The organism is Methylotenera sp. (genome assembly GCF_029945705.1).
Taxonomy (GTDB): domain Bacteria; phylum Pseudomonadota; class Gammaproteobacteria; order Burkholderiales; family Methylophilaceae; genus Methylotenera.
In genome coordinates this window covers 1-57671 of sequence record NZ_JAQSDC010000057.1, presented here as the reverse complement: position 1 = coordinate 57671, position 57671 = coordinate 1, and the positions used below count along the sequence as shown (strand labels likewise).

Sequence of the window (57671 nt, the reverse complement as noted above, 5' to 3'; positions counted from 1 at the left end):
GCATACTATCTACCTAGGCTATTTAGAACAATTGCCTTAGCGGCATGCTTTTCAACAGTTTTAGCGGGGTGCAGCTTTCAAAAATATGTTGCTAAGCCCATTGACCCAACAACTAATGCTGCCAAATTTGAATTAAAAGATCCTTCTGGTAAGCCGTTTACTGAGTACCTGTTAAATAATGGTTACGCAGTTGACCGCTTGCCAGTTCAACAATGGGGCTTAGATGAACTTACTTATTGCGCTCTTTTTTTTCACCCTAGCTTAGATGTTGCACGCGCTCAGTGGCGTGCAGCTCAACTTTCTGAGACTAGAGTTGCGCAACGTCCAACGCCTATGCTGAACGGCAATCTAGCACACAGCGATGATCCCGATCCAACTAAAAAGCCATTTGCCTTTGGTTTAAGTATTGACCTACCGATAGAAACCGCTAATAAGCGTGAGATACGCATAGAAAACGCTCAGCATTTATCAGAGGCGGCTAAACTTGAAATTGCGCAATTAGCTTGGCAGCTACGAAACAACATCGCGCAAACGCTGACCGAATATGAGTTTAATGAAGCTCAATTACGCTTAGTAACCGCAGAGGAACTACGTCGCGATGAAGTCGTGAGTATCTACCAAAAGCGCGTCAGTGCTGGCGCAGCTTCTAATGTTGAGCTTAGTAATGCAAAGCTACAATTACAAACCGTAAGCGCTACAGTCAATGCTGCGCAACAAAATAAATTGATCCTGTTGTCTAGGCTTGCCAGCAATATTGGGCTGCCGCTAGCTAAGGTAGCAACAATGTCACTTTCTATTGATCATAAGCGACCGTTAGACAATACTCCAAGCACGGATCTACAAGCGACTGCCCTGCTCAACCGCCTAGACATTCGCATAGCGCTAGAACGCTACGCAGCGGCAGAAGCTAAACTTAAGTTGGAAATTGCTGGGCAATATCCTGACATTGTTATTAGCCCAGGTGCAGCCTACGAGTTTGGCGATAACATTTGGTCGATTGGTTTGTCAGGCTTACTTAGCTTATTGAATAAAAACAAGGTGGCTATTGCAGAGGCGACTATGTTACGTGAGGTTGAGGCTGCACAATTTGAAGCATTGCAAACTAAGGTGATATTAGATGCAAACATAGCAAATGCTGAGCTTAATCAGGCCAAACTAGTACTAGAAAATCAGCGGCGTCTACTGGCTCAACAGCAATCAAACACACAGCGCATGCAGCGCAAGTTAGCTGCAGGCGATATTGATAGGTTAGAAATGACTTATGCTAAATTAGAAGATATTAACGTTGAGAAGAATGTAGCGATAGCCAATTTTCAGCTAAACAAATCACTAGACCAGTTAGAAAATACATTGCAGAAACCACTTGTAGATAATGGTGCTGCAGGCTCAAAAATAACGGAAACTCCGATTAAATTAGAGGGTGAAAAATGAACCGTAAGGCAACCATCATCATTGGCCTGCAAGCGGCTTTAATTGTTATTTTATTTTGGTTCTTAATTTTTTACGGTAAAGACGAGTATGAAGCAGCAACCACCAAAGGCGAAGAAGGCATTGAGAGCAAGTCCTTAGTAGTCGCCAATCAAACAAACGAAAAAGGTGCAGCAACACTTATATTACCAACCGCATCACAACAACAAAGCGGCATACATACGACTAAACTACAAGCCTCACAACACCAATCAGCAACAGCGTCGTTCGGCACGGTAGAAGCTATCGATAGCTTAATTGAAATGCGTACTCGTTATTTAGCCGCTCTTGCCGATGGCAATGTAACACGCTCAACGATGACCAGTGCAGAGCAAAATTTACACCGTTTACAGCTATTAAACCAAGATGATAAAAACGTGTCTGACCGCGCCGTGCAAGAAGCTCAGGCGAATTTGAGTGGCGAAAAAGCAAAGTTTGCCACTTCCGCGACTTTAGCAAATGGCATACGCGATAATATGCGTCAGCAATGGGGCCCCACCTTAGCCAACTGGGCAACGCAAACTACAAGTAAAAGTGAGTTTGAATCTCTTTTGCAATCACATGATGTCTTGCTAAAAATCACATTACCTTTTGATGTGACGCCAAATAAAAATACCACTCTACAAGTTGCTCCCATAGGTTCACAAACGCAGTTGGTTAAAGCACAGTTTATTTCAGATGCTCCGCAAGCAGACAGTACCATTCAAGGTAAAACTTACTTTTACCGCGCGCCCGCTGGCAGCCTGCGTGCTGGTATGCGTGTAACAACGCGGCTTAACTCACAAGACAAAGCGAGTTCTGGCGTGATTATTCCGCATGAAGCAGTTGTTTGGTACTCTAACCAAGCATGGGTTTACCAAAAAATCGGCGCAGATAAATTTATCCGCCGTCTGATTAGTACAGAAGTTGAAATTGAAAATGCAACGATTAATGGCTGGTACAACACTACGGGGCTGATGGTAAATGATGACGTGGTGATTAGCGGTGCGCAGCTACTATTATCAGAAGAGTTGAAATATCAGATCAAAAATGAGAACGAGGACTAAGCTCCATCATGATGTCCGCCCTCGTTCGCTTTTCCATTCGTTTTCATGGCGTGATTATTGGCTTGGCTTGTCTACTCATTGTGTACGGCGTGTATGGTCTTAGCCGCACCAATTTAGATGTCTTTCCAGAGTTTTCTCCTACACAAGTCGTCATACAAACTGAATCGCCAGGTTTATCTTCTAACCTAGTAGAACAGCTAGTCACGCAACCAATAGAAACAACGCTATCAGGTACGGTGGGCGTTGAGTCTATGCGCTCTCAATCCATCCCTGGTTTGTCTGTGATCACCATTATTTTTGATGAAAACACTGATATATATCGCAACCGACAAGTGGTGGCTGAACGATTAGCCACGCTGAACAATCAACTGCCAAAAAACATTGTGCCCAATATCACCCCTTTGGCATCAAGTGCCAGCACGGTTTTAGGGATGGGCATTACCTCAGATAAACGCAGCTTAATGGAACTACGCACATTGGTCGACTGGACCATACGCCCACATATTATGGCGGTGCCTGGTGTGGCAGATGTGAACGTTCTAGGTGGTGATGTAAGGCAATTTCAAATTCTGGTTGATCCTAGCAAACTCATACGCTATAACTTATCGATTCAAGAAGTACTGACAGCAACGGCACGCGTCACAGGCGTGCGCGGCGCTGGCTATATTGAAAATAATAATCAACGCATTTTAATTAATACTGAAGGTCAAGCTAAAAACGTAGGCCAACTTGGACAAATGCCTATTGTGCATCGCAATGGGCAAACCGTACGTCTGAGCGACTTAGGGCAAGTGGTAGAAGGTGCGGCACCCGCCATCAGCGCCGCAGCCATTAACGGCAAAGAAGGTGTGTATTTTTCTGTGCAAGGTCAACTTGGCGCTAATACCAAAGCCGTGACCGAAGCGGTTGAAAAGGCCATGCACGAATTGGCACCCGAGCTTAAAGCACAACAGATTACGTTTTATCCTGCGCTATTCCGCCCAGCTAGCTTTATTGAAACTGCAATTGATGGCGTTAAAACTGATATTTTAATTGGCTCAACACTGGTCATTGCTGTGTTATTTTTATTTTTGTTTAATGTACGTACCGCGTTCATTTCTGCCACGGCTATCCCTCTTTCACTACTCGCAGCTACCATCGTATTAGGCTACTTTGGCACTGGTTTAAATATTATGGTGCTAGGCGGTTTAGCCATTGCATTGGGCGAAGTGGTCGATGACGCGATTATTGATACTGAAAATATCTTTAGGCGCCTGCGTGAAAATCGGCTACTTGACCACCCGCTTCCCGCACATCAAGTGGTATTTAAGGCCTCTATGGAAGTGCGCAGTTCTGTTGTGTATGCCACGATTATTGTCGTGTTGGTATTTTTACCGTTACTAACTTTATCAGGTGTGGCTGGGAAACTTTTCGCACCATTAGGCTATGCTTATATCAGCGCGATTGTAGCCTCTTTAGTCGTAGCGCTTACCTTAACACCTGCTCTCTGCTACCTATTATTCTCACGTGGAAAACTTGATAGTAGTGACCCGCCACTTATCGCTTGGATGAAGAAAGGCTATGTACGCTTACTACAACGCATTGAGCGCAACTATGTAATGGTAGTAAGCCTAACAACCATCGTTATTGCGCTAGGTCTAGGTATTTTGCCGTTATTTAAAAGTCAGTTTATTCCAAACCTGCATGAAGGTCATTACATCATGCACATGACTGCCGTGCCTGGGACGTCTGCACGAGAGTCTTTACGTATAGGTGAAAAAGTGGCGGCAGTGGTTGGTAATATTAAAGGCGTTAAATCAGTAACCCAATGGGTTGGTCGCGCACCGAATGCCGCGGATACATTTGGCACACATTACAGCGAGTTTGAGGTTGAATTAGACAGCCTGTCAGGCCCTGAACAAAACCGCGTACTCGATAACATACGTGAAGAATTAGCGGGTGAAGCTGTAGATGACGACAATGATGGTAAAGCCGAAACTGGCTTTATAGGGGTGACTTTTGCCATCAACACTTTTTTAACGGAACGTATTGAAGAAACCATTTCAGGCTTTACTGCCGCCATGGTGATTAATATTCATGGGCAGGATTTAGATGCTTTAGATAGAGATGCACGCGAAGTAGCTAGCTTACTCAGCAGTATTCCAGGCGCATCCGAAGTACAAATTCAATCGCCGCCAGGCACCCCAGAACTGACCATACGATTGCGGCCAGAGCGGCTTGCGCTTTATGGCTTACAGTCACTTGACGTGCTAGAGAACATACAAGCAGCCTACGAAGGGGTACAAGCGACACAAATCTTTCAAGGCAATCAAGTAACCAGTGTAAATGTAATGTTCAGCCGCTCAGTGCGAGACGATCTGCGTGAAATTGGCTCGCTACCTCTTAAAAATCCTGACGGTAAGATTGTTTACCTGAAAGATATTGCAGATATTAGCCAAGAAAATGGCCGCTCAAAGATATTACATGCTGGGGCTAAACGCATCCAAACCGTTACTTGTAACATCCATAACCGTGACATTGCAAGCTTTTCTAGTGAAATGAAAAAGCGCATTAACACTGAAATCCAACTATCTTCTGGCAACTTTGTTACTTATACAGGTGAAGCTGAAGCCAATGCAAAATCTCGCGAAGATTTGATTGTGCATTCATTGCTTGCAGCAGTTGGTATCTTTCTAATGCTTTATATCGCCTTTGGCAGACTACGCAACTTACTACTCACATTCGCCAACTTACCCTTCGCACTCATTGGCGGCGTAATTGCAGCAATGTTTACTGGCGGCTGGATTTCTTTAGGCTCACTGGTGGGGTTTGTTACACTATTCGGTATCACTCTTAGAAACTCAATCATGATGGTATCGCACTATCAACATCTAATCGACGAAGAAAATTGTGTTTGGGGCTTAGAAACCTGCATACGTGGAGCATCAGAACGACTACCATCAATACTAATGACCGCACTAGTCACCGCACTGGGCTTGCTACCGCTAGCCATCGGTAGCGGTCAGCCAGGCAGGGAAATTGAAGGTCCAATGGCGACGATTATTGTTGGCGGCTTGGTAACTTCAACAATTCTTAACTTGTTAATTCTGCCGACCATCATGTTACATTTTGGACAGTTTAAAAAAGAGAACTTTAATTAGAGGCGATAAAGACTAATCGTATTTAATATACTTAAAGCGTGCGTCTTCATTAGGGGTACCTTCTAACGCGCCACATTCTAAAGCTGGTTGCCAAGCAATCACCGATTCAATTTTTGAGGCTAACTCAAAGTCTTTATCTGTGATTCCTTTAGCGTCATGTGTACACAATTTCACAATGACAAATGCGTATGAAACCGTTAAATCCGGATGATGCCACGCCGCTTCTGCCAAATGCCCTACCGTATTCACTACCATCAGCGTTGCTTTCCAACCGCTAGTTCTATATTTGCGACGTATCCAGCCATTTTCTAAGAACCAATGTGGTAATTCGGCTTTTAACTTCTCTTCAACTTCTTGCTCTGAATACACTTTACTTGTTGTCATAAAATCACCTTTCACTGATTATATTATTGAGCTTCAGACCTTTTTCTTGCAATTTTTGCACACTAAAGCCTCGCTCAAAAATAGTGTAATCCACCTTACTTAACGCCCACGCCTGAAAACCCTTATCCGCAGAGAAATTAACGAACTGACTGTCAATCAACTCATCGTCTACTAAGTGTTGCAACTTGCTTGGCGCTTCTTTTTGATAAGTAATTAAAGACTTAGACTTGACTAATATCAACTGCTCCGCGCCTAATTTATTGGCAAGCCAAGCACTCAAACTGTCGGAGGTCACTTCCCAGTTTTGCAGAATACTCGTGTCGGCCAACACCATTTTACTCGGCAGCCAAATAATTCCACGATGCTGCCAGCCTCGTTCAGCAAGCTCTAACTCACTACTAGCAGTCACCAAGTCAGGATTCATGCCTGCAAGCAATAAACCAAACTGATCCATCGCCAAAAGCGCCAACTGATGTGCCACTTCATCGCTTGCATTAGAAATTTGTTGTGCCTCGCGCACTGAGTTTGCAAACAAGCCGCCACCAGGCACTATTACCACTTTGCCGTCACCAAATTTCACTATCAGCGCTAGCCAGCGCAACAACTCTGGTGCGCCTAACAAACTGCCGCCTAATTTGATTACCCACATGTGACTATCCTCAAAGGCTTATTTAATCAGCAGGCGTAAAAAACCGCATAGTTTTCATCATACTTGACGCTTTATCTAAAGTTTCAGCGTATTCTTTTTCTAAAACAGAATCGGCCACAATGCCACCGCCAGCATAAAAGTTGATTTCACCCGCGCCGTTCTCATTTGTTGAATAGACTGCGGTACGAATCGCAATATTCGTATCCATATTGCCATCAAAGCCAATATAACCAATGGCGCCACAATAAACACCACGTCGATGAGGCTCTAACTCTTCAATAATTTGCATAGATCTTAATTTTGGCGCACCTGTAATGGAGCCGCCTGGAAAACAACCGCGGAGTAAATCAATCACAGATTTACCTGGTTTTAACATGCCTGTGACAATGCTGACCAGATGATGCACATTAGCAAAACTTTGTAGTAAAAATAATTTATCGGCTTTCACTGAGCCAATCTCGCAACTCTTGCTAATATCGTTTCGCAACAAATCAACGATCATCAAGTTTTCAGCACGGTCTTTAATGCTTGCTTGCAAATCATCCGCATATTGCTGATCTTGCACAGCATCTTCAGAGCGCGGCCTAGTGCCTTTAATTGGTCTCGTTTCCACATGATTAGCCACTACCTGCAAAAAGCGCTCTGGCGAGCCTGAAAGTACCTGCAAATGACCAAAATTCATATAGGCCATAAATGGCGCGGGGCTAATTTCTCGCAGTTTATTGTAAGCAACCCAAGTACTTCCATGTGCCTTAGCCGAAAAGCGTTGCGCTAAATTCACTTGATAACAATCGCCTTCAGTAATATAACGTTTAATCGCATTAAAAGCCTTGGCGTACTGGCTAAAATTCATATTACTGGTAACCGCAGTTGTTAGCTCAAAAGTGTCTAAGCTTTCTGGCTTTACAGGCGCATCAAATAAGGCACACAAATCAGCCCAGCCATCACGTGTAGACTGCTGAAATCCATTTGAAACCAAGCAAGCCGTTTTCTCTCGATGATCAACTACCACTGCCCAATCGTAAATACCCACCATCATGTGCGGAATAGTCGGATTGAGTAAACTCAAACTGGGCAAGGCTTCAACTTGTCGCGCTAAATCATAAGCGAAATAGCCAACCGCACCACCGCAAAATGGCAAAGCGCCTTGTGTGGCTTTGTAAGGTGCCAACAATCTATTCAGAATTTCGAATGGATCATCAGTACTTACTTCCACCTGACCTTGCCGATTAATTTCAGTCTTGGTTAGAATACCAATTTCAGTGGTAGATATAGTGATGAATGGGTCTGCCACAATAATGTCATAGCGCCCATATTGGCTTTGTGGCTGACCGCTATCAAGCAATAACGCCCATGGTTGGTGACTTAAGCGTGCAAATAACTGCGCTGTGTTCACTTGATATTTTAAATTGTGTTTAAGCAAATTCATATCCGATTCTATTGCATCTAAGTCAATTGCATCTAATTATTGTGGAATGCCAAATAAGCTACAGCATATGCTGGCAAACAGACCGTCGCCCAATGTTTTAGCTCACTATCATTAAAGGATTGCGAGCTAGCAATTAAATCTGCTACATCTAAGTATGGCAGTTTTATATTCTCGGCTATTTCTCGTGCTAAAAAACTCCCAGCTCCTGCTCCTACGATATTTAACTTGGCATTATTGTTAAGGCGTAAACCATGTTTAATGGCTACCTCTTGTAAACGCGAAACTTGCTGCTGTTTAAACGCCTGTGCTAAAGCTATCCAAGTATCTAAAGGCTTTTCATTAGTATCGTGTCCTATCATACGTGCAATGCGTTGCGCACTTGCATGGGCAGTCTTTTCCTTACCATCAGCAGTGTCAGTCATATCATCTTCAGCCACTAAGTCAGCAGTCAATCGGTAAACGTCAGCTGTAGTAGAAAAATATTCAGCAGCAACAGAGGTAACTGTATTCTCAAACGTGATCTTTTGCGTTAGCGCCATCAGCGGCGTGCGAATCACGCCAGTGTAAACCAGTTCCTCAGTCTGCATACGTGTAGCATCGGTTAAGCCCAAGCAAACTGGCTGATGCGCTGTAATCAATACAAAATCTGAGGTGGTACTGCCAATATCTATCAACAAGGCATGCTCTACTTGCCTAGCGACAAAACCTGCACTTGCTAACCAATTGGCAGAGGCAATATGCGGCCAATAGACATTGACTTCATCAATCGTAACAAATCCTGCAAAATCTGAATCTTGCGCACCAGTATAAAATAGCTTAGTACCTACAAGTTTAGTGTGCATTACGCGGCTGATTTCATTTACGCCAGTTTGACGGTTGACGAATAAATCGACAAGCTCACCTGTCATCGTAATCGCGTGTGTTGCAGTTGAGGTAGAAAACTGACTTAACACCTCATCAATGGCTGATTCTAATTCATTCAAACCTCGCCACAACGCGCAAGAGACTTGAAGCACCTGCAATAAGTTACCTTCAGCATCTAGCAAAGCCGCTTTAAGATGCGCGCCACCGACATCCCAGCCTATGATAGGTGATTTTTTCATAATGAAATTTCAACCATGTTTCTCTGCAGTACTGGCATTGTAAACTTGGCGTCTTTAATACTTTCTAAAATTAATTTGGCTGGATTATGCCCGATTGCTTCACGCAAGCCGACATAACTGGTGGTGAGTCGTGGGTTAATTTCAACCACATAAATTTTGTCGTTTTCAACATCGACAATCACATCAATCCCCATATAACCAGCTGCATCTGGCAACATTTTAGCCACTTTGCGGGCAAGTGTTTCAAATCGCTGCCAATAAGCCTGCATGCCGTTTACAGCAACGCCATTTAGGCTAAATGTATCAGAATCAAAACTGATATGTTGCTCATTACAACTCAATAGCCAGCCCTTTCCAGCTCGACATAACATCGATAAGCTCGCAGCAATACCCTGCTGATATGGCTGAATAATATAGTTTAAATATCGGTCATCTTGTTTTAACCAAGCCATTAATTTTTGTAAGTCATCAAACACTGTAATACCATCGCAACCTGCGCCATCCTTGGGCTTAGCCACCCAACGGCTGCAGCTAAGGGTTTGTAGAGACTGAGCTGCAGAGAAAGTTTCATCTAGTATAAATTCATCGCCAGCGATGGTGGGTATTGTAAATATTTGAGCTTCTTTTAAAGCCTCGTAAGCTAAAGATTTACTGGTACCAATCAAAGTAGAATCAAACTCACAGCCTAAAAAAATCACATCTGCTTCGTAACACAGCTCGCTTAACTTTAATAAAGTACCATTTGACTCTGGTGCAATCAGCCAAACCAAATCAACCTGAGTTAGCATATTTTTAAAGCAATCTTCAAAGTCGCTATCAACTTGCAAGCTGCTTTTAACTAAGGGCGAAGCGACTAATCTAGCATCATGTGTTGTTACAATTTCATAGCTATCAAGCTCAATCAAGTCAGCCAGCAAAGCATCACGCATCAACGCACCTTCTTTCACCAGCGATGCAGGCAATGCCTCTGCACATAAGCCGCCGCCAGTGATAAACTCGCATACAAACAGTTTTAACAATGGCTCTATTTTAGGCGATTCCATTTTGAAAGTTATTCCAGTAATCGATGTATTAAACGGTGTGGTAGTTCATGCAAAAAAAGGTGAACGAGCGACCTATCAAGCGATACAATCAAAGCTCACTCACTCTTCGAAGCCACTAGATATTGTAGCGGCTTTATTAGATGTTTATCCGTTTCAGCAGCTGTATATTGCGGACTTAAACGCTATTCAAAAGTTAGATGCTGGCGTTCAAAATAATTATAACGTGATTGCTTCTATTAAAGAGCGTTACCCAGCGATTGAGTTGTGGTTAGATGCTGGCATTAGTAGCAATACCGAGCTTAGTCTTTGGCAGGAGCTCAGTATTCGCTTAATCATCGGTACTGAAAACTTTGCCAATATTGACGACTATACTTCTCTGAACACCCCAAAAAGAAACTATATTTTATCATTAGATTTTATGCCGCTTGGTTACCAAGGCCCAATAGAACTGCTCAACAATACAGAATATTGGCCGCAGGATGTGATTGTGATGTCACTGAGCAATGTAGGAGCAAATCATGGTGTGAATGTTGACTTAATACGGCAGACTATGGCGCGTGCAAAAGGGTTTAATCTGATTGCAGCAGGTGGAGTTAGAGGTGCTGATGATTTAATCATGCTAAAAGAAATGGGCGTAAACGCCGCACTGCTGGCCACAGCACTACATCAGAAACAAATCTCAGCAGAACAACTTGAAAGCATCAATCAATAAAGTTTAAGCCAATAAAAAGCCCGAAAAATCGGGCTTTTTATAAACAAAGTAACTATTCTAAGATGGCGACATTAGGATAGTTATTCCATAACGATTACTCTAAATTAGCGTGAATTGCGCGCATGCCTTCTTCAGTTAAACCCTTAGCCTCAATCAAATCAGCAATAGCGGCTTCTAAGAATACTAATGTTGAAAGCTCAAATTGTGAGCCCATCGGCATACCTTTTGTTAGTGGGAAGCTATTATCATTACCAACTTGGATCACTAAATCTGCAACATCAGCCATTGCAGATGTTTTTTTCATTGAAACGACCACTAATTTAGCGCCAACAGATTTTGCCTTCTTAACGAATGGCAATAATGTTTCCGTGCCGCCAGAACCTGAAACCAAGAGCAATAAATCGCCGGCTTTAATTGCAGGAGTCACCACTTCACCAATCATGCTGACGTTGTAACCTGCGTGTACTAAACGCATAGCGAAAAAACGTGAAACCAATAATGAGCGACCTGCGCCACCGATGAATGTGCGGCCAGCACCCTCAACTAACTTTAAAAGCTCAGCAGCTTTAGAGTTATCTGTTTCAGACAGAATGCTAGTTAATTTGTCTAAAATTAATTTTTGACTACTACTCATGATTTTTTCCTTAAATATTCAATGGCTGTCATTAAGCCAGATGTTGTGATTAGACTAGGACTTTTTAATAAACAGCCTCGTTTAAACACTTTATTAAAAAAAATCCCGACTCGATAAAGAGTCGGGATTTTTTAATTACTCATTTCAATAATTACTTATTGAGTTTGGTTAATTAAAACCAAGCTTAAACTTAAGCGTGAGCAATAGCTGTGATTTCAGCAGCAGAAGCAGCAGGATCAGCAGCGCCGTAGATAGCAGCACCAGCAACAATGATAGTTGCGCCAGCATCACGTACTTGAGCAGCTGTAGAAGCTTTAACGCCACCAGCAACTGAGATTTCAACGCCAAGGTTCAAAGCAGCAACCATACCTAAGTCATTGAATGGTGTTTGACCAGCAGCTTGTTGATCTAAACCAGTGTGAACGCCAATGATGTGTGCACCAGCAGCAACAACTTCTTTAGTTTTAGCAGCTTTATCAGCAACGTTGATCAAGTCAACTTGAGCTTTTTTGCCGTATTTGTTAGCAACATCAATTACGCCTTTGATTGTACCGATATCAGCACAACCTAGAACTGTACAGATGTCAGCGCCAGCTTTGTAGAATGGCTCAGCTTCGTAGAAACCAGCATCCATTGTTTTTAAGTCAACTAAGATTTTGTTGTTTGGGAATTTAGCGCGTAAAACTTCAAGCAATTTAACACCGTTGTGTTTAATGCAAGGTGTACCGATTTCAAGAATGTCTACGTGCGGTGCAACTAATGTTGCTAATGCAACTGTACCGTCAAAATCTAATGAATCTAAAGCCATTTGTGTTAATGCCATGGTGTTTCTCCGTTTAATAATTTTTTAAAATCTTACTAATTTATTGCTATTTTAGTAAAAAAACCCCCACTTCACCCTTATCTAAGGCTGAAATGCTAATTTAATACTATAATTTTTTACTACACTAAAAACTGGACACTTATAGTAAATGTCTAGCAAATATAAGTCAATTCTAAACTTGCAACATTACATTCAAATTACAAAATTTAGAATTTGACTAAATTACAATTTTGCGCTCAAAGCAGCTTCAAGTTTGTTTTGATCCGCAACAAAACCACGGATACCCTCTGACAATTTCTCGATAGCCATTGCATCTTGGTTTAATTCAAAGCGGAATTCAGCTTCAGTCATTTTTGCTGGGGCTGTTTTAGTTGCGCCAGTGTCTTTCATCACGTGCACTAATGTGCCTTCTGTTGCTGCCAAATCTTGCAATAAGTTTGGTGAAACAGTTAGACGATCGCAACCAGCCAAAGCAATCAACTCACCAGTGTTACGGAATGAAGCACCCATTACCACTGTTTTGTAGCCATGCTCTTTGTAGTATGCGTAGATTGCGCGCACTGAAACTACACCTGGATCTGTTTCTTGTGTGTATTCTGTTGTTGGGTTTTTAGCTTTGTACCAGTCTAAGATACGACCAACAAATGGTGAAATCAAGAATACACCAGCTTCAGCACATGCGCGCGCTTGGCCGAAACCGAATAACAATGTTAGGTTACATTGGATGCCTTCTTTTTCAAGAATCTCGCCAGCTTTAATGCCTTCCCATGTTGAAGCTAGTTTAATCAACACACGGTCTTTACTGATGCCAGATTCTGCATAAAGTGCAATCAACTTACGGCCTTTAGCCACCATTGCATCTAAGTTGAAAGACAAGCGTGCATCTACTTCAGTTGAGATACGGCCTGGTACTTCTTTAGTAATTTCAGCACCAATCAACACTGCTAATTTATCAGCAGCGCTGTCAATTTGTTCTGCTTTAGTACCGCCTTGTGCTTTTGCATAAGCAATCGCAGTTTCAATTAAAGGTGCGTATTGTGGCAGTTGACTTGCTTTTAAAACTAATGATGGATTAGTTGTTGCATCCACTGGTTTTACTGCTTTAATCGCTTCTACATCACCAGTATCGGCTACGATAGTTGTGATTGCTTTGAGTTGGTCTAATAAATTTGCCATTGATTGCCTCCTGAAAATTATTTGAAAGTATTCTTGCTTTCCAAACCTGTTAACTAGGCAAGCTAATTAAATATTTGAAAGTACTGAAGTCATGCATAAAATCTAGTGCAAGATTATATCTTAAAATTCTAGCGCTGTCGTTATAAGCACTATTTGATTAGCTCATTATCGCGAACTATTTTGCATCAATGACTATATATCGAATTTATTGAGTAAATTTAATTAGGTTGTTGGATTAAATTTGTTGCAATTCTAATGGTAAGGTCAAAGTAAATGTTGCACCATGGCCAAGCTCACTGCGTACAAAAACACTTCCGCTATGCTTTTTAATAGTCACATCTACAAAATACAGGCCTAAACCTGTGCCCTCTGCTGCTTGATGTTCGCCCTCTGCTCGGCTAAAGCGCTTAAATAACTTAGCGATTCTTTCTGGCTCAATACCTAGCCCAGCATCAGCAATGCTTAATATCGCCTCGTTATTTTTTTTGCTCAACTCTACATATATCATTCCCTCTACTGGCGAATACTTGACTGCATTTAACAGAATATTCGTGACAGCCCGCTGCAACAAACCAAAATCACCTTTCAGCCAAAGATTATCTTCAGGCAGCAGTGCATTAAGTATTATTTTCTTAGAGTGCGCTACCGCGTATACATCGTCTAAAGCCTGTTGAACCAGGCTCACGAAATCTAAATCTTGAAATTTACTCACATCGGCCATTTCAGCTCTTGATGATTGCAGAAAGTTATCCGCCATGGTGAGAGATCGATTAAGCATATTGGTAATACGTGGTAAATGTTTGTGATTACCATCATCTTCATTTAACAACATAATCACAGCACCAAGTGGAGCGCGCAAATCATGCGAAATAAAAGCTAAAGTATCTCGCCTCACGCCATGTAAGTTTCGCAAATGCGTAGAAGCTAGCTTTACATTGGAGATACGTGAGTGCGTGGAGTCTTTATAATCTTCATACTCCAACTCTCTTCTATCCACACCCAACAAAGCTAAATCGTCATGGAGGTTTTTGAGTGCATGATCCAAATAAACTTGCGCAGATTCAAGCTTACGCCAACTCCATATAGGGTACGCAAGCAGTATCGCGATTAATGCGCTCGCTGGCGGTATCCAAATATTAAAGAGAGAAGGCATCGCAATAGCCACTACCATGACCATAAAATAATAAGCAATAATGGAAAGTAAGGATTTTAATGGGCTGAGTTTTGGCAAGAACAATAATGGGACCAAAGCCAACATCACGCTTAGTAAACAAGTTAGCCAAATTGGCGTATTAATAATTAATGCAGAGTCTCGCATTGCCGCAATAGCATTTGCATGAAACTCTACGCCTGGCATGGGTTGCATTTGCGCTGACACTGGCGTAGGTAACACATCTCCCATACCAACAGCGGTTGCACCAACCAACACAATTTTATCTTTAAAAAAATGAGCAGGAAACTCACCTGTGAGTACATTGATGTAAGAAATACGTTGAAAATGCCCAGGTGGACCTAAAAACTTAATTCTGCGTTCATCAAGTGAAATTAAGCTATCTGATTGAGTTAATGTTGTTTTTGTTAACACATCGGTAGGAAATAGATTGATATTGCTGGGCAGCTCTTTAGCTGCTTGCAGCACGGCCTGAGAGAAGTGCTGGAGACTAGCTGAACCCAGTCCCTCCCACAAATAAATACTACGGGCAATGCCATCAGCATCCAAAGGCACATGCACTCGCCCTAAAGCGGCGGCATGAAGAGCAAAGCTTTCCAAAGGCACGCTTTGCTTAATTGGCGAACCTTTGTATGGCTCTTCAAATAGCACAGGCAACACCACATTGTCAGCTTTCTCAATAGCTTGAGTGAGCGCCTGATCAGCTTTAGCATTACTCAATTCAGGTTCAGAAAAAATTATATCCAAACCAATGACACGCGCTTGTTCTTGCTTGAGTTTATTCACTAAATCAGCATGCACATTGCGAGACCAAGGCCATCTGCCTATACTTTTCAAGCTAGCCTCATCAATTGCAACAATCACAATATCAGCTGGCGCTGGCTTAAAAGTAAGATAACGGCCTAAGTCATAATGAAGAGTATCAAACCGAACTAATAAACCGCTGTAAGCCAGTACTGAAGCAATAAGCGCCAGTATTAAGGCTGTAAAAAAACGGTCACTTAGCTGTTTAAATTTAAATTGCACACTAATCGACAATATCTACACTAAAGATCTAAATTTAGACCGTTATGTTTAACGAGAAAATGTTCTTATATTTGAAAATTTTTGTGGCTTGCCCGCAGACAAGGTCGCAACTCGCCAGTAAAACATACCTGCACCAAACGACTGATTGATGGTGAGCTTGTTGTAAGAACTATGACGTTCATATAAATTATCAGTAAAGTTAACATCTCGAGCAACTTGTACGAGGTAGTTAGTCGCAGTTGGCACAGGAGTCCAGCTTAAATTAGTTGGTGCAAGCGGAATAACCGCGCCATCTAAGGGTTCTAGTAATTCCAACAACGGCTCTGGCGGAAGTGCTTTTACATGAAAAACATGGATTGCATCCATACTTTGCAAACCATTCTGATCTTGCGTTCTAAGCTTCAAATAATATTGACCATCAATTAAATCTGCAAAAATCAACTTTCCTGATTGAGTCATTTGCTCACTCAATATTTGCGTAAAGTCTTCATCTAAAGCCAGCTGCCCAATCCATGCAACAACACCTTGTTGGGCAAGAAAATTAAATTCAGCCGAGTTTAACTCAAATAATTTTGGCAACCTGCTTACATCTGGTGCACTAGGCAATTGAATCGGCGGCAAAGGTGCTTTGTCTTTTTCTGCCAGACTACCATAGCCCTTAGCTAGTAAAACCTCTTGGCCACTTGCACTAAATGCCACTCGGCCCTCTAGGGTTTCTTGCAAAGAAACATTCTCTTCAGCAGCCACTCTAAACTGCGTACCACGCACAGCCGCAACTGCCGACGGCGTTTGTATCTGTAATGTATTACCTAAAGTATGCTCTGGATTCGCAGAAACTTGAGTACGACCTTTGACCAACTTCAAATTCGTTACAAAGGTTTCTTTACCCACATATTGATAACTGTCTTGAATACTTAAATTGGAGTTCGACTGAATATCAATTTTAGAGCCATCTGCAAAAAGCAGTTTTGCAAGACTATTTTTACCTGTCGCTAAAGAATCTCCAGCCACAAACAAGTCATCTTTTTTCACTTGATGCGTATCGCCACCAACAATGCTGCTCGTATTGACGTCACCATAAACCAGCAAAACTTGTGCGTGAGTTGGTATTCTTCTCAGCATTTCAACAGGAATATTGATAATTTGTGCAGGTTGTAATTTCTTACTAAGCGGGTGATGGTTGTATGCTGATAGCGCAATAATATTGGCACGCTTATTTAAATACTTTTGATAAATACGTTCAAAAGAATCATTTTTAAGTACGCTATATGCCCAAACTTTCTCTTGGTTTCCCGCTGACACCCGTTCGGCACTGACCTCTTCTGCGTGGCTTATAACAGACACAAACAACAACGCAATGCTGAAAATAGAAAGAGAGTTTTTCATAGGTAACTACTCTGCTCTTTCTAAACGGTAACCTTGCTGATAAACGGAAGTGAGTTTCCACCCAAACTCTGGTGTTAATTTCAGCTTAGTACGTAAATGACTAACATGTACGTCAACCTTACGTGTTTCGATATCTGCGCTGGAACCCCATACCACCTGCATTAGATGCGCTCTAGATAAAAGCACGCCAACATTTTTCAAGAAGTACCAAGCTAAATCCAACTCCTTGTCCGTCAGTTTAATTTCTTCACCGTCCAATAATACCAAACGCTGCTTAGTGTCAATCTTCAAGCCACCTAAATCACAAATCGTTTCGTTCTTATATTCAGGTTGGGTTCTTCTTAGTAGCGCATTGACCCGCGCCATCACCAACTGGCGGCTGGCAGGTTTCACCATGTAATCATCAGCACCTGATTCAATCACACGAACTATGTCATCTTCCGAACTGCGACCCGTCAAGAAAATGATAGGGGGTAATTTATTGGATCTGAGTTTGATGCTCACCATGACATCTGGGCCTTCCATATCGGGTAGCGCCCAATCAAAAAGACAAAGGTCATATTGTGCATTAGGAAATTTACGAAGAAAATCTAAGCCAGTAACAAAGTGATCCACCTCAAAACCAGCTTCGTTAAACCATTCTAAAATTGTTTCTGCATAAGCTAAATCATCCTCTAAAAACGCAATTCTTGGTTTTTTGTTAGCTTCCACCATTATTCTTTACTCTCATTTTTATTGTCTGGTTTTAAATACCAAAATACATCCAAATGTTTGATATTTAATATTATTCTTATAAATTATCATTAATTTACACTCTTCACAATATACCCCTTTGAGCTACAAAACCCAACAACTACTCAGATTTCCTAAACAAATTCCTCAAAATTACTCACCATTAAACAAGTAACAGTCAAATCTGCAGTAGTGCCAGGATTGATGTTCCTAGCCTTTAAAGAGGCATCCCATGCCAATAAGTGTTTTTGTACTAACTTTGGATTTTCCGTTGCCCAATATAGAGATTGCATATCGACAGCCTCTTGCATGACTTCATTGGCTAACGCTTCACCGTATTTACGGATGACATGACTATCTAATTGCTTTGCTAGAAAGCCTAGATACAAGGCTGTGGTGGCCCAAGCTTGATTATTCCACTTTTGCATCGCCTTGTTGTAGTGTGGCAAACCAAACTCAAATACATCTGCAAAAGCGTTTGCATATTGCCATGCGATGCGATCTTTATATTGTGCTGAAGCCATCATCTCCAGCAAGCTCACACTTGAGGTTTCATGAACATCGTTCACACCAGATTTGCCTAGACCAGCTGGATTTGCCAACACAATCGCTTGCCCAGCTAAAGTTGCATCCTCAACAGACAACTGATTTAAAGTAGAGTCCAAACGCTGCTGCAAACTTTGGCTTTTGCCATTTATGGTCTGATCGGCGTGTAAAGCCGCATGAATCAATGGTGCACAAAGTAAAATGATGCCTAAATTGGTATTCATCCCTACGGCCATTTGCGTGGCTTTTATTGACTGAAATATCCGCTCACCTACACTTAAATTTTCTTGAGCTATCACCGTCGCTGAGGCGTCCGCACTCTTGATAAAGTCATGTATCGTCATGCCGTGACCATCGGCAAAAACGTGTACGTTTCCTGGCTTTAATGCTTCAAGCTCAGCCATACAAGCGCTTCGATAGGCTTGTGCTAATTTTGCTGAAGTCATCATTATTAAACTTTAACGTTAAACCTTTAATTTACACAAAAAATCATCTACTAATAATTGCGCAATATCAACATTGGAAACGCTCTGCAAACCCTTCCATGCGGGCACGCTATTGACTTCCAAGACATAATATTCCCCTGAGATTGACTGAATGATATCAACCCCACAATAATCAATATCGAGCGCTAAAGAGGCTTGTATAGCGAGTGCAGTCATCTCATGATTTTCATCCAGCTCAACCCCTTCGCAGCGACCACCTGCAGCAACGTTATTTACCCAAGTACTGCCTACACGCTTCATAGCGGCAACTACTTTTCCATGGATGACAAAGACGCGGTAATCATGCGGCGCATCGCCAGTTTCAATAAACTGCTGAAAATAATAAACACCATCTACGAACTGCTGCATGGGCACAGGTAAGGTTTCATCGGCTAATAACTGACGAACGCCTAAGCCTTGTGAACCAAACAAGGGTTTTAATACCAGAACTTGATTATTTTGTTTAGCGATTTGACGAAAACTTTCAACTTGCACTTTGGACTCGCTCACCCAAGTTGCGGGTGTAGCCACGCCATTTCTTTGCAATAAGAAGCTCGTCATCGCTTTATCTACGGTGCGTTCTATGGCTTTTACATCGTTATAGATGCTAACTTTGAGCATAGACAACATGTGTAAAACGTTTAAACGCGTAATTACTTGCTGCATGGTGCCACCAGAAACACCGCGGACAAAAACCGCGGGGGGTAGCGTATCGAAATTGGGGATTTGGATGCTAGGCTGGGCGCCATTTAAATCGATGACGCAGTCTTGTAAGGATACATAAACTGCTTCTATATCATGCTTGGCAAAAGCTTCTTTTAAACGCGCACCATGCCAGCCTGGGTCATCAGTAAAGATTGGAATTTTCAAAACAACTCACTACATAAAGACTAATCTCCGAATGATAGCGCAATTAAGTCTGCGTTTAATTGACCACCCTCAAAAACTTTGCCTGTTTGTAGATTCGTGACAGTCACTTTAGCGGGGCTAAATAACATGGCATCAATCTTATAAAAATCCATATTGTAAAATTTAAAGACTTGCGCGAAAGTTTTGCCATAATCTTTGGAAGAGCTACTAGGTAAATTTAAGGCAAGCTCTGCTGCCGCAGCATCATCACAACGCACCTGCAAGCTTACTTCACCACCAAATAAAATCGCATCATTAGTGCGGCCCATCGCAGTCATAAAATCTTTAGATACTGGCGGCAACACCGCCACACCTGAACCGCTGACAATATTTTCTAAAGGAAAATGAATGGTGTGCGCTTTGTGAAGTGCAACCTCTAAAACACGACCAACGATTTGCACAACGCCAGCAATACTGGTGGTTGGCGTGAGAATAATCGTCAGGCCTTCAGCTGAAACTTGCGTGTCACGAACAATTTTCTCTATGACTTCCATAGGCGGAATTTTGTCAGTTTCCAAGACAATGCAAGTGCTATCAGCAGCATCTTTATAGGCTAGCTCTTTAAATAAATCTTCACGCTGAGCTAATGCTCTTGCCGGGCCAGAACCTAATGAGAAGAATTTTTCATGGCTTAATGCCCAACCTGCATATTGACTTGCCAAACAGGCTAATACTGGCTGGTTTGATGTGACCGCAATCGCCTCAGTGAAACCCACAAAACGACTGTCTGCTTGCAAACTGACTTCACCTAAACCGCCCATACAAATTTCAGCAATCAAGCGGCCTGCTTCTGCACAACCTGCATGTTGAATCCCCGCATCGACAATCGTACATCCAGAGGCATGTTTAGAAACTCCAAGCTTTAAAACATCAGCATGATGAATTAAATTTTCTAGCAAAGGCAAACTTAATTGATTAACACTTAAATGCTTTGGCAATGCGTCAGAGTTTTGCATAACTTATCCTTTTTTTAACTTACGACTTTAATATCTGTTGAATGGACTCAACCCTTGCATCCACTATTACTTTCGCGCGGTTAGCATCTTCTGCATGTGCCAGCACAGTGCAAATTGGCTCGTTTGCCAACACAACCATTAGTTTATCTGGATGGACATTATTTATCTCATCGAAATAAGGGGTATCAACCGCCCAGTTTGGCCATTTAAATGAAGCAAGCAACGGAGTATCTTCTAACGCGTAAATAACAGCATGCGCTGTAGATTGCTTCACCACTTTTGAGTTGGCTAGCAGTGAAAACTCCTCGACATTTGTCATTTGAAACTCTGCACCCTTAAGACACGCTAGAATATGCAAATGCATTATATTGGAGTAAGCAATGCTTTTTGCATTAATGTCTTGATATAAATCGTCCGAATACAAGTCAACTGTTGCACTTAACCTAGGGTTTACTTCCAAGACATAAACAATTTCATCTTTGACTATCGCGTCGAGACTATTTAAACCGAGCAAACCGAATTGCCTGGTCAAGGTTTTAGCCGCATGAATCATTTGCTGCTTCACTTCAAAAGACAATTCAATATTACTCACAGCTCCACCATAACGAAATGGTAAGTTGGACGTGGGATTAAGCCGTAACTCATTAAAACCCACCCTCTTAATTTCAAGGCTGTTTGCAAGAAAAAGCAAAGAGATTGAACGGCCAATCATATATTGCTGAAAGTAATGATTGAAACCTAAAGTTTCACCATCATTAGCCACCTTAATATGCGTGCCACCACTACCACCTGTAAATTTTTGCAAATAGCGCTCAACTCTGCTATCAGGCTGGGGCAGCCTTTCACAGCTAGTAGGATGGGGAATGTTGTGCAGGCTTAACGTCGAAAAAAAACTAGACGCGGTTTTAATGGCTAATACCTGAGCCGCCGCATTACCAATCAAAGGAATAATATCTGCAATTTTCTGCAACAACATTGGTTGCGCTTCAAAACCGCTACCGTAAACGAAACCAAGATACTGACTAGCCTCTAGCGTACCAATCAGCCCTAACAGAGACTCCTCGTTGAAACCATTATTATCGCAGGTAACCACCATTGTCATTTTTGCCAGCGCCACAGTCTGCGCGTCAGCAAATGCGTCAATAGCATCAACAAGGTAGCCTGCTTTTGCCGCCGCGGCCACAAAAGGCCGCGCAGACATAGCGATTATAAGGATTGTGCTTTTAATATATCTCTAGCCAATTTAAATGCCGCCATAAACTCAAGGTATTTGGGTTTTTCAAAAGGCTCATCTGCAGTCAACATTTGTTTCAGCAATTTATGCTGTGTCACATACTTTAGCTGTCCAACTGCCATTGCGCCAATGCCATAAGCCTGCGTACCCTCAATCAATACGCCGTCGTCTCCAGCACCAACGCCTTGCACACCCGCAGGTGGAACTGCATTTACGTCGGCAACTATTTTTAACTGTTTAGCATGAGATAAGTTGTCAGCATTAATCACTTGAATACCAGCCGCTGCTGCACAAATAACAATATCAGTCGTTTCTAGAATGCTATTTTTAAGCTCAACTGTAGAGCCATCAACCACTTGCATATTGACATTATATTGGGCATTCCAAGCACTTGCTTTTGGCTCAACATCGGCTACGGATTGGTGTGCAACCATTCGCACATTAGCCCCCTGTAAAGCCGCAATAATTGAAACGCAGCCACCAACTGGCCCTGTTGAACCAAAAACACTAACGGTTTTTCCGTTTAAATCTTCCCCAAAATTCTTTTTAAGATGGAACTCCACTTTGGCTATCATCGCACCTGCTGTAGTAAAAGCGCCAGATGGATCAGCTAATACAGAGCAGGCAAATGGAGGAAGCATCGCCTTTTTACTTGCATCTAACATCTGCATGGCAAGGTCGACATCACGTCCGCCAATAAACAGCGCCTCTCGCTTAACGCCTGACAGACCCCGTGAAAAAATAGCATCTTGTGTCAAGCCTTTAACTTCGGATAAAGTGACATTCGTATATGACATGATTTTATCAAAGCCCGAGTCAAATGCCATATTAGTGTCAAATGGGCTAGCATTTTTTGCTGCAGTTATTAGATGTAAAATGCTGGATTTTTCCATATTAATTTCCTCAATTATTTTAAGTGATTGGTTTCCGCTATCAAACTAATTCACATAGGCTATTTTAATAATTTCAACAAAAAATGTCGAAAAGTTGGGTGTTGCTTTCAATATCATTCAACATTAATTATCCCCTAGCCGCACATAGTTAATTTAACAATTAAACAGGTTTTTATCTATCAATTCAATGCTACATTTTTAATTACTAATCACTTTAAATATTGTTTGTTGTGACTTCCGCACCATCATTACGCCCACTACATATCATCCATTTTAGCGAGTTATTTTTAAAAGTTAATTTAAGTTCCTGTAAACACGCTTCAGCCTGAATATCATTTTCAAATACTGCAAACCCAGTTGGCCCCCAAGAGCTTTGCCCAAAACAGGCGATACCCAAATACTCTAAATGTTTTAATACTTCAGCCACGTTAGGACTTGCATAGCGCCCACCCTGTGCTGGGGCGAAATAATCTCCAACGTGAGATTGTAAAGCCTGAATAGCCACACCAAAAGCGGTTAAGTCACGCTCTACCATGGCGGGCATTGCTTGCATTAAAACATGTCTGCATAAATGTGCAGCTAGATTTTCAGGAAACATAGGCAAGTGTTTAAAAGCTATTCGCTCCTCTTCACCATGGATACCAGACTGACTTTCATCTAATATCAACAAAACACGCCAATCTTCAGGGAAGCTATAACGAGCTAATAAAGGTGGTATCTTTAAATCAGCTTTTGTTGAACCTGCAATTTCGGCGCTTCGTCCACCATCAACTAACAACCCACCATAATCAAAAGCTGCAATACCAATACCAGACCTGCCACCTCGACCTGTTAGCTGGGCAATTTGAGCGGTCGTTAAATTAAGCTCATGGAGTAAATTAATCGCCGTACCAATCGCTAAGGCTAACTGTGTACCAGATCCTAAGCCCGCATGCTCTGGAATAATTTGAGCAATCTCAATTTCAACCGCGCGTGTTATATTAAAAAATTCAAGGAGTTGCTGGGCAATGGCTAATGCACGCGAGGACGACTTACCAGAGACTTGTAAAGTATCAGATAGTCTAGCTGTTAGAACTTGACTGGGGGAAGATAAGCTAAGACCAATACCGCCAAATTTTCGCCCTAATCCACCATGCAAGTCAAAAAACCCCATGTGTAATCGAGCCGTGCTCTTAACAGTAATTTCAGTAAAATTGACTAGGGACATAACTTTTTCATCAGTTCATTATTTTTGTTCGTTTAGATTTTAGTGTACGCTTTATGCACCATTAATACCTATGCATTCTAGCTGACAGTCATGCATTTTGGTGTTTAAAGGCGGACACCTATGAAACTTTTTAGCCCCAACCGCTTATTTTCAGGTGACAGAGCTTCGTTATTTAGGCAAAATGACACTTAAATAATAAATCAAACTTAACCTTCCCGTTCGAACATCTAAGGAACTATCATGTCAGTCCACGTTATTCCATTTGAAAACCTCAGAAATATAGACGTACCTTCAGTTGGCGGTAAAAACGCTTCACTAGGTGAGATGATTTCGCAGCTATCAGCAAAAGGCGTGCGCGTTCCAACCGGCTTTGCAACTACCGCAGACGCGTATCGTGAGTTTTTAGCGCAAAATGGTTTAGACGTTAAAATCAATGCAGCTCTTGATGCTTTAAATGTGGATGACACGCAAGCCCTTGCCATTTGCGGCAAACAAGTGCGTGATTGGATTATGGCGGCGCCATTTCCAGCCGCACTAGATAAAGCCATTGCAGAAAATTATGAGTTGCTTACAGCAAAGTCTGGCAATGGCGCTACTTTCGCCGTGCGTTCATCTGCCACTGCTGAAGATTTACCAGACGCTTCATTTGCAGGTCAGCAAGAGTCATTTTTAAACATTCAAGGTTTAGATAATATTCTGCACGCGATTAAAGAAGTATTTGCTTCTTTATACAACGACCGCGCAATTTCATACCGTGTTCATAAAGGCTTTGTTCATGCGGATGTGGCATTGTCTGCTGGCGTTCAACAAATGGTACGCAGTGATATTGGTTGTGCAGGTGTGATGTTCACGATTGATACAGAATCTGGTTTTAAAGATGTGGTGTTTATTACTTCATCATACGGTTTGGGCGAAACAGTTGTTCAAGGTGCGGTAAACCCTGATGAGTTCTACGTTCACAAACCAACTCTTGCACTAGGAAAACCATCTATTGTGCGCCGCACGATGGGTTCTAAACTCATCAAAATGGTATTTTCTGATGCAACTCGCGCAGGTAAAAGCACACACACAATTGAAGTGGACTCTGCTGACAGCGACCGTTATTCATTATCAAATGAAGATGTACTTGAATTAGCACGATACGCCATGACAATTGAAGCGCATTATGGTTGCCCAATGGATATTGAGTGGGGTAAAAATGGTGTTGATAACAAGCTATACATCTTGCAAGCACGCCCAGAAACTGTGAAATCACAAGAGTCATTAAACAATGTGACTGAAACTTTCAAATTAAAAAAACACAGCGAAAAACCTTTAGTCGTAGGTCGTGCTGTGACGCAAAAAGTTGGTGTTGGCCCAGTGCGTATTGTATTAGATCCAGCGGATATGCACTTAGTGCAGCCTGGTGATGTACTAGTTGCTGACATGACAGACCCGAACTGGGAACCTGTGATGAAGCGTGCTAGTGCACTGGTCACCAATCGTGGTGGTCGTACTTGCCATGCAGCAATTATCGCTCGCGAACTTGGTATTCCTGCGATTGTTGGTTCTGTTAACGCGACGGATGTATTACGTGAAGGCGAAATCGTTACGGTTTCTTGTGCTGAAGGTGAGTCTGGCTTTGTTTACCACGGTGCGATTGAGTTTGAAGTGAGTACTCAAGCGACCGCAACACTTCCACCAGCACCTTGCAAAATTATGATGAACGTTGGCAACCCAGACATGGCGTTTGGTTTTGCAAAAACGCCTAATGATGGTGTAGGTTTAGCGCGTTTAGAGTTCGTGATTAACAATATGGTTGGCATTCACCCGAAAGCCATTCTAAACGTTGATGCGATGCCTCAAGCGATACAGAAAACAATTAAAAACCGTGCACGTGGCTACGCTTCACCTAAGCAATTCTACATTGATAAAGTAGCTGAAGGTGTGGCTACTATTGCTGCGGCATTCTATCCAAAACCAGTGATTGTGCGTACGTCTGATTTCAAATCAAACGAGTACAAAAAGCTAGTAGGCGGTGAGATTTACGAGCCAGATGAAGAAAACCCAATGATTGGCTTCCGTGGCGCAGCGCGTTACATGGCAGAAGACTTTAAAGAGTGCTTTGCTATGGAATGTACAGCCATGAAAAAAGTACGCGATGAAATGGGTTTAACCAACGTAGAGTTGATGATTCCATTTGTGCGCACACTTGATGAAGCTAAAGCAGTCACTGAAATCATGGAGGCTAATGGTCTTAAACGCGGTCAAAATGGCTTGCGCTTAATTATGATGTGCGAAATCCCATCAAATGCAATATTAGCTGAGCAGTTCCTGCATTACTTTGATGGCTTCTCAATCGGCTCTAACGATCTTACTCAACTTACATTAGGTATGGACCGTGACTCAGGCATTTTGGCTGACGGCTTCGACGAGCGTAACGACGCTGTAAAAGAATTAATTAAAATGGCGATTCACACCTGCAATCGCTTAGGTAAATATGTAGGTATTTGCGGTCAAGGCCCATCCGACCACCCTGACTTTGCTGAGTGGTTAGTGGCTGAAGGCATACAATCAATGTCACTTAACCCAGACACTGTGGTCAGTACTTGGCAAAGACTAGCAAAGAAATAACAGGCTAAAATAAATAAGGTTGCTGTAATGCTAAAACGCACTGTATTTTTCATTTCAGATGGTACTGGCATTACAGCGGGCGCCTTGGGTAAATTATTGGAGCATTTTCCAGGCACCAACTTTACTCAAGTGCGCCTACCTTTCTCTGACACCTTAGATAAAATCAAACACGCGCAAGAGGACATTCTCAAGGCAGCTGAAGTAGATGGTGGCCGCCCTGTAGTAATTATGTCTTTAGGTAACATTGAGTTACGTAATGCCTTAAAGCAATCTAATGCTTATTTTATTGACTTATTTAACACGTTTATCGACCCACTAGGTTTAGAGTTAGATCAGCAACCGCTCACCGGCGCAGGTATTGCGCATAGTGTGATGGGGACCAAATATAATGACCGCATGGAAGCTGTTAACTTCACACTGAATCACGATGATGGCATGACTAACTCTGGTTTAGAAGAGGCGCAAGTTATTCTGATTGGCGTGTCACGTTGCGGCAAGACCCCTACCAGCGTTTATCTTGCGATGCAGTTTGGCATCAAAGCTGCCAATTACCCATTGATTCCAGAAGATTTTGAACGAGGGTCTTTGCCTGCCGTGCTGCATAAGCATTTAGATAAGATATTCGGCCTCACCATTAAGCCGGAACGCCTGCATGCGGTACGAAATGAGCGCAGATCTGGTAGCTTTTATGCGTCACTTGATAACTGTCGCAAAGAGATTACGACCGCAGAAAATTTGATGCGTGATGCCGGTATCACCTGGGCAGATTCAACCAGTCGTTCAGTTGAAGAGCTCTCCGCTATCATTATGGAAAAAACCCGTAAACACGTTTAAAAGAACTTAATAAACGACCAATAAAAAAGGCGCTATATGCGCCTTTTTTATTGGTCGTTCAAACTTGTAGCTATTTCAAACTTGGTTTTATCTTACCTAAAATCTCCGCAGACTCTGGCGTCACTTCACTGCTGTAAGCGTACACATTTTTACCACCTGGCAGAATCACATACTTATAAAAGTTCCATTGAGGTTCTTGGCCTGTTTTGGCAATTAACTGTTTATAAAACGGATTGGCATTTACACCAGTGACCGAGCTTTTAGTCATCATCGGAAATTTAACCGCATAAGTTAATTTACAGAAATCACCGATTTGCTTATCGTTACCTGGCTCTTGTCTAAAGTCATTAGATGGAAACCCAATCACCAACAAGCCCTTGCTTTTATATTGGCTATACAAGCCCTCAAGCGATTCAAACTGCGGTGTGAAGCCACATTTACTCGCCGTATTCACCACTAAAATAGGCTTATCTTGATAATCACACAGGTTGATTTTTTCGCCTTGCAAAGTTGTAAACTGATGATTATAAAGATCTAAACAAGCAGCATTAGCCATATGTGATGCTCCAAATAGTAGAACTGAAAGTAGAGTTTTTTTCATGTGAAATCGCCTATTAACATTTATGTCGAAGTTATGTTTTTAATTTAACAACCATATCTCAGACTAGGCAACGCTAATTTCGTTCTTGATTCAGATAAAACTTAACACCAACCCGATCAAGCTATACATTAGAATCAGTTTAATAATACTGACTTTAAACTTAAATAATGCCATAAAACCAACTATGGCTAAGGCTAAAGCCAGCCAATCCACCTGCATGGATTCCTGCATAGTTGGTTGATTATGCATAAAAACATGCATAGCAAAAAATAACGCCAAACTCAAAATCACCCCTACCACGGCCGCTGTAATAGCAGTAAGTGGTGCAGTAAACTTTAGATTATTTTGCGTACTTTCAATCAATGGCGCACCCAAAAAGATGAACAGAAATGATGGCAGAAACGTAAAAAACGTCACTACGCTAGCGGCTACAACACCCGATAGCAATAAGCTATCAACACCAAATATATGCTGCGTCCAACCACCTACAAAGCCGACAAACGCTACTACCATAATCAGCGGACCTGGTGTCGTTTCACCCAAGGCTAAGCCATCTATCATTTGTTTAGCCGCAAGCCAATGATAATGGTCAACTGCGCCTTGATACACATAGGGCAATACCGCATAAGCCCCGCCAAAGGTAAGTAAAGCCGCCTTGGTAAAGAACCAGCCCATTTGCGTGAGCGTCGCTTGCCAGCCATACACCGCCATTAACAAACCCATGGCGAATATCCATAATGTGACACCCACAGCGAAGACTTTAACTAAATGCCGTAAGTTGAATTTTGCATGTTCTGGGGTAGGTGTATGATCATCAATCACCGCTTTACCATAGCTTTTGTCAGAAGCCTGATGTCCGCCACCCGAAATAAAGGTAGCAGGTGAATATTTGCTACCTATATAGCCGATTAAAGCCGCCAACAATACAATTAATGGGAACGGTAGCCTGAATAAAACAATCGCTACAAAAGCGGCTAGAGAGATCAGCCATAACCATTTATTTTTTAAAGCACGGCTGCCGATTCTATAAGCCGCAAATAGCACAATCGCCACCACCGCAGGTTTAATGCCGTATAGCACGCCAGCAACCAAGGGCTGATTACCGTAGCGCAAGTAAATATAAGTAAGAGCAATTAAAATAAATAGCGAAGGCAATACAAACAAGCAACCCGCAATCAACCCACCCCAAGTGCGATGCATCAGCCAACCTATATAAGTGGCTAACTGCTGCGCTTCAGGCCCTGGGAATACCATGCAATAATTTAACGCATGCAGAAAGCGCTTTTCAGAAATCCAGCGCTTTTTCTCTACCAAATCATGATGCATGATAGAAATTTGCCCCGCTGGTCCACCAAAGCTAATAAAACCGAGTTTTAACCAATACCAAAAAGCCTCTTTAAGCGTTGGTGGGACTGGCGCTTCTTCATTAGGTGATGGTTGATTATTGTTATTGCTACTCACGTAGGACCTCAGTATTTTGTAGACTAGAATTGAAGAAATACACGTTTCAGAAAAATGTCTGAACAGGTATCATCTGATTTTATCTTGATTACACGAATCTCAACACGTTTTTTCAACACATGCTCTCATCAAATTTTAAGGTCGCTTATGCTCAGTAATTTAAAAAGTTTATTAAAGTATGTCGCTTGGGTCGTGATTATTCCGATAATTTTGTTTGCACTTTACACTTGGGCGAGCATCAACTGGGTTTACTCTTCAGGTGAGCGCGCTGGCTACGTACAAAAATTCTCGCTAAAAGGTTATGTATGTAAAACTTGGGAAGGCGAAATCGTTCTGGTCTCCATGCCTGGCACTCAAGCTGAGAAGTTTTTGTTTACCGTTAAAGATGATGCAACCGCAAAAATGGTGAATGACTCCTTAGGAAAACGAGTGAAACTTAGCTACGAAGAGCACAAAGGCATTCCAAGTGCATGCTTTGGCGAAACATCATACTTTGTTAAAAACATTAGTGTTTTAGAGAAATAACTTTTGCTAAAAAAACCAGTTTCAGACGAAAAAAATTATATTACACCTGAAGGCCACGCGGCGATTGAGGCTGAATTTACCGAACTACTCAAAGTTGAAAGACCAGCACTAGTTAAAGTCGTTTCATGGGCGGCAGGTAACGGCGACAGAAGTGAAAATGGCGATTATATCTACGGCAAAAGACGCTTGCGACAAATTGACAGCCGTTTACGCTTTTTAATGCAACGCATGGATTTAGCGGTCATTGTAGACCCTGCTGCGCAGCAAGGCTTAGAGAAGGTGTTCTTCGGCGCATGGGTGACCTTATTATCGCTTAAAGACGACACTGAACACACTTACCGTATCGTTGGTAAAGATGAATTACAGCCTTCACTAGGTTACATTAGCTGGATCTCGCCACTGGCGCGCGCCCTGCTTGGCAAACAAATTGGTGATGTCGTGAAAGTTAGCGTACCTGCTGGTGAAGAAGAGTACGAAATCATCGACGTTCAGTACAATCCACCAAGCTAAAGCTCCGCTAAATGAGTCAAAACAATGAGTCATCACGTAGCTAAACGCTGGGATATTTTTTGCCGTATTGTCGATAATTTTGGCGATATTGGTATTTGTTGGCGCCTTAGCCAGCAATTAGCACATGAACACAACTTGCAGGTCAGGCTCTTTATTGATGATTTGGTAATCGCCAGTCATATAATCCCCACCTTAAATTGTGAACTCAAATCACAAGTAATCAATCAAGTAGAAATCTTTACTTGGCAAAGCGCCAAGACAGTTCAACCTGCTGATGTTGCCCTAGAAACATTCAGTTGTGAGCTACCCGCTGACTATCTAGCCGCAATGCAAGGTAACACCGTATGGGTGAATTTAGAATATTTATCTGCTGAGTCTTGGGTGGCGGAGTTTCATGCCAGAAGCTCGAACAATACCAAGCCTGCAAGGCATTTTTTCTTCCCAGGTTTTACTGAAGCTACTGGCGGTTTGATTCGCGAAACTGACATTTTTCAAAAAAGTCAGTTAAATACAAATAAACAACAGGAAACTGATGCTTTAAAAGTATCCCTATTCTGCTACCCACATGCACCTATAGCAGACTTGCTCAACGCCATGGCAGAATCAAATCTACATATTGATTGTTACGTACCGACAAGTAGCATTTTGCCTCACATTGCGGCTTTCTTTAATTTAAACGTCATTGAAATTGGTTCTAAGCTCAGCAAAAAAAATCTAAATATACATATTGTGCCCTTTCTAAGCCAGACTGATTACGATCAGCTACTTGCAAGCTGTGACATCAATTTTGTTCGTGGTGAAGATAGCTGGGTACGTGCTATTTGGGCTGGCAAACCTTTTATCTGGCAGCCTTACTTACAAACAGAAAACACTCACGTAACTAAGCTGAATGCTTTCTTAGATCTGTTTTATGCTGACTGCTGCGTACATGCCAAAGCGGCTATCTACAAGATCCATTCAGCTTGGGTCACAGGCAATATAACAAGCGATATATGGCAAAATTATTTAAATACACTTCATGTAATAAAACCATATACGCTCAACAAAGCAAGCCAATTAGCGACACAGACCGACCTCGCCTCTAAGTTGGTGATTTTTTTGCAAAAATTGTGAGTTAAGGTATAATTCGCGGCTTTATTATTTAACCTATTTCAATCAGTAAGGCAATCTCATGAAAACAGCTCAAGAACTCCGCGCCGGTAACGTTATTATGGTCGGCAATGACCCATTAGTAGTGATTAAAGCCGAATATACAAAATCTGGCCGCAGCACTGCTGTGGTAAAAATGAAATTTAAAAACTTGTTAACTGATACACCGAGCGAAACTATCTACGGTGCTGGTGACAAATTTGAAGTGGTTATACTTGAGAAGAAAGAAGCCACTTACTCTTACTTTGCTGACCCTAGCTATGTATTCATGGACGCGGACTACAACCAATATGATGTAGATGCAGAGTTTATGGCAGATGCGCTTCCTTACCTTGAAGATGGCATGGCTGTTGATATTCGCTTTTACAATGAGAAACCAATTTCAGTAGAATTACCAACAACAGTAGTACGTGAAATCACTTACACGGAGCCAGCAGTTAAAGGCGATACATCAGGTAAAGTAATGAAACCAGCGAAAATTGCATCTGGCTTTGAGTTTCCAGTACCGTTATTTTGCGCACAAGGCGATAAAATTGAAATCGATACACGCACTGGTGAATACAGAAACCGCGTATTGAAATAAGGCATCAATAATTTTCTTAGCAAAATTGCAAAAGAAAAAATTTACAATTAGGGAGCAAACCAGCTCCCTTTTTTTATGTCCAAAAGAGCATATTCACGTTAATATACCGAGACACTTAAAAGTAAATCTAATAAAAATAATAATTGGAGAATGTAATGAACGACAAACAAATGGTCGCTTTACAGGCCGCAAAGTACGTTAAAAGCGGCATGCTTGTTGGTTTAGGCACTGGCTCTACAGCCAATTATTTCATAGAAGAACTCGCACGACTACAGCGTGAAGAAGGTCTGAAAATCACAACGGTCGCCAGTTCAACCATCAGCGCTATCACCGCACAGTCACTAAACCTACCTATCGTCGCCTTAGAACATATTAGTAGTATTGATTTATATGTAGATGGCGCCGATGAAATTACGCCTGACATGACTTTGTTAAAAGGTCGAGGTAGTGACTTGGTTAAAGAAAAATTACTCGCTAAAGCTGCCGCAAAATTCATCGCTGTCGCTGATGAAAGCAAACTGGTGAATCAGATTGGGCAGAATTTTGTGATTCCAATTGAAGTCATTCCATTTGCATGGCAACTCACAAAAAAAAGCCTAGAGGCCGTCGGCGCACAAGGTAACTTACGACCCAATGCTGCAAAAGATGGTTTTTGGGTGACCTCTCACGGCAGCTATGTGCTCGACATGACCTTTGATCAATCACTTGATGCCAAAACGTTGAATGATTTAATCAGCAATACACCTGGTGTAGTTGAACATGGTATTTTTTACGGCTTAACAGATGCTGTATTTATTGCAGCGAATGGCCTTGTAAGCGAGCGTTGGATTTAATTTACGCGATGCGTATGGTCAGTAAAACAAGTGCTATTCAACTTAGCCATTTGATGCGTTTATCTTTTTTCGTGATGATTGGTTTGTTGGTAGCGGCTTGCGACTCATCTAACAATCAGTCGAAACTAGCAAACAAGCTCAACAAACATGTCGCACTGAATAGCCATGAGCTAGTTTTTGTCACACATAATGGACCTGCCACTTATTATCTTAATGGTGATAACGAATATGCTGGCATTGAATATGACTTAGCAACTTTGTTTGTAAAAAAGTATGCGCCTGAGTATCAAATTAAATTTTTATTGGTTAACAGCATTAGCGAGGTCATTCCTACGCTACTTAAAGGTCAGGCTAATATTGCTGCCGCAAACCTATCTGTGACGCATCTTAGAAAAGAACTTGTCCAATTTTCCAAACCCTATCAAGAAACACAGCAACAGCTCATTTACGACAACGAAACGAATGATAAGCCTCGAAATTTAGCCGCAGTTGTCGACAAAACCATTGCAGTGCCAGCAGGTACAAGTTTTGCAGAACGTCTGAGCGAGATTCAAAAAGATCAACCTAAATTAAGATGGCAAGCTTTACGCCAAACCAACTCTGAGCTACTGTTAGACCAAGTAGCAAGTGGCATTTTAGACTTCACAATAGCAGACAGCCATTTAGTTGCCATGATGCAAAACTACTATCCGAATTTATCCGTGGGCATGGCTTTAGGCAAGCCAGAAAATATAGCTTGGGCTTTGCCAAAAAACGCTGACCCGCAACTTGTTAAAAAAGTAAATAAATTCTTTGAGCAGATTCGTAAAGATGGCACATTACGTAACTTACTAGACCGTTATTACGGCAGTAGTAACCGATTGAATACACAAGATATTACAGCGTTCCTTAAGCTATCAAATAGCCTGCTGCCTAAATACCAGCACCTATTTAAGCAGGCCCAAGAAACCACTGGGATTGATTGGCGTTTACTAGCCGCGGTGAGTTATCGTGAATCTCACTGGAATACATTTAATACGTCACCAACTGGTGTGCGCGGTTTAATGATGCTCACTGAAAGTACCGCTGACTTAATGGGGGTGACCGATAGGCTTGATCCGAAACAAAGTGTGCCTGCAGGTGCCAAGTATATTGTGAAGATGATAGAAACAGTACCAGATCGCATTCCAGAACCTGATCGCACCTACATGGCGCTAGCAGCCTACAACATTGGCTACGCACATGTTGAAGATGCTAGAGTACTAGCCAAACGTTTGAATTTAAACCCAGACCGTTGGGCGGATATTAAAAAAACACTGGTCATGTTAAACGACCCTGAATACTACACGACGCTAAAATACGGCTACGCCAGCGGTGGCGCACCCGTGATTTTTGTTGAATCTATCCGTAGCTATCAACGTATTTTAGAGCGCTACCAACCTAGCCATACACCGAGTAATAATGCGTTTAAAATTGCGCAGGCCTATTAAACGGTTTAGTAGCCACTTTATTTAGAAATAGTCATCTTTTCCAAACCGTTCATGTATGGTCTTAACACTTCTGGCACGGTCACACTGCCATCTGCATTTTGATAGTTCTCTAGCACTGCCACCAAAGTGCGTCCTACTGCCAAACCAGAACCATTGAGCGTATGCACAAACTCTGTTTTACCAGCTTCATTTCTAAAACGCGCTTGTAAACGACGTGCTTGAAATGCCTCACAGTTTGAAACAGATGAAATTTCACGATAAGTATTTTGTGCAGGTAACCACACTTCTAAATCATAAGTTTTAGCTGCGCCAAAACCCATATCACCCTTACACAGTGAAACCACACGATATGGCAAACCAAGCGCTTTTAAGATATTTTCCGCATGCCCAACCATCTCTTCAAGCGCGGCATAACTAGTATCTGGGTGAACGATTTGCACCATTTCAACTTTATCAAACTGGTGCTGACGTATCATGCCTTTAGTGTCGCGACCATAAGAGCCCGCTTCAGAACGGAAACAAGGCGTATGTGCAGTGAGCTTGATTGGCAATGATTCTAAAGGCACAATTTCATCACGTACAGTGTTGGTGAGTGTGACTTCTGAAGTGGGAATTAAATAATAACCACCCTGAACCTTATACCAATCTTGTAACCAATCAGTAGCCTGTTCAAAACGATTATTATCTTCATCAAGTTTTAAAATACTTTCTAACTTCTTAAAAGTATCCCACCCTTCAGGAAAAGTCAAAGACTCTGATTTCATTCTAAACAAATCTTCTTCGAATTTAGGTAACTGTCCTGTAGCTAACAAAGTTTCTTTATTCACCAAATATGGTGTGTAACACTCTTCGTAGCCATGTTGTTCAGTTTGTGTATCCAACATAAATTGTGCCAAAGCGCGATGCAGCTTAGCGATATGTCCACGCATGAATGTAAAGCGTGTACCTGAAAGTTTGATGCCTGTGTCAAAATCCAAACCCAATGGCGTACCCACATCCGTGTGGTCTTTGATTTCAAAATCAAAAGTACGCGGCGTTCCAACTTTACGCACTTCTACATTATCAGCTTCAGATTTGCCTTGCGGCACGCTTGAGTGCGGTAAATTAGGTACATTTAACAGTAAGTTCTGTAAGCTAGTTTGCAACTCAATCAAGCGAGCTTCATCGGCTTTCAGTTGGTCGCCCAAACCCGCAACCTCTGCCATGATGGCGCTAACATCTTCACCTTTAGACTTAGCGATGCCGATTTGCTTAGACGTGTTATTGCGTTTAGCTTGTAATTCTTGTGTGCGGGTTTGTACCGTTTTACGTTCGTTTTCTAAGTCGGTAAAACTTGCTAAGTTAAATTCGAAGCCACGCGCGTACAATTGGCTAACTACGCGGTCTAAATCAGTTCTTAACGCTTGTATATCTAACATATGTGTTCTCTTATTTTCTAAATTTTTATTTTTTTGCTTTTTTAGCTAATGCTTGATTATCGAGTTCTTTTAGGTGTTTCAATTTTTCCGTAATTTTACCTTCTAAGCCGCGCGGTGTGGGCATATAAAATTGCGGAACGGTGTTTTTATCGTGCAAATCATCTGGAAAATAGTCTACGCCTGCAGCATAAGCTTCTGGCTCATGATGTGCATAACGATATTCTTTGCCATAATCCAAGGCCTTCATGAGCTTGGTTGGTGCATTTCTTAAGTGCAATGGTACTGGACGTGATTTGTCTTGCGCAACAAAGGCTTTGGCTTGATTGTAAGCGTTATATGCTGCATTGCTTTTAGGCGCAACCGCTAAATAAATCACTACATTTGATAGAGCCAACTCACCCTCTGGCGAACCGAGACGCTCATAAATCTGGCAGGCTTCAATTGCCATCCCTTGCGCTCTTGGGTCAGCCAAACCAATATCTTCAATGGCCATACGAACGATGCGGCGGCCTAAATACAAAGGGTCGGCGCCGCCATCTATCATGCGTAAGAACCAGTACAAAGCTGCATCTGGGTTTGAGCCACGTACCGATTTATGTAAGGCTGAGATTTGGTCATAAAACGCCTCACCACCTTTATCGAATCTACGTAATTTGCTCGCCATGGTGGTTTGCAAAAAGGCTTCATCAATCTCAGTGACGCCTGCACCCTCGGCTGCATTGAATAAACCTTCAACAAAGTTCAGTAAGCGCCTTGCATCGCCATCTGCATACGCTAACACTTGCTCGCGAACATCATCCGCAAGTTTGACATTTTCAGCGACTAACTGCTGAGCACGATCAAGCAACAGCGACAACTCAGCTTCAGATAAGGCATTGAGTACAAAAACCTGCGCACGGCTGAGCAAAGCGCTGTTAACTTCAAACGAAGGATTTTCGGTAGTTGCGCCAATAAAAGTAATTAAGCCGCTTTCTACAAACGGCAAAAACGCATCTTGCTGACCTTTATTGAAACGGTGTACTTCATCAACAAACAATATCGTTTTACGACCATGCTGCTGCAAGGTAAGCTCAGCACGCTCTACCGCCTCACGAATATCTTTAATACCCGATAACACCGCTGAAATAGGGATGAAATCAGCCTCAGCGGTATTGGCAATTAATCGAGCTAAAGTGGTTTTACCAACACCAGGTGGCCCCCACAAAATCATGGAAGGCAGCTTGCCCGATTGGAATGCTAATCTAAGGGGTTTATTGGCGGCTAGTAGATGTGATTGCCCGACCACTTCATCTAAAGTTTTGGGACGCAGACGCTCGGCTAGTGGTGCTTCTGGCTGATTTGGGGTGAATAAGTTACTCAAAATGCAAATACCTATTCCGAGACGCAATCAGATGAGGACAAGGCGAAGGGTTGCAGACAGTGCAAATGGCACGGCAAAACCCGTACAACGCAGTATTCATTTGATTGAGACACGGAATTATTACTCACCAACTACATCAACGCCTTGTGGCGGCTTGAATAAAAAGGTTTTAGGCTCAATCACAGGATTATGTACAACGTTGCTGAACGTGATTTTTGTTTGATGGCCGAAGCTGTCTATCATGTCCATTTCTTGCAATACATCATTTTTAAAAGCTATTGATATTTTATTAAAGCCCGTATCTGAATCTTTAGGGTTAGTGCTTACCCAATCAAGACCGTCTTTTCGGAATGCATTCACCAATCGAAAGTTTTTATCTAAGCTATCGTCACCCGCTAAAAGTGCCGCTGGGCTTGAGCCTAGTGCTTTACTTAACTCGCGAACTGACACCTGCGCCAACTCAGTATCGTATAGCCACACTTGCTTACCATCACAGATGATTTGCTGCTCATACGGTTTATGGTAATCCCATTTAAATTTATTCGGGCGTTTTAACTGCATTTCACCATAAACCTCTTGAATCTTTTGCCCTTGTTTATCCGTGACGATTTGATGAAAATCTGCTTTAACCGCATGTGTTTGATCGTAAAACTTTCTAAGGCTTGATACGCCATCAGCTTGAACAGCTATTGGCAGTATTAATAGGCAGCTCAGTAATGCAGCTTTTAATATACTCATTGAATTCCTTATTTACTCTTTGGATATTAGGCGTCGTGATGCGGCACTAAAACTTCACGGTTACCGTTGCTTTGCATGGCTGAAACCAAGCCTGCACGTTCCATATCTTCTATCAATCGTGCTGCGCGGTTATAACCAATGCGCAATTGACGTTGAACACCAGAAATACTGGCGCGGCGCGTTTTAAGCACAATACCTACGGCCTCGTCATAAAGTGGGTCAACCTCTGAACCACCACTTGAACTAGAACCGCTGTCAGCAAAATCTGCTCCGCCTTCTTCGGCTTCATTACTTAAGATGCCTTCAATATAGTTTGGTTCACCTTGTGCTTTGAGGTAGTTGACCACTTTGTGTACTTCTTGGTCCGATACAAACGCACCATGAATACGCACAGGGTAGCCAGTACCAGGTGGCATATACAACATATCGCCCTGCCCCAGTAAGGCTTCCGCGCCCATTTGATCCAGTATGGTACGCGAGTCAATTTTGCTAGAAACTTGGAAAGAAATACGTGTAGGCACGTTGGCTTTAATCAGGCCTGTAATCACATCCACTGATGGGCGCTGCGTAGCTAGCACTAAATGAATACCTGATGCACGCGCCTTTTGCGCTAAACGGGCGATCAACTCTTCTACTTTCTTACCCACCACCATCATCAAGTCGGCCAACTCATCAATCACCACAACGATTAATGGCATCTCCATTAATGGTTCAGGATCATCTGGCGTTAAGCTAAATGGATGCGGTATTTTTTCTCCCGCTTTTTCCGCATCTCTAATTTTTTGATTGTAGCCAGCTAGATTACGTACACCTACACTAGACATCAATTTATAACGACGTTCCATCTCTGCAACGCACCAGTTAAGCGCGTTTGCCGCTTGGCGCATATCGGTCACTACAGGCGCTAATAGGTGCGGAATACCTTCATACACTGAAAGCTCAAGCATTTTGGGGTCGATTAAAATCATACGCACTTGGCTAGCATCTGCCTTATACAACCAACTGAGAATCAGCGCATTAATCGCCACAGATTTACCTGAACCCGTAGTACCCGCAACTAACACGTGCGGCATTTTCGCCAAATCAGCGACTACTGGTTTACCTGAAATATCTTTACCAAGTGAAATGGCCAGTGGTGATTTCACGTCAGCATAAGCTTGGCTGCCCATAATTTCAGATAAATATACAATTTGGCGTTTAGGATTTGGAATCTCTAAACCCATGCAGGTTTTACCTGGAATAGTTTCGACCAAACGCACACTCACCACAGAAAGCGCACGTGCTAAATCTTTAATTAAATTAGTTACTTGGCTACCTTTAACACCGGGAGCAGGCTCTAATTCAAATCGAGTAATCACAGGGCCTGGCTGTGCAGTGAGCACTTTAACTTCAATGCCAAAATCCATTAACTTGCGTTCAATTAAGCGTGATGTAAAGTCTAATGTTTCTGCGGATGGCAGCTCTACCATGCCAGAAGGATCATCCAGCAAATGCAAAGGTGGCAACGCAGAGTCTGGCATTGATTCAAATAATGGCGCTTGCTTCTCTTTTAGCACACGCTCGCTTTTTACAACCTCTAAAACTGGTGGCTCAATAAATACAGGCTCACGGGCTTCCACACGTTTACGCTCAGTTTGTACAAATTCAGCGCGCTCTTGCTCAACCACTTTGCCAGCTTGTCTATCTTGTCTATCTTGCCATTTGAATTTCAGGTATTCATAGCTTGTGATGATGGCTCCGCCTAGCTTCTCTGTTATCATAATCCATGACCAGCCAGTAAATAAGCTAAAACCCACGACAAACATCACCAGCAGCAACATGCTGGAACCCGTATAACCAAAAAGGCTGCGTAAACCAGCATTCAAGGCACTGCCAAGCATGCCGCCGCGTGCATCTGGCAACTGAGCTGGCAGGCTCACGATATGCCCTGCTTCCAAAGCACATGAAGCAACAAATAGCAAAGTAAACCCAATAAAATTGAATAGCAAAAATGGTTTGTCGCTTCTTGCTACGACTTCTAACTTTAGGTACACCAACCACATGGCGTAAAACGCCAATATCGCCCACCACCATGCTGAAAATCCAAATAAATACAGCATCATGTCAGAAAGCCATGCACCAGCGCTGCCACCTGCATTATGAATAGGCGCATTATCTGCCGCCATGTGCGACCAAGATTGATCTTCGCGATGATAAGTAAACAGAATCACAGTAATAAAAAGCCCTGCTAATACTAAAACGAGCCACCAAGCTTCTTTAATTAGGGTCGCGCCTATCACATGCGACGGACTCACCTCCGCCTCACGGCGAGCATTGACTGGAGTTGATTTTTTGAAAAACAAGATAGTCGAACCTTACAAATTTTTTAACGTCAAATTTAATTATAGCAGTATCAAAGTCGCTTGGTAGCTAATACAATACTAATCTAACTCTAAACCTATCTACACCTATATTTCTACGAAGGAAACCACCATGGATATCGGCATTAAAGAACAAGACAGAAAAGCCATTGCACAAGGTTTATCACACCTTTTGGCAGATACGTATACGCTATATTTGAAGACCCACTATTTCCACTGGAATGTCACAGGGCCAATGTTTAACACTCTTCACTTGATGTTTGAAGCACAATATACAGAACTAGCATTGGCTGTAGATTTAGTTGCAGAACGCATTCGCGCATTAGACGTTTACGCACCTGGTACTTACCGTGATTTTGCAAAACTATCTTCTATTAAAGAGTCTGAATCTGTGCCAAAAGCGCAAGAGATGATTGCCGAATTAGTGGCAGGTCATGAGGCAGTTTGTCGCACAGCGCGCAGTGTATTTCCAGCGGCAGATGCAGCTTCAGACGAAGCCACTAAAGATTTATTAACACAACGCCTGCAACTACACGAAAAAACAGGCTGGATGCTACGTAGCTTGCTTGAAAAATAATTCAAACGCCCCATATTAATCAAACAATATTTATCAAAGAAAGCAATACAACATGGCAACACGTCACGTCAAATTACTCATTTTAGGTTCTGGCCCGGCAGGTTACTCAGCTGCGGTTTACGCCGCGCGCGCGAACCTTAAACCTGTACTCATCACGGGTATTGCACAAGGCGGTCAATTGATGACGACCACTGAGGTCGATAACTGGCCTGCTGATGCTGATGGCGTACAAGGCCCTGAGTTGATGGAGCGTTTTCAAAAGCATGCAGAGCGCTTCAACACTGAAATGATTTTTGATCATATCCACACGACACATTTGACTGAAAAGCCAATTCGCTTAGTGGGCGATAGCGGCGAATATACTTGCGATGCTTTGATTATCGCCACAGGCGCATCAGCTAAGTATTTAGGCTTACCAAGTGAAGAGGCATTCGCAGGCAAAGGTGTTTCAGCCTGTGCAACTTGTGATGGCTTTTTCTATCGCAATCAAGAAGTTGCTGTGATTGGCGGCGGCAATACAGCTGTCGAAGAAGCGTTGTATTTAGCCAACATTGCAAGCAAAGTGACATTGGTACATCGCCGCGATAAATTTAAAGCGGAAGCCATTTTGGTTGATAAGTTAATGGCGCGTGTGGCTGAAGGCAAAATAGTGCTTGAAACATTCAATACGCTAGATGAAGTACTAGGCGACAACACTGGCGTGACTGGCATGCGTATCAAAAACGTAACGGATGGCACCACTAAAGACATCGCGCTACAAGGTGTATTTATCGCGATTGGTCACAAGCCAAATACCGACATTTTCGAAGGTCAACTCCAGATGGAAGGCGGTTACATAATTACGCAAATGGGTCGTGGCGGTAATGCTACTGCGACTAGCGTTCCTGGTGTGTTTGCCGCAGGTGACGTGCAAGACCATATTTATCGCCAAGCGGTTACTAGCGCTGGTACAGGCTGTATGGCTGCGCTAGATGCTGAACGATACCTCGACAAGTAAGCTGTTAAGCGCAAAAAAGCGTTTAAAGCAGGCAGAGGCAGCAAAAAAGTTAGCTGAACAAGATGCCGCAAAAAAAATCAGTGAACCTTCTAATCAAAAGTCCACTGATGAAGCTTCACTTTTTCGTGCTGCGGTAAAAGACGTCAAACCTTTTACCGCACCACCAAAAGATGATTACAAGTTAAAACCTAAACCCATCCCACTACAATTTATCCGCGATGAACAACAAGCCCTTGTTGATTCATTATCAGATCACTACATTCCAGCCCATGAAATTGAAACAGGTGAAGAGCTGCTTTACCTGCGTGATGGTCACTCGCCAGACATTCTAAGCAAACTACGCCGCGGACACTGGGTGATTCAAGCCAAAATTGACCTGCATGGCTTAATTAGTGACGAAGCAAGACTCTACGTTTCAAGCTTTATTAGCGACTGTAAAAAACGTGGTATCCGCTGCGTGCGCATTGTGCATGGCAAAGGCTTAGGCTCTCGCAACCGCGAACCTGTGCTTAAAAATAAGCTTAGAGGCTGGCTCATGCAAAAAGATGAAGTGATTGCCTATGCCGAAGCCAAAAAACAAGACGGCGGAAGTGGTGCTGTGATTGTGCTGTTAAAAGCTTAATGAAACAAGGGCACCTCTATCAATTAAAACTTTGTAATTATGTGCACAGCCATCTAATCCGTCATTCCCGCGAAAGCGGGAATCCATTTTGACTTATTTTTAAAATCTAACATGGATTCCCGATTTCTCGGGAATGACGAACTTAAAAAATTTGGCGGATAAAAATTTCATCACTCAATTAATTAATAGATGCATCCTTAAAACTGATGACTAACGAAAACAACAATCCAGACGACGAAATCATGTGCACATGCAGCGGTACTACGCGCGCCAAAATTAAAAAACTGTTTAATGAAGGCATGGACATGGAAGCTATTTCTAACTGGTCTGGTGCTCTTTCAGGTTGCGGTGGCTGTGAATGGGATGTTGAGCAATATTTAAACGAATTAGCTGAACAACAAAAACAATAAAATCACGTCGTTAGAAATGCTTTGCGTCCGTCATTGCTATTCATTATTATATGGATAGACCAACACTTAACTATCAGATTTAAAAAGAAAAATAACATGTCAAAATCAATATTCACAATATTATTATACGGACGCATGCGTCCGTATAATAATTGTTAGCCCCTATGCCAATCCGACCAGAAGCCTTCGATCAAGTAGCACAAAATCTAGCGCCACTTTTGGCTGGTCTTCCACCAAAAGTAGTAGCGATTGATGGGCGCTCTGGTGCTGGGAAAACAACGCTGGGACGTTTTCTAGCTTGGCATTTCAACTCTTCACTCGTAGAGTTAGATCTATTTTTAGGCGAAGGCTGTCTTGTGCGAAGAGAAAACGAGGTTGAGAGAATAGTGAAACTTCGATTAAATTTAGGCCGCCCAGTCTTTGTTGAAGGCTTGTTGGTTCTTGATCTACTTGATTCCATTGGCGTCAAACCAGATTACACAATTTATGTTCAAAGCGCTGCCCGCCCCAATGGCTGTGGTTTTGCAGTTGAATCAACCGAATATGAAAACAGGCGATCTATATTGGCTTCGGTCAATCAAGTAGTAGAGTTGCATCATGAGGGCTAACCCATCCATCAAGCGGAACGCTGTGCTGACGCGCACCGCCCCTTATGTCAAACGTTAAAGCCCCAACTCACTCAAACTCGCATGCTCATCTGGTCTGCGGCCTAATGGCCAATGAAATTTACGGTCTGCTTCGTTAATGGCTAAGTCGTTAATGCTGGCGTAGCGCAATTCCATCAAGCCATTGACATCAAACTGCCAGTTCTCGTTGCCGTATGAACGAAACCAATTGCCTGCATCATCGTGCCATTCGTAAGCAAAACGCACGGCAATGCGGTTGCCATCGAATGCCCATAGCTCTTTGATTAATCGGTAATCATGCTCTTTTGCCCATTTTTTGGTTAAAAAATCGACTATTTCAGCACGCCCTTTTGGAAACTCAGCACGATTGCGCCATTGTGAATCTAAGGTATAAACCAATGAAACACGTTGTGGGTCGCGGCTATTCCAGCCATCTTCGGCCATACGGACTTTTTGAATGGCAGTTTCACGAGTGAAAGGTGGAACTGGTGGGCGAGCTTCTATTTGTGTTGTCATTATGACTTCCCTTTCGTTATTAATACGCCTTCCCCATTTAAGGGGGAAGGTTGGGATGGGGGTTGAGTCGCTCATTAAAACTTAAAATTTAACCCCACCCTAGCCCTCCCCCTTAAATGGGGAGGGAATGAATTACGGATTTTTAATCCTCCGCCAGAAAGCCACCGCTTTGGCGCGACCATAAGCTTGCATAGAGGCCACCTTGCTTGAGCAGAGCTTGATGATTACCTTCTTCTACTATTTTGCCTTCATCTAGCACAATCAGCCTATCCATCGCCGCAATGGTAGATAAACGATGTGCAATGGCAACTACGGTTTTACCTTGCATCAAATTATATAAGCTTGCTTGAATCGCTTGCTCAACCTCTGAATCCAATGCGCTGGTGGCTTCATCTAATAATAAAATTGGCGCATCCTTTAACATCACTCTTGCAATAGCGATACGCTGACGCTGGCCACCTGAGAGCTTCACTCCGCGTTCGCCAACGTGCGCATCGTAGGCGGTGCGCCCTTTTGCATCTTGCAGCGATAAAACAAAATCATGCGCTTCAGCACGTTTAGCGGCGTTAATCATCTCGGCTTCTGTGGCGTCTGGGCGGCCATATAGAATATTATCGCGCACACTTCTATGCAAAAGCGAGGTATCTTGCGTGACCATGCCGATATTCTCGCGCAGACTGTTTTGTGTGACAGTGTTTACATTTTGATCGTCAATCAAAATACCGCCTTGTTCAACCTCATAAAAACGCAAAAGCAAATTAACAATGGTAGATTTACCCGCGCCAGAACGCCCGACCAGCCCGACTTTTTCGCCTGGCTTGATGTTCAAGTTAAGATCTTTAAGCACTACTTTGCTACCGCCATAACTGAAATCTACTGTTTCAAATTTAATCCCTCCATGCTTAACTTGTAACGTTTTTGCATCTGGTGCATCGCTAATATTATTGTGCATTGTGAGCGTATTCATACCATCTTGCACGGTGCCGACCTGCTCATATAAAGAGGTCATCTCCCACATAACCCAGTGTGATATACCGTTTAGGCGCAACGACATGGCGGTTGCTGCAGCCACGCCACCTACCGAAACTTGCCCCTTACTCCATAAATACAATGCACTTAAACCCGTTGCAATAATCAACAACATATTTAACGCATGATTGATGATTTCCACCATACTCACAAGTTGCATTTGCGCATGCACTGTACCAATAAATTCCTGCATAGCGTCTTTTGCATAGGCACCTTCGCGACCAGCATGGCTAAACAATTTCACCGTACTAATATTGGTATAAGCATCAGTAATGCGCCCTGTCATTAGGCTACGGGCATCAGCCTGCATGCGTGATGTTTTGCTTAAACGCGGTACAAAATAACTTAAAGAGGCGACGTAAGCTGCTAACCAAACTAAAAATGGAATGGCAATGAGCGAGTTAAAATACGCCACTATGCCTACCATGCTGCCAAAATACACGACAACATACACCATGATATCGGCCACAATAAACCACACATCACGCACTGCCAGCGCGGTTTGCATGACTTTTGCAGAAACACGACCAGCAAATTCATCTTGGTAAAAGCTCATGCTTTGATTCAACATTAATCGGTGGAAATTCCAACGCATGCGCATAGGGAAATTAGCCGCCAATGTTTGATGTTTAAACATGGTCTGCATCACAATAAAGAACGTACTCAAGATTAAAATAACGGCTAAAACGCCTAAATCTTTTGTGTAGTGTTGCCATAATAAATCTTTGGGTACATTGCTTAGCCAATCAACAATTTTGCCCATCATGGCAAACAAGGCTGCTTCAAATGCAGCAATTAAGCCTGTAAAAATCGTCATGCCCAATAGATATGGACGTAAACCTTGCGTGCAACTCCATGCAAACGTCCAAAAGTTTTTGGATGGTGTGGTGATAAGTGTATCGGGGAAAGGGTGAGCTAGGTTTTGAAACCATTTAAACATGTGTATTCAATTCAAGTAATTTTTCATTCATTAAAGTATTAATTTAGGTACTCTCTACCCAAAATATGAAGCAAGAGAATTAAGAGCAGTTTAGCTGTTAACAATCGTACACACTGCCTCAGCTGCAATACCTTCGCCACGGCCAGTAAAGCCTAGTTTCTCTGTAGTCGTAGCTTTAACGTTAATTTGTGTCACATCAACAGCGCAATCTGCGGCAATATTGACGCACATTTGCACCGTATGTGGTGATAACTTTGGTGCTTCGCAAATCACTGTCGCATCAATATTATTGACCACATAGCTTTTAACTTTTAATAAGGCAACAACATGGCGTAATAATTCACGAGAATCTATACCTTTAAATTGATTATCACTTGGTGGAAAGTGTTTACCGATATCACCCAAGCCCGCAGCGCCGAGTAAGGCATCGCATATCGCATGCAGCAATACATCAGCGTCTGAATGACCATCCAAGCCTTTTTCAAATGGAATCTCAACCCCGCCAATAATGCACTTTCTACCAACCACTAGTTGGTGCACATCAAAACCATGACCGATACGCATATTCATATTCTCATCAATTCATTTATTAAGACTGATTGTCTAAGAGTGCAGTCAACACTGCTAAGTCTTGCGGATAGGTCACTTTAAGATTCCGTAACTCGCCTGTCACTAACTTAGGCTTTAAACCCAAAGCCTCAATCGCTTCAGCCTCATCCGTTGGCGTGCCATTAAATTCAGCTAATGCCTTTTTCAGCGTGGCATAACGAAACATTTGCGGCGTTTGCGCTTGCCATAAATCATTACGTGGAATAGTCGCTGAAACGCGCTGCTCATCATCGGCACGCTTCAATGTATCGGCTAATGGCATCGCTAATAAACCACCTACGGCATCATTTTCCAGCGTATTTAACAATTGATTTAGCAGCAGACTACTTAAGCCTGGCCGTGCTGCATCATGTACCAAAATCCAGTCATCATCCTCAATTTGGCTCTGAATGGACTCTAAACCATTTAAAACCGTGCCTGCGCGAGTATCTGCACCGCAGTAATGCACTTGCAGCTTGCTACTGGAGTGTAAATAAGTGCTACGCCAATGCACATCTTCTTGGTTAATGAGAATATGGATTGAGCTGATTCTAATCGACTGGTCAAACACTTTGATGACATGCTGAATTAATGTTTGGCCATGCAAGTTTAAATATTGTTTAGGTATATCTGCCAACATGCGACTGCCATTGCCAGCCGCGGGAATAATCACATGAAAACGCGTCATATTTAAAGCTGAGGGAACTGAATTGTCATGGTTAAATTTTAACATAGTGAATCATAGTTAGACTGAAACAAATACTAGATTAGCAGAAGCTAGAGTTGAACTTTCAACAGTAGAGATTTTAAGGCACGGATTTTGCATGTATGTATTTACCACACTAACTTTGAGTCAATTTAAAATGTTAATGAACGCAAAAACGCTTGTCGACAAATCACTACAGTCCATTAAAATTGATAATAAATTTAATAAGAGTCAAAACCCTGTAGCGCCAAATTTATCTGAAAAAATATTTTCGATAATCGCCTCTTCATACGCCATTAATAAACATATTGATTTTTATAACTGGCTACAAACCAGTGTAGCTGAGGTTTTACCGCACAATGTGCTACTGGCTTGCTGGGGTGACTTTGAAAGTAACTCACAAAAATTTAACTTTAATTATGATGTCGCTTCAAATTTGGCGAACATCCGTACACAAGCTTTGTTTGACAGCCCCCAAAAAGCTGACGACCTGATGCGACAGTTGCACAAGTCTTGGTCAGCCAATAATAATCGATGGCTGACTGTCAATAATCTTGACAGCTTCGACGTAAATAAGGAGATTAAATCTAAACTTCCTGAAATATTTAACGAATTTAAATCATTACTCGTCTATGGTTTAAGTGACTTGCGCGCCAGTAACGATTGTCTGTACGTTTTTTTTAGTACGGATACTACGTTTGAGGTGCAAGATTCATTGATGGGGCTGCTCATGCCACATATAGACAACGTACTTAGAAAAATTCAGCATATTGAACCAGTCGACATTTCAGAAGCTGCAAGCGTTTCTATGATTAAATCGTACAATCTGAGCACGCGCGAATTGGAGATTATTGATTGGGTAAAACAAGGTAAGACCGATGGCGAAATCGCAATGATTTTGTACATTAGCCAAAATACGGTGAAAAGTCATTTGAAGCATGTATTTGAAAAGCTGAACGTCACGAGACGAGCGCAGGCTGTGGCTAAATTAAGCTACAGTTAAAATATCGCACCAAATTAATGGTGCGATACATTTAAAAGAATCAACAATCAATCATCCGCACTAGCTGCAATTTTGTGTATGCTTAAATCTGCGCCGTCAAATTCCTCTTCCTGACTTAAGCGGATCCCAATTAACTTTTTAAGTGTGCCATAAACTAGCACACCTCCAATTAACGCAATCACAATACCCAAGCCAGTACCTAAAAGTTGTGACATAAAACTAATGCCATCGGCGCCACCGCCTGTACCACCAAGCGCCTTAGCGCCAAAAATACCAGCAGCAATACCACCCCAAGCACCGCATAAACCATGCAATGGCCACACACCTAATACATCATCAATTTTTAAGCGGTTTTGTGTTAGCGTAAAAGCCCAAACAAACAGCATGCCAGCAACGCCACCTGTCACCAATGCGCCTAGAGGATGCATTACATCTGAACCTGCACAGACCGCAACTAAGCCAGCTAATGGACCATTATGCACAAAGCCAGGGTCATTTTTACCCATCACCAAAGCGGCCAATGTACCGCCAACCAGTGCCATCAGCGAGTTAACTGCAACCAATCCAGAAATACCTTGAATTGATTGTGCCGACATCACATTAAAACCAAACCAGCCAACCGTGAGTATCCATGCGCCTAACGCTAGAAATGGGATATTTGAGGGGGGATGCGCATGTAAACGACCATCTTTACCATATCGACCTTGACGAGCACCTAATAAAATCACCGCTGCAAGTGCAATCCAACCGCCCATGGCGTGAACAACTACTGAGCCTGCGAAATCATGAAATTTAGCGCCAAATGTAGTGATAAACCACTGTTGAATGCCAAAATGGTCATTCCAAGCAATGCCTTCAAAAAACGGGTAAACAAAACCTACAATTAGAAAAGTGGCTGCCAATTGTGGGTTGAATCTAGCTCGTTCTGCAATGCCTCCAGACACGATGGCAGGAATCGCTGCTGCAAAGGTTAAAAGAAAGAAGAATTTAACTAATCCGTAGCCATTTTTCGCAGCTAATACCTCTGCACCACTGAAAAAATTGACGCCATAAGCAATGCTGTAACCAATAAAGAAGTAAGCAATGGTAGAGACTGAAAAATCCACCATGATTTTCACTAACGCATTTACCTGATTTTTCTTACGGACTGTACCAACCTCTAAAAATGCAAAACCCGCATGCATAGCAAGCACCATAATGGCGCCTAGCAATACAAACAATACGTCATTTGACGAAATTAATGCTTCCATTTCTCAATTTCCCCTTGAGTTTTCTAAAAAATTATTCAGGAAAATAAAGCAAATAGCGCGCCAACAGTTAAACCATTGATTTTACGAGTTTATTAGTTTGAGTGGTGTGGCAGAAAGCACTTAAATAGTGCTGGCAATGGTGCATTGCACTATTTAAGTGCGAAATTGACAATAATTGATTGATATTTTATTTAAAGCAGAATATTCCCTGAGCCATCTTTAAGCACCATACTACTTGCATCAGGATTACCAATCCAAAAATGATAAAACTCACGCACCACCACTAAAAACAAGCGCCTATTATTTTTAATATTGAATAGAGGCAATGTCAGATCAACTGCTGTTCGATAAGATTTATGATTTTTTAATGGTGCATTTTTCAAACGTACCAAGATGATTTTTGCCAGTTTTACGCGCGTATCAACCAATGACTGCTCTGATCCCTCTTGGCGAAGCGCTTGCGCGTAAGCTTTTAATGGCCAATTTTCTGACGCATCAAATTTCTCAGTAGCTAAACTTTCCATCAACAACTTTAATGACGTTGGTAATGGTTTCCATTGCAATGGGATGACGTCAAAACCTGGATTAATGTTTAAAGCAGCAATAGCTTTAAAATCTTCTTTCCAGAATGGAAAAAACTCACGTGCCGCAGTCAAACAGTCGTGCCAATCCTCAGTAGGCACGGTTTCCATCAGTGGCTCCACTGCCTCACGATACTCGTGACCATCCAACTCTTTGCCTGCAAGATTTACAATCAGCTTTTCTAAAAACTGCGAGCGCCTAAGAAGCGCTGCGCTAACAGCACCCTTAGCCTGCAATAGCTTTAAATAAGCCCTGACGGCTTCATCCTCACGCGTTTGATTCATTAGATTGTTATTTTTCATATTGACTTCATAAAACTATATCTGATATGCGATATCTTTAGCTTACAATTCAACATAATAATCGACTTTATTTGAAGTACAAATAATTTAAATCGCCTGTGACGACATAAAAGTTACTCATCAAAAGTAAAACTTAAGAAAGAACACCTCATGGAAATTGCATTATTAGCCATACTCATTGGCATGGCTTGGTTTTGGCTTGATAGTATGGACAAGCGAGAGCGCGCTATTTTATTAGGTCACGAACTCGCTTCTCGCTTTAATCTACAATTACTTGATGAAACTGTGGCGTGTAGCAAGCTATGGCTTGGACGTAACAGCCGCGGACATGTGCGGTTTTTACGCACTTATGAATTTGATGTTAGCGCAAATGGTGCTGATCGATTGCATTGTCACCTGATACTGCTTGGAAATCAGTTACTGAGCTGGGACATTCCACCTTATCAGCAATAACTTAACAGCCCTATGTTAAAATAGCGGCATGAAAACACAACAAGACACACTGCAACGATTCGTATTTGAAAACACGCCAGTCCGTGGCAACCTAGTCAATCTCACGCAAACACTACAGCAAGCACTGAATAAACAGCACTTACCCACAGGCTTGCGAAAGGCACTTGGTGAGCTAATGGCTGCCAGCGCCTTACTCACAGCTACACTTAAGATGAATGGCTCTTTGGTGATGCAAATTCAAAGTAAAGGTGCTTTAAAGCTATTGGTGGTCGAATGTAATTCAGATGTTGGCACTACTATAAAAATGCGCGCCACAGCTAAATGGAGTGGTGAAGTAACAGATAACCAAAATTTATTTGAGTTAATCGAACAAGGTCAATTCATGATTACGCTAGACCCTAAAGAGGGGCAAGCCTATCAAGGTATTGTGCCAATCGAGGGTGATAGCATTAGCGCAGTATTGGAAAACTACATGATGCGCTCTGAGCAAATTGACACCAAAATATGGTTAAGTTGCGATGGTGATTCTGCTGCAGGCATGTTGATACAAAAATTACCAGAGACGATGAATCAAGAAACACAAATACATGATGAAGATATTTGGAACCGCGTAGGTCACTTAGCTGACACGGTGACCGATGATGAATTGCTTAACTTGCCAACTGAAACGCTCATCACTCGCTTATTTCACGAAGAGGATGTACGTCTATTTGAACCTAGCATTACGCAATTCTTTTGTAGTTGCACTCGTGAAAGCGTCTCTAATATGTTGCGCATGCTGGGTGATGAAGAAATCAACAGCATCATTGAGGAACAAGGAAAAATTGAGGTGAACTGCGACTTTTGTAATTCACATTATGCTTTTGATAAGGTAGATGCTGCGCAATTAATGGCGACTGAAGTAGCGGTTACCACTAGCCCTAAAGTTCACTAAGTGATTAGCGAGTTTTTCACAAAGTCATTATCTACACATCATAGGTAAAAACTCAGCGGCAACACTCGTTCTATTCTCGCCTTTTAGCGTCATTTTATCTGGTGCTTTAGCGTTACCACACACCCATGTCACTGGTACGATTTGAGAATCTTCAATCACCGCAGGCCGAAGCGACAATACTTTACCTGTAAGTTTTGCATGTGCTTTATTGCCAAAGGTCATGTGAATGGCGCCATTCTTCACTTCAACTGAACTGATAAAATTACTCACAATTTTATCTGCATCAGGCAGACCTGCCTCTTTATTGTCAGCAGGTAATGTTTTAGTCAGCTTCCATGCAGCTGCAATAGGCTCTTTCACAATATCAGCCAATGGCAGTGCTGCATTGACGTGCTCCTTAACGATACTTCCCAAACTAGAAGGAATCGCAATCATCGCCAAGATGGCAATAATCGCCACTACCACCATCATTTCAATTGCAGAGAAACCTACTTGTTTATATTTCAATTGGTGTGTCATAAAACCTGCCGCTTACGCTCAAATAGACAAATAGCCGCGGCTGCCCCTGCATTAAGCGACTCTACAGAACCGAACTGACTTTCTGTCATTGGAATAGTAATACTTTTATCTGCGGCTGCTATGGTTTGTTTCCTTAACCCAGCACCTTCATTACCAATCACAAATGCCGTGGCTTGCGTAAAGTCTTGCGCATACAGCGACTCGCCGTGCATAGCCGTTGCATAACTATTGCCACTAAAGTTATCTAGCTCAGCAATTAAATTAGCACGTTCCACAATGGGCAATACAAATTGTGCGCCTTGTCCTCCACGCAAGGCTTTTGGTGACCAAGCGTCAGTACAACTGGTACTTAAGTAGACCGCTTCTACCCCTGCTGCTGCTGCCGTGCGCAACATACTACCCAAATTACCAGGGTCTTGAATATCTTCTAACATTAATGCAAATTTTGGTTGCTCTGGCGCAGTTAATTGCGGAATTTTAACCAAAGCCAAAATACCAGTTGCACTTGCTACAGGTGTGAGTTCAGCAAACATTAACGTCGGCAACATAATGGTTGAGATTTCGGTCAGAGTTTGAATCAACCCAGTCGCTTCTATGCTGCTTTTGCCTTCTGGAATAATGATCATCACAGGCTCACCAAAAGTAGCCATATAGGCTTCTATTAAATGCACGCCATCTAATAAGGTTTGCCCTTCACTACGGCGCTCACGTGAATTATCAGCTAACTTTTTAAGCTGCTTAAAAACGGGATTGTCGCGCGAAATGATGTGTTTAAATGACATTGAACAATTGTTTACATATTAAAAATGACAGTTTAACCGAACTCACTTGTGAGCGCATAAGGATTACAGTAAATTATCTAAGTAGTTAGAATTTAAGATAATAATTGAATCTACTTTTAAAACTTATAAATTTCAGGAGGCAATATGTCATTGACTAAACGTTCTGTTGCAGAACTAATTGGTACTTTTTGGCTGGTTTTAGGCGGTTGTGGTAGTGCTGTATTAGCGGCTGGCATTCCAGATTTAGGCTTAGGTTATCTAGGCGTATCATTCGCTTTTGGTTTAACGGTGGTGACGATGGCATATGCAATTGGTCATATTTCAGGCTGTCATCTGAACCCTGCAGTTTCAATTGGCTTAGTGGCTGGCGGACGATTTAAAGCCAGTGAATTACCCCATTATATTGTCGCGCAAGTGCTGGGTGCCATTCTGGCCGCACTACTTATTCGTACCATTGCTAGCGGTGCTGAAGGTTTTGCAGGCGGACTAGCTTCAAATGGTTTTGGTGAACATTCACCACATGGCTACAGTATGATGGCAGCACTAGTGACTGAAGTCGCGATGACGGCGATGTTCTTGTTCATAATCATGGGGGCTACTGACAAACGCGCACCTGCAGGCTTGGCGCCACTTGCCATTGGTTTTACACTCACACTTATCCATATGATTAGCATTCCAGTCACCAACACTTCAGTAAACCCAGCACGTAGCACTGGTCCAGCTTTGTTAGAAGGCGGCATTGCACTTAGTCAGCTTTGGTTATTCTGGTTAGCGCCTATTATTGGTGCGGTAATTGGTGCTTTGCTATATAACTTTATTAGCAAAGAAGATTAATAGCGACGGATTTTAAAGTACAACACGTTTATGCGTGGTGGACTTTATTTTTTAATGGCGATATTCTGCAACTCTTAACCGTTTTTTATTTTTTGGACTCAATAACAACATGAAAAAAAGCATATTACTTATCATTTTACTGTCGTCACTTTGCTTGATGGCTTGCCATAAAAAAACAGAAGAAGCTGCTCCAGTAGAAACTGCACCGAAAGCAACAGAAGCACCTGTTTTAAACGCACCAGCAGCTAAAACTGAAGCCGAAATGTCGGACGCAGAAAAAGAAATGGCTAAAAAACAAGCGTTAATGGACTATGGTGTGATGGAAGACACTTACATGAACGATTCTAAAGCACAATGGGCGTCTAGCGCCAAAGCTAGCTCTACATTTGGCGATGATGATGGAAAAACACCTTCAAGCTCAAATGTTGCTGATAATGTAGTAGGCAAAGTGGACGGCAAAACTTGGACAAATAATAATCAAGAAATTGGGTTTGACTGGTTAGAGCTCACTTACGATAAACCTGTTGCAGCAACAGAAGTTAGATTAGTCATGCCAAATGGCGACGCTCCAGAAGCCATTAGCAAAGTCGAGTTGCAAGATACTGAAAGCAAATGGCATACGGTTTGGTCAGGCATCAGCGATGTGAAAAACGATAGCCGTGGTAATAGAACTTGGTTTGTAAAAACTTTCCCCAAAACGGCATATCAAGTCAAAGCGGTGAAATACACTATGGCTAATAATGTTAGTCATGGTTATAAATATGTAGATGCAGCTCAATTAGTGGGCGAGTAATGCCCAATAACAAGCAGTAAATATATAAAAATCAAAAGCGCCCATGTCAGCTTGCTACATGGGCGTTATAATTTGGGCTATGGCTAAAAAATTAAAATCTAAACTTCCGCTTGAACGCATTATCTGCAATCAAGGCTTTGGCGCACGTAAGTTGTGCCGCATATTAATTCTCAATCAAGAGGTCACGGTCAATGGTGAGATTTGTGACGACCCTGATGCAGAGTTTGAAACTGAAAATCTGCAATATACGGTAAAAGGTGATGCATGGGATTACCGCGAAAAATCTTACTTAATGCTGCATAAACCAAGCGATTACGAATGCTCACACAAAACCCAGCACCACCCTACTATCTACAGTTTACTGCCACACCCACTGGTAGTGCGCGATGTGCAGTGCATAGGCAGGTTAGATGAAGATACCACTGGGTTAATTCTAATTTCAGACGATGGTCAGTTTATTCACCGCATGAGTTCGCCTAAACATAAAGTGCCAAAAGTCTATGAAGTGACCTGCAAACACGCCGTCAGCGATGAACAAATTGCCCACATTTTAAAAGGCGTGCAATTAATTGATGAAGATGCGCCAATTGCTGCCCTTGCTTGTACACGCATCACTGAAAATGTGATCCATATGACGCTAGCTGAAGGCAAATATCATCAAGTTAAGCGCATGGTAGCCGCCATAAGCAACCGCGTGGAAGGCTTGAAGCGTATTCAAATCGGTGAAGTGAAGTTGCCTGATGACTTAGCTGTTGGCGAATGGCGTTGGTTGAGTGAATCTGAGTTAGCTTCTCTCAATAACGCGGAAAAGGCTTAAGTTAATGATATTTAATTAGCCGTTTATTCAAAAGAATAGGTTTATCATATGAAAAAATTGTGTGCTTTTCTCAGCTTACTTATTGTTATTTTTAGCAGTCAATATGTGAATGCACAAACGATACGAGAGCGGATTACTGAGAGATTAGCGCATCGACAGCAAGTGGATGAAATGGAACTAGAGGATGGCGACAATCAGCCCTTCAATCCAGAAAACGCCACTGTTCAACGCAATATTAGCTATGGTGCTGATATTGCACAAAGCTTCGACGTATACATTCCAAAAGACGCACAAAACGCGTCTGTAGTATTGATGGTACATGGCGGCGCTTGGCGGACAGGTGATAAAGCCATGAATCGCGTGGTTGAAAACAAAGCTAATAGATGGTTAGCTAAAGGCATTATTTTCGTTTCTATCAACTACCGTATGCTGCCAAAAGCTGACCCACTCACACAGGCAAGCGATGTCGCATTAGCTCTGGCGAAAGCGCAATCTCTAGCACCAACTTGGGGTGGTAATGCTAAGCGCTTCGTCTTAATGGGGCATTCAGCAGGTGCGCATTTGGTAGCTCTGATTACCGCTGACGCCAACATTGCAAAACAACAAGGCGCTCAACCTTGGCTAGGCACTGTGATGCTCGATAGTGCTGCATATGATCTTGAAAAAACCATGTCATCTAAGCACCTACCTTTTTACGACAAAGCTTTTGGTAGCGATAGTGCCTTCTGGAAAAGCACCTCGCCCAGTCATCAACTCTCGCAAAAAACAGTACCTATGCTAGCGGTTTGTTCCACCAAAAGAAAAGACAAACCTTGCACTCAAGCAGAAGCTTTCATTGAAAAAGCGACTAAGTTAGGCACACCAGCAAACGTTCTTCCCGTCGCAATGTCTCATAAAGAAATCAATGAAAATTTAGGCTTAACAAGTGATTATACGGACAAAGTTGAAGCATTTATGCGCTCACTTGGGCTGCCTTTGTAATTTCAACCATTAGAAACTAAACTTAAATTTAAAACATAAATGAAAAATCTTCTTACTTGGCTGACAGCACTTGCGCTCACGGCATGCATGGGCACCCCTGAAAATGTAAAGGTGGTTGAGAGTGTTGATGCAAATCAGTATCTCGGCACATGGTATGAAATTGCGAGGTTAGACCATTCATTTGAACGTGATTTAGAAAAGGTAACGGCTACTTATAGCCTGCGAGACGACGGCGGCATTAAAGTCATTAATCGTGGCTTTAATACAAAAACAAATGAGTGGAAAGAGGCCGAAGGCAAAGCTTATTTTGTAGATCCTCCCAATGCCGACAAAACCAATACAGGCAAGCTTAAGGTATCATTCTTTGGCCCATTTTACGGTGCGTATAACATTATGGTGTTAGATAAACCGTACTATAACTATGTCATGGTTTGTGGACCAGATAAGTCTTATTTATGGATACTTTCCAGAACGCCACAACTCACTTATCCGATTAAACAACATTTGATTGCGCAGGCTAAAGAGCTCGGATTTGATACAGAACAATTAATTCATGTGCTACAAAGCGCTGAAATCATCAATTACAAAGCAGGACCCCATGTCAATAAATGATGTGGAACAACAGGCTTTTCTAACATCATAATTCTATAAAGCTATTTATGAAGTAAGGCCTCAAACTCAATGGCAGGTATAGGTTTACTGAAGTAATAACCTTGCAGCTCATCGCAACCAATCGACTGAAGATAATCGTGTGTAATGGTCTAACAAACTGCCACACTTGCTAAGGTTTTTTGCTGATACTTTT

Annotated in this window: 56 protein-coding genes (1 of these 56 running past the window's edge); 25 read left to right on the top strand and 31 right to left on the bottom strand. The window is 42.3% G+C overall.

The genetic code is table 11. The features are described from left to right. The 3 genes in view from PSU78_RS12985 to PSU78_RS12975 are tightly spaced (at most 8 nt apart) and all read left to right on the top strand, a layout consistent with a single transcriptional unit that may run on beyond the window. On the top strand, positions 1-1431 hold the 3' portion of the coding sequence (locus tag PSU78_RS12985) for a TolC family protein (RefSeq protein ID WP_300388683.1). It extends 24 nt beyond the left edge of the window; only the last 1431 of its 1455 coding nucleotides appear in the window; its start codon lies beyond the left edge, outside the window; it ends in the stop codon at positions 1429-1431. Beyond that, positions 1428-2513, top strand: coding sequence for a hypothetical protein (locus PSU78_RS12980; protein WP_300388681.1), 1086 nt, complete (start codon positions 1428-1430; stop codon positions 2511-2513). The genes PSU78_RS12985 and PSU78_RS12980 overlap by 4 nt, the downstream gene beginning before the upstream one ends. A gap of 8 nt (positions 2514-2521) precedes the next feature. Further along, positions 2522-5653 (top strand): efflux RND transporter permease subunit, encoded by a 3132-nt coding sequence (locus PSU78_RS12975; RefSeq protein ID WP_300388679.1) that lies wholly within the window; start codon positions 2522-2524, stop codon positions 5651-5653. A 12-nt stretch (positions 5654-5665) separates the two neighbouring features. Here PSU78_RS12975 and PSU78_RS12970 read toward each other — a convergent pair whose 3' ends face one another. From PSU78_RS12970 to PSU78_RS12950, 5 genes are read right to left on the bottom strand one after another with little or no spacing between them, the layout of a single operon-like run. Further along, positions 5666-6037, bottom strand: a complete 372-nt coding sequence (locus tag PSU78_RS12970) for a 4a-hydroxytetrahydrobiopterin dehydratase (RefSeq protein ID WP_300388677.1) — start codon at positions 6035-6037, stop codon at positions 5666-5668. Positions 6038-6041: 4 nt separating this feature from the next. Further along, positions 6042-6686: a uridylate kinase gene (locus PSU78_RS12965; protein ID WP_300388675.1), complete on the bottom strand. Its 645-nt coding sequence runs from the start codon at positions 6684-6686 to the stop codon at positions 6042-6044. A 22-nt stretch (positions 6687-6708) separates the two neighbouring features. Then, entirely contained in the window at positions 6709-8115 is a 1407-nt protein-coding gene (gene pabB, locus PSU78_RS12960) for an aminodeoxychorismate synthase component I (RefSeq protein WP_300388673.1), read from the bottom strand. A 32-nt stretch (positions 8116-8147) separates the two neighbouring features. Continuing rightward, the gene (locus tag PSU78_RS12955; protein WP_300388671.1) at positions 8148-9218 is read right to left on the bottom strand and encodes a hydantoinase/oxoprolinase family protein; all 1071 of its coding nucleotides are present in this window, start codon (positions 9216-9218) and stop codon (positions 8148-8150) included. Continuing rightward, positions 9215-10261 carry an ATP-grasp domain-containing protein gene (locus tag PSU78_RS12950; protein ID WP_300388670.1) on the bottom strand — a complete coding sequence of 349 codons (1047 nt, stop codon included), beginning with the start codon at positions 10259-10261 and terminating at the stop codon, positions 9215-9217. Before PSU78_RS12950 ends, PSU78_RS12955 begins: the two co-directional genes overlap by 4 nt. Before the next feature lies 1 nt (position 10262). On the opposite strand from PSU78_RS12950, the gene PSU78_RS12945 reads away from it, so the two are divergent. Further along, complete coding sequence (locus PSU78_RS12945; RefSeq protein ID WP_300388668.1) at positions 10263-10973, top strand: HisA/HisF-related TIM barrel protein; 711 nt, start codon at positions 10263-10265, stop codon at positions 10971-10973. Between the two features lie 94 nt (positions 10974-11067). On the opposite strand, the gene hxlB is transcribed toward PSU78_RS12945, so the two are convergent. The 12 genes from hxlB to PSU78_RS12885 all read right to left on the bottom strand — a co-directional run bounded on the left by hxlB (position 11068) and on the right by PSU78_RS12885 (position 24151). Then, complete coding sequence (hxlB, locus tag PSU78_RS12940; protein ID WP_300388666.1) at positions 11068-11607, bottom strand: 6-phospho-3-hexuloisomerase; 540 nt, start codon at positions 11605-11607, stop codon at positions 11068-11070. A gap of 190 nt (positions 11608-11797) precedes the next feature. Continuing rightward, a complete protein-coding gene (gene hxlA / locus PSU78_RS12935; protein WP_300388664.1) occupies positions 11798-12430 on the bottom strand; it encodes a 3-hexulose-6-phosphate synthase in 633 nt (210 codons plus the stop codon). Between the two features lie 222 nt (positions 12431-12652). Beyond that, positions 12653-13606, bottom strand: a complete 954-nt coding sequence (gene tal / locus PSU78_RS12930; RefSeq protein WP_300388662.1) for a transaldolase — start codon at positions 13604-13606, stop codon at positions 12653-12655. Between the two features lie 235 nt (positions 13607-13841). After that, on the bottom strand, positions 13842-15803 hold the full coding sequence (locus tag PSU78_RS12925; protein ID WP_300388660.1) for a CHASE2 and HATPase_c domain-containing protein: 1962 nt from the start codon (positions 15801-15803) through the stop codon (positions 13842-13844). A 48-nt stretch (positions 15804-15851) separates the two neighbouring features. Next, positions 15852-17189, bottom strand: a complete 1338-nt coding sequence (locus PSU78_RS12920; protein WP_300388658.1) for a FecR domain-containing protein — start codon at positions 17187-17189, stop codon at positions 15852-15854. A gap of 6 nt (positions 17190-17195) precedes the next feature. Further along, positions 17196-17903 (bottom strand): response regulator transcription factor, encoded by a 708-nt coding sequence (locus tag PSU78_RS12915; protein WP_300388656.1) that lies wholly within the window; start codon positions 17901-17903, stop codon positions 17196-17198. Between the two features lie 152 nt (positions 17904-18055). Further along, complete coding sequence (locus tag PSU78_RS12910; protein ID WP_300388655.1) at positions 18056-18916, bottom strand: triphosphoribosyl-dephospho-CoA synthase; 861 nt, start codon at positions 18914-18916, stop codon at positions 18056-18058. Between the two features lie 15 nt (positions 18917-18931). After that, entirely contained in the window at positions 18932-19822 is an 891-nt protein-coding gene (locus PSU78_RS12905; protein ID WP_300388653.1) for a RimK family alpha-L-glutamate ligase, read from the bottom strand. Between the two features lie 20 nt (positions 19823-19842). Further along, a complete protein-coding gene (mch, locus tag PSU78_RS12900; RefSeq protein WP_300388651.1) occupies positions 19843-20817 on the bottom strand; it encodes a methenyltetrahydromethanopterin cyclohydrolase in 975 nt (324 codons plus the stop codon). Positions 20818-20836: 19 nt separating this feature from the next. Beyond that, the gene (locus PSU78_RS12895; protein WP_300388649.1) at positions 20837-22018 is read right to left on the bottom strand and encodes an ATP-grasp domain-containing protein; all 1182 of its coding nucleotides are present in this window, start codon (positions 22016-22018) and stop codon (positions 20837-20839) included. Positions 22019-22023: 5 nt separating this feature from the next. Beyond that, complete coding sequence (locus tag PSU78_RS12890; protein ID WP_300388647.1) at positions 22024-22944, bottom strand: NAD(P)-dependent methylenetetrahydromethanopterin dehydrogenase; 921 nt, start codon at positions 22942-22944, stop codon at positions 22024-22026. Between the two features lie 214 nt (positions 22945-23158). Then, positions 23159-24151: a beta-ribofuranosylaminobenzene 5'-phosphate synthase family protein gene (locus tag PSU78_RS12885; RefSeq protein WP_300388645.1), complete on the bottom strand. Its 993-nt coding sequence runs from the start codon at positions 24149-24151 to the stop codon at positions 23159-23161. Between the two features lie 240 nt (positions 24152-24391). Between PSU78_RS12885 and ppsA the strand changes: the two genes are divergently transcribed. Together ppsA and PSU78_RS12875 are read left to right on the top strand one after the other, a co-directional pair. Beyond that, on the top strand, positions 24392-26764 hold the full coding sequence (gene ppsA / locus PSU78_RS12880; protein WP_300388643.1) for a phosphoenolpyruvate synthase: 2373 nt from the start codon (positions 24392-24394) through the stop codon (positions 26762-26764). A 27-nt stretch (positions 26765-26791) separates the two neighbouring features. Next, positions 26792-27598, top strand: a complete 807-nt coding sequence (locus PSU78_RS12875; protein WP_300388641.1) for a pyruvate, water dikinase regulatory protein — start codon at positions 26792-26794, stop codon at positions 27596-27598. Between the two features lie 70 nt (positions 27599-27668). Here PSU78_RS12875 and PSU78_RS12870 read toward each other — a convergent pair whose 3' ends face one another. Next, the gene (locus PSU78_RS12870; protein WP_300388640.1) at positions 27669-28199 is read right to left on the bottom strand and encodes a glutathione peroxidase; all 531 of its coding nucleotides are present in this window, start codon (positions 28197-28199) and stop codon (positions 27669-27671) included. A 90-nt stretch (positions 28200-28289) separates the two neighbouring features. Continuing rightward, on the bottom strand, positions 28290-29660 hold the full coding sequence (gene chrA, locus PSU78_RS12865) for a chromate efflux transporter (RefSeq protein WP_300388638.1): 1371 nt from the start codon (positions 29658-29660) through the stop codon (positions 28290-28292). Between the two features lie 147 nt (positions 29661-29807). Here chrA and PSU78_RS12860 point away from each other — a divergent pair, with 147 nt between their 5' ends. The 6 genes from PSU78_RS12860 to mltF all read left to right on the top strand — a co-directional run bounded on the left by PSU78_RS12860 (position 29808) and on the right by mltF (position 34729). Beyond that, positions 29808-30185 (top strand): hypothetical protein, encoded by a 378-nt coding sequence (locus tag PSU78_RS12860; protein WP_300388636.1) that lies wholly within the window; start codon positions 29808-29810, stop codon positions 30183-30185. 3 nt (positions 30186-30188) lie between these two features. Continuing rightward, a complete protein-coding gene (gene greB, locus PSU78_RS12855; RefSeq protein ID WP_300388634.1) occupies positions 30189-30695 on the top strand; it encodes a transcription elongation factor GreB in 507 nt (168 codons plus the stop codon). A gap of 24 nt (positions 30696-30719) precedes the next feature. Further along, positions 30720-31808: an elongation factor P maturation arginine rhamnosyltransferase EarP gene (gene earP, locus PSU78_RS12850; protein ID WP_300388632.1), complete on the top strand. Its 1089-nt coding sequence runs from the start codon at positions 30720-30722 to the stop codon at positions 31806-31808. A 58-nt stretch (positions 31809-31866) separates the two neighbouring features. Beyond that, complete coding sequence (gene efp, locus PSU78_RS12845) at positions 31867-32427, top strand: elongation factor P (RefSeq protein WP_300388630.1); 561 nt, start codon at positions 31867-31869, stop codon at positions 32425-32427. 155 nt (positions 32428-32582) lie between these two features. Beyond that, the gene (rpiA, locus tag PSU78_RS12840) at positions 32583-33260 is read left to right on the top strand and encodes a ribose-5-phosphate isomerase RpiA (protein WP_300388628.1); all 678 of its coding nucleotides are present in this window, start codon (positions 32583-32585) and stop codon (positions 33258-33260) included. Further along, the gene (gene mltF / locus PSU78_RS12835; RefSeq protein WP_300388626.1) at positions 33251-34729 is read left to right on the top strand and encodes a membrane-bound lytic murein transglycosylase MltF; all 1479 of its coding nucleotides are present in this window, start codon (positions 33251-33253) and stop codon (positions 34727-34729) included. Before rpiA ends, mltF begins: the two co-directional genes overlap by 10 nt. Positions 34730-34746: 17 nt before the next feature. Here mltF and serS read toward each other — a convergent pair whose 3' ends face one another. The 4 genes from serS to PSU78_RS12815 form a co-directional block, all read right to left on the bottom strand. Further along, positions 34747-36147, bottom strand: a complete 1401-nt coding sequence (gene serS, locus PSU78_RS12830; RefSeq protein ID WP_300388624.1) for a serine--tRNA ligase — start codon at positions 36145-36147, stop codon at positions 34747-34749. A gap of 25 nt (positions 36148-36172) precedes the next feature. Next, positions 36173-37507, bottom strand: coding sequence for a replication-associated recombination protein A (locus PSU78_RS12825; RefSeq protein WP_300388623.1), 1335 nt, complete (start codon positions 37505-37507; stop codon positions 36173-36175). 120 nt (positions 37508-37627) lie between these two features. Beyond that, the gene (gene lolA, locus PSU78_RS12820) at positions 37628-38245 is read right to left on the bottom strand and encodes an outer membrane lipoprotein chaperone LolA (protein WP_300388622.1); all 618 of its coding nucleotides are present in this window, start codon (positions 38243-38245) and stop codon (positions 37628-37630) included. A 26-nt stretch (positions 38246-38271) separates the two neighbouring features. Further along, positions 38272-40587, bottom strand: a complete 2316-nt coding sequence (locus PSU78_RS12815) for a DNA translocase FtsK (RefSeq protein ID WP_300388620.1) — start codon at positions 40585-40587, stop codon at positions 38272-38274. 130 nt (positions 40588-40717) lie between these two features. Here PSU78_RS12815 and PSU78_RS12810 point away from each other — a divergent pair, with 130 nt between their 5' ends. The 5 genes from PSU78_RS12810 (at position 40718) to PSU78_RS12790 (ending at position 43819) form a co-directional block, all read left to right on the top strand. Then, the gene (locus PSU78_RS12810; protein ID WP_300388618.1) at positions 40718-41182 is read left to right on the top strand and encodes a Dps family protein; all 465 of its coding nucleotides are present in this window, start codon (positions 40718-40720) and stop codon (positions 41180-41182) included. Positions 41183-41234: 52 nt separating this feature from the next. Beyond that, positions 41235-42179 carry a thioredoxin-disulfide reductase gene (gene trxB, locus PSU78_RS12805; protein ID WP_300388616.1) on the top strand — a complete coding sequence of 315 codons (945 nt, stop codon included), beginning with the start codon at positions 41235-41237 and terminating at the stop codon, positions 42177-42179. After that, a complete protein-coding gene (locus tag PSU78_RS12800) occupies positions 42154-42801 on the top strand; it encodes a Smr/MutS family protein (RefSeq protein ID WP_300388614.1) in 648 nt (215 codons plus the stop codon). Before trxB ends, PSU78_RS12800 begins: the two co-directional genes overlap by 26 nt. Positions 42802-43007: 206 nt before the next feature. After that, positions 43008-43211: a (2Fe-2S)-binding protein gene (locus tag PSU78_RS12795; RefSeq protein WP_300388612.1), complete on the top strand. Its 204-nt coding sequence runs from the start codon at positions 43008-43010 to the stop codon at positions 43209-43211. Between the two features lie 164 nt (positions 43212-43375). Beyond that, a complete protein-coding gene (locus PSU78_RS12790) occupies positions 43376-43819 on the top strand; it encodes a hypothetical protein (protein WP_300388610.1) in 444 nt (147 codons plus the stop codon). Positions 43820-43873: 54 nt separating this feature from the next. On the opposite strand, the gene PSU78_RS12785 is transcribed toward PSU78_RS12790, so the two are convergent. From PSU78_RS12785 to ispD, 4 genes are all read right to left on the bottom strand, one after another. Beyond that, the gene (locus tag PSU78_RS12785; protein WP_300388608.1) at positions 43874-44353 is read right to left on the bottom strand and encodes a nuclear transport factor 2 family protein; all 480 of its coding nucleotides are present in this window, start codon (positions 44351-44353) and stop codon (positions 43874-43876) included. A 142-nt stretch (positions 44354-44495) separates the two neighbouring features. After that, positions 44496-46322 (bottom strand): ABC transporter ATP-binding protein, encoded by a 1827-nt coding sequence (locus PSU78_RS12780; RefSeq protein WP_300388606.1) that lies wholly within the window; start codon positions 46320-46322, stop codon positions 44496-44498. A gap of 90 nt (positions 46323-46412) precedes the next feature. Further along, complete coding sequence (ispF, locus tag PSU78_RS12775; RefSeq protein ID WP_300388604.1) at positions 46413-46886, bottom strand: 2-C-methyl-D-erythritol 2,4-cyclodiphosphate synthase; 474 nt, start codon at positions 46884-46886, stop codon at positions 46413-46415. 25 nt (positions 46887-46911) lie between these two features. After that, positions 46912-47598, bottom strand: coding sequence for a 2-C-methyl-D-erythritol 4-phosphate cytidylyltransferase (gene ispD / locus PSU78_RS12770; protein ID WP_300388602.1), 687 nt, complete (start codon positions 47596-47598; stop codon positions 46912-46914). 175 nt (positions 47599-47773) lie between these two features. Here ispD and epsA point away from each other — a divergent pair, with 175 nt between their 5' ends. After that, entirely contained in the window at positions 47774-48619 is an 846-nt protein-coding gene (gene epsA, locus PSU78_RS12765) for an XrtB/PEP-CTERM-associated transcriptional regulator EpsA (protein ID WP_300388600.1), read from the top strand. 47 nt (positions 48620-48666) lie between these two features. Here the strand turns inward: epsA and PSU78_RS12760 are convergent, their stop codons facing one another. Next, positions 48667-49869 carry an ammonium transporter gene (locus tag PSU78_RS12760; RefSeq protein ID WP_300388598.1) on the bottom strand — a complete coding sequence of 401 codons (1203 nt, stop codon included), beginning with the start codon at positions 49867-49869 and terminating at the stop codon, positions 48667-48669. A gap of 191 nt (positions 49870-50060) precedes the next feature. Next, positions 50061-50735, bottom strand: coding sequence for a hypothetical protein (locus PSU78_RS12755; protein WP_300388701.1), 675 nt, complete (start codon positions 50733-50735; stop codon positions 50061-50063). A gap of 168 nt (positions 50736-50903) precedes the next feature. Here PSU78_RS12755 and PSU78_RS12750 point away from each other — a divergent pair, with 168 nt between their 5' ends. Together PSU78_RS12750 and hslO are read left to right on the top strand one after the other, a co-directional pair. After that, a complete protein-coding gene (locus PSU78_RS12750; protein ID WP_300388596.1) occupies positions 50904-51206 on the top strand; it encodes a DUF3301 domain-containing protein in 303 nt (100 codons plus the stop codon). Positions 51207-51234: 28 nt separating this feature from the next. Next, a complete protein-coding gene (gene hslO / locus PSU78_RS12745; RefSeq protein WP_300388594.1) occupies positions 51235-52140 on the top strand; it encodes an Hsp33 family molecular chaperone HslO in 906 nt (301 codons plus the stop codon). Between the two features lie 27 nt (positions 52141-52167). Here hslO and PSU78_RS12740 read toward each other — a convergent pair whose 3' ends face one another. Both PSU78_RS12740 and PSU78_RS12735 read right to left on the bottom strand, forming a co-directional pair. Then, positions 52168-52659 carry a pilin gene (locus PSU78_RS12740; RefSeq protein ID WP_300388592.1) on the bottom strand — a complete coding sequence of 164 codons (492 nt, stop codon included), beginning with the start codon at positions 52657-52659 and terminating at the stop codon, positions 52168-52170. Beyond that, complete coding sequence (locus tag PSU78_RS12735; RefSeq protein WP_300388590.1) at positions 52656-53441, bottom strand: RNA methyltransferase; 786 nt, start codon at positions 53439-53441, stop codon at positions 52656-52658. The genes PSU78_RS12740 and PSU78_RS12735 overlap by 4 nt, the downstream gene beginning before the upstream one ends. A 144-nt stretch (positions 53442-53585) precedes the next feature. Here PSU78_RS12735 and aqpZ point away from each other — a divergent pair, with 144 nt between their 5' ends. The 5 genes from aqpZ to PSU78_RS12710 all read left to right on the top strand — a co-directional run bounded on the left by aqpZ (position 53586) and on the right by PSU78_RS12710 (position 57478). Beyond that, positions 53586-54275 carry an aquaporin Z gene (aqpZ, locus tag PSU78_RS12730; protein ID WP_300388588.1) on the top strand — a complete coding sequence of 230 codons (690 nt, stop codon included), beginning with the start codon at positions 53586-53588 and terminating at the stop codon, positions 54273-54275. A 109-nt stretch (positions 54276-54384) separates the two neighbouring features. After that, positions 54385-55068: a hypothetical protein gene (locus tag PSU78_RS12725; RefSeq protein WP_300388586.1), complete on the top strand. Its 684-nt coding sequence runs from the start codon at positions 54385-54387 to the stop codon at positions 55066-55068. 79 nt (positions 55069-55147) lie between these two features. Next, the gene (locus PSU78_RS12720) at positions 55148-55885 is read left to right on the top strand and encodes a 16S rRNA pseudouridine(516) synthase (RefSeq protein ID WP_300388584.1); all 738 of its coding nucleotides are present in this window, start codon (positions 55148-55150) and stop codon (positions 55883-55885) included. A 48-nt stretch (positions 55886-55933) separates the two neighbouring features. Then, positions 55934-56866, top strand: coding sequence for an alpha/beta hydrolase (locus PSU78_RS12715; protein WP_300388582.1), 933 nt, complete (start codon positions 55934-55936; stop codon positions 56864-56866). A 39-nt stretch (positions 56867-56905) separates the two neighbouring features. Beyond that, a complete protein-coding gene (locus PSU78_RS12710) occupies positions 56906-57478 on the top strand; it encodes a lipocalin family protein (protein ID WP_300388580.1) in 573 nt (190 codons plus the stop codon). Positions 57479-57671 lie beyond the last annotated feature (193 nt).

Bases quoted from the DNA above. Each gene is read 5' to 3' on its own strand.
- PSU78_RS12980 (WP_300388681.1), top strand. From the start codon at position 1,428: ATGAACCGTAAGGCAACCATCATCATTGGCCTGCAAGCGGCTTTAATT.
- PSU78_RS12975 (WP_300388679.1), top strand. From the start codon at position 2,522: ATGATGTCCGCCCTCGTTCGCTTTTCCATTCGTTTTCATGGCGTGATT.
- PSU78_RS12970 (WP_300388677.1), bottom strand. From the start codon at position 6,037: ATGACAACAAGTAAAGTGTATTCAGAGCAAGAAGTTGAAGAGAAGTTA.
- PSU78_RS12965 (WP_300388675.1), bottom strand. From the start codon at position 6,686: ATGTGGGTAATCAAATTAGGCGGCAGTTTGTTAGGCGCACCAGAGTTG.
- pabB (WP_300388673.1), bottom strand. From the start codon at position 8,115: ATGAATTTGCTTAAACACAATTTAAAATATCAAGTGAACACAGCGCAG.
- PSU78_RS12955 (WP_300388671.1), bottom strand. From the start codon at position 9,218: ATGAAAAAATCACCTATCATAGGCTGGGATGTCGGTGGCGCGCATCTT.
- PSU78_RS12950 (WP_300388670.1), bottom strand. From the start codon at position 10,261: ATGGAATCGCCTAAAATAGAGCCATTGTTAAAACTGTTTGTATGCGAG.
- hxlB (WP_300388666.1), bottom strand. From the start codon at position 11,607: ATGAGTAGTAGTCAAAAATTAATTTTAGACAAATTAACTAGCATTCTG.
- hxlA (WP_300388664.1), bottom strand. From the start codon at position 12,430: ATGGCATTAACACAAATGGCTTTAGATTCATTAGATTTTGACGGTACA.
- tal (WP_300388662.1), bottom strand. From the start codon at position 13,606: ATGGCAAATTTATTAGACCAACTCAAAGCAATCACAACTATCGTAGCC.
- PSU78_RS12920 (WP_300388658.1), bottom strand. From the start codon at position 17,189: ATGAAAAACTCTCTTTCTATTTTCAGCATTGCGTTGTTGTTTGTGTCT.
- PSU78_RS12915 (WP_300388656.1), bottom strand. From the start codon at position 17,903: ATGGTGGAAGCTAACAAAAAACCAAGAATTGCGTTTTTAGAGGATGAT.
- PSU78_RS12910 (WP_300388655.1), bottom strand. From the start codon at position 18,916: ATGATGACTTCAGCAAAATTAGCACAAGCCTATCGAAGCGCTTGTATG.
- mch (WP_300388651.1), bottom strand. From the start codon at position 20,817: ATGCAAAACTCTGACGCATTGCCAAAGCATTTAAGTGTTAATCAATTA.
- PSU78_RS12895 (WP_300388649.1), bottom strand. From the start codon at position 22,018: ATGTCTGCGCGGCCTTTTGTGGCCGCGGCGGCAAAAGCAGGCTACCTT.
- PSU78_RS12890 (WP_300388647.1), bottom strand. From the start codon at position 22,944: ATGGAAAAATCCAGCATTTTACATCTAATAACTGCAGCAAAAAATGCT.
- PSU78_RS12885 (WP_300388645.1), bottom strand. From the start codon at position 24,151: ATGTCCCTAGTCAATTTTACTGAAATTACTGTTAAGAGCACGGCTCGA.
- ppsA (WP_300388643.1), top strand. From the start codon at position 24,392: ATGTCAGTCCACGTTATTCCATTTGAAAACCTCAGAAATATAGACGTA.
- PSU78_RS12875 (WP_300388641.1), top strand. From the start codon at position 26,792: ATGCTAAAACGCACTGTATTTTTCATTTCAGATGGTACTGGCATTACA.
- PSU78_RS12870 (WP_300388640.1), bottom strand. From the start codon at position 28,199: ATGAAAAAAACTCTACTTTCAGTTCTACTATTTGGAGCATCACATATG.
- PSU78_RS12860 (WP_300388636.1), top strand. From the start codon at position 29,808: ATGCTCAGTAATTTAAAAAGTTTATTAAAGTATGTCGCTTGGGTCGTG.
- earP (WP_300388632.1), top strand. From the start codon at position 30,720: ATGAGTCATCACGTAGCTAAACGCTGGGATATTTTTTGCCGTATTGTC.
- efp (WP_300388630.1), top strand. From the start codon at position 31,867: ATGAAAACAGCTCAAGAACTCCGCGCCGGTAACGTTATTATGGTCGGC.
- rpiA (WP_300388628.1), top strand. From the start codon at position 32,583: ATGAACGACAAACAAATGGTCGCTTTACAGGCCGCAAAGTACGTTAAA.
- serS (WP_300388624.1), bottom strand. From the start codon at position 36,147: ATGTTAGATATACAAGCGTTAAGAACTGATTTAGACCGCGTAGTTAGC.
- lolA (WP_300388622.1), bottom strand. From the start codon at position 38,245: ATGAGTATATTAAAAGCTGCATTACTGAGCTGCCTATTAATACTGCCA.
- PSU78_RS12810 (WP_300388618.1), top strand. From the start codon at position 40,718: ATGGATATCGGCATTAAAGAACAAGACAGAAAAGCCATTGCACAAGGT.
- trxB (WP_300388616.1), top strand. From the start codon at position 41,235: ATGGCAACACGTCACGTCAAATTACTCATTTTAGGTTCTGGCCCGGCA.
- PSU78_RS12800 (WP_300388614.1), top strand. From the start codon at position 42,154: ATGCTGAACGATACCTCGACAAGTAAGCTGTTAAGCGCAAAAAAGCGT.
- PSU78_RS12795 (WP_300388612.1), top strand. From the start codon at position 43,008: ATGACTAACGAAAACAACAATCCAGACGACGAAATCATGTGCACATGC.
- PSU78_RS12790 (WP_300388610.1), top strand. From the start codon at position 43,376: ATGCCAATCCGACCAGAAGCCTTCGATCAAGTAGCACAAAATCTAGCG.
- PSU78_RS12785 (WP_300388608.1), bottom strand. From the start codon at position 44,353: ATGACAACACAAATAGAAGCTCGCCCACCAGTTCCACCTTTCACTCGT.
- PSU78_RS12780 (WP_300388606.1), bottom strand. From the start codon at position 46,322: ATGTTTAAATGGTTTCAAAACCTAGCTCACCCTTTCCCCGATACACTT.
- ispF (WP_300388604.1), bottom strand. From the start codon at position 46,886: ATGCGTATCGGTCATGGTTTTGATGTGCACCAACTAGTGGTTGGTAGA.
- ispD (WP_300388602.1), bottom strand. From the start codon at position 47,598: ATGACGCGTTTTCATGTGATTATTCCCGCGGCTGGCAATGGCAGTCGC.
- epsA (WP_300388600.1), top strand. From the start codon at position 47,774: ATGTTAATGAACGCAAAAACGCTTGTCGACAAATCACTACAGTCCATT.
- PSU78_RS12760 (WP_300388598.1), bottom strand. From the start codon at position 49,869: ATGGAAGCATTAATTTCGTCAAATGACGTATTGTTTGTATTGCTAGGC.
- PSU78_RS12755 (WP_300388701.1), bottom strand. From the start codon at position 50,735: ATGAATCAAACGCGTGAGGATGAAGCCGTCAGGGCTTATTTAAAGCTA.
- PSU78_RS12750 (WP_300388596.1), top strand. From the start codon at position 50,904: ATGGAAATTGCATTATTAGCCATACTCATTGGCATGGCTTGGTTTTGG.
- hslO (WP_300388594.1), top strand. From the start codon at position 51,235: ATGAAAACACAACAAGACACACTGCAACGATTCGTATTTGAAAACACG.
- PSU78_RS12740 (WP_300388592.1), bottom strand. From the start codon at position 52,659: ATGACACACCAATTGAAATATAAACAAGTAGGTTTCTCTGCAATTGAA.
- PSU78_RS12735 (WP_300388590.1), bottom strand. From the start codon at position 53,441: ATGTCATTTAAACACATCATTTCGCGCGACAATCCCGTTTTTAAGCAG.
- aqpZ (WP_300388588.1), top strand. From the start codon at position 53,586: ATGTCATTGACTAAACGTTCTGTTGCAGAACTAATTGGTACTTTTTGG.
- PSU78_RS12725 (WP_300388586.1), top strand. From the start codon at position 54,385: ATGAAAAAAAGCATATTACTTATCATTTTACTGTCGTCACTTTGCTTG.
- PSU78_RS12720 (WP_300388584.1), top strand. From the start codon at position 55,148: ATGGCTAAAAAATTAAAATCTAAACTTCCGCTTGAACGCATTATCTGC.
- PSU78_RS12715 (WP_300388582.1), top strand. From the start codon at position 55,934: ATGAAAAAATTGTGTGCTTTTCTCAGCTTACTTATTGTTATTTTTAGC.
- PSU78_RS12710 (WP_300388580.1), top strand. From the start codon at position 56,906: ATGAAAAATCTTCTTACTTGGCTGACAGCACTTGCGCTCACGGCATGC.